Raw genomic sequence first — 56,275 nt, 5'->3', positions numbered from 1 at the left:
AGGCAGGTTGATTACCATACCCATGCTGCGCAATGTTTAGGTCTATTGAATAAAGATAATACTCCGACAACTATGGGTCGTGTATTAGCTCAGAAGTGCAGTAAAGAAGCGGAATACCAGTTTTTAGCTGATAGGGTAGAGTCAAGTGATTTTGGCTTTGCTTGGATGCAATGGGCAGGAGTAAAATCAATTTCTGAACTTGACCCAGACTCATCAAAAGAATTTGTTGAGAAGTGCGTTAAGGGCTTAGAGCGAACAAGTATAGATAGGCGTGCGAGTAGTCTTAAAACTTGGATAAAAGTTCTTAAACCGCATCGACGTGAATACTCTCAATAGAAGAATATTGAATTCTAAATTATTAAGCCCGCACCTAGCGGGCTTTTTTATGCCTGCAATTTAGTAAAACTAAAGTGACTTACCCGTAAATATAACCTTACCTACCAACGTACAATTACCGTTTATTGGAATTAGTTGTTCTGGCCAGTTGGGGTTGGCGGCTTTTAGGAATTTGTGGCCACCTTCGATAATTAGCTGTTTAAATGTGGCTTGGTTGTCGTCGTCTAGGCGTGCTACTACGTATGAGCCGTGGATGCATTCTGCTTCAGGGTCTACAAAAATCAAATCTCCCTCATCAAACTTTGGCTCCATGCTAATACCTTGCACCTTTAAAACAAAGGTTAGATCACTGCAATTAACAGGGCACATATAACGCTCTGCGTCATAAGCTTTAATTTCACTGATTTCTGACCAAGCACCGGCTTGCACCCAGCTGATAAGTGGGGCGGTGGCTTTAATTGTTGGTCCTGGCGAAACGTTGTTATTAATGTTATCGCTAATGCCAAAGCGTAAATATTCAGGAGCAGATTGGAGCGCTTTAGCTAGTGCTTCAATATTGCGAGGGTTTTTAGTTGTGCCATCTTCAATTTTTTGAAGTGTTTGCTGTGTAATTCCTGAAACCTCTGAAAGTTTTATCTGTGTATAACCAAGTTTCTTTCTTTCTTCTTTTACTCTTTTTCCAAGACTCATACGCGTTACATCCTAGTAATTTAAAGGGTATTCAGCAAAGAACATTGCTTAAATACAAGTTTTATTAATAATTACAAATTAAATGTGTATTGACAAACAAATTATATTTGTATAAATTCGTGTAATACAAATTAAATTAACATTTGGTGTTGATATGAGTGCAATCGAAAGAGCTGTAGAAATAATCGGCGGTCAAACAGAGACTGCAAAGTCTTTTGGTTTAAAGCAGGGTCATGTTTGGCACTGGGTTAACACCAATAAGCAAGCGCCAGCGAAATACATTCCGCGTATTTCAGAACTAACTAACGGTGAAGTATCGGTAAACGATTTACTAGCCGATCATCAAAAAAGCAAAAAGGAAGATGCAGCATGAGCACTGAACAACAAATCATCTTATTAGATATTCACCCAGACGCAAAAGCTGTGCTGTTTGCACTACTGCAAGAAAACAACCAATTACGCACTGAGCTTGAAGAGCAAAAAGACCGCCTAGTTAGCACCGTTGAGGCATGCGAGGTATTGGGATGTGCGCGTAAAAAGTTTTGGATTTTGTCGAAGTTGCCTGATTTTCCTAAATCAATTCAGTTTGGCAAAACTAATCATTATCGCTTAAACGAGCTAATTAAATTTAGAACGCAGCACCAACAAAGCGTAAACAACTAGGAGAAAACCATGGCAAATGCAGCATTAGAAATTGCAAAGAAGCGCGATATTACAGACATAAACGAACAGCCTGAAAAAACTCAGTTAAAAGTTGTTGATGTAAAACCAACACCCAAAGGGCTTACTGAGATTAAAGGGCTATTTAATAGCGATCGTCATACCGCTGAATATGTGTATACGCACTTGAGTAAACCGCAGCAAGTAATTGTGTGTTATTCGGCAGGGCTATCTAAAAGTGACTTGGAAAGGAGCTATCACCAATTTGACCGTGAAAAGCGCCTTAAAATACATCAAGCTATTTTGCAGCTTCAAGAAATAGTAACCGCCTTTGTTGATGCTAATGCGATGACGCCAAGCCGTTTTTTACAAAAGCGAGATTTTAGCATTGCTAAAAATACTCAAAAAACAGAACAAGCACATTAGGGATTAGCCATGACACCTGATCAACTAATCAATCAAGACAGTGGCAATGTTGAATTTTACACGCCCGCTAAAGTTTTGAAGTATGTGCACCAAATGTTTCCCGTTATTGATTTAGACCCTGCAAGTTGTGTGGTTGCTAACAAGTCAGTAAAAGCAACGTGTTACTTAACCAAAGATGACGATGCATTAACACGCAATTGGATAGCTAATACTGTTTGGTTAAATCACCCATTCAATAAAGGTGAAATAGCATGTAAGCCAAAATGCGTTAAAAAAATATGTAACGACCCGACTTACAGTAAGTATCGGGGCCATTGTATTACCGAAGACATAGCCAGCAACGGCGATTGGATTGATTACTACTTAGACCAATATGCACAAGGTAACTTTAAAGAAGCAATGAACATCACCTTTGTTAATAGCTCAGAAGCATGGTGCCAAAAGTTATTAAACGCAGGCTTAAGCTGTTTTATTGATGGCCGTACACACTTTAATGATGCACAAGGTAATGTAAAAAAAGGCGCACCTAAAGGCTGTTTTATTACTTACCTTGGTGATAGGCCAAACAAGTTCCGCGCAATATTCTCAGCCCTTGGAGTAGTGAAGTAATGAAACTACACCCAAAAGCAACACACTCTCAGTAAATCTACACCAATAATTTAATCCCAAAGGAATACTAAAAATGACCACTATCAAAGACCAAGATCTATTTAAAAAACAGAACTTAGTAAGAAATATCATTGAACACGCTATCGACCAAGCCAACTTTACTATTCGCAATTTAAACAAACGCCCAACAGTTGCAATGCTTATGGAGTGTGAAAACTGCCTAACTGACTTTTTGCCAATAGTGAGAATGATTGTTGATGTACATGATGTATACGCGCCAGTTTACGACCAAATGCAAAGCGCATTAGACGCCGCGCAAATTCATGAAGAACCTGCGTTAATAGAGTTAACCGAATAAATGGCTAACCCTAAACCAATCGACCTACAAGCCCTTAGACTATCTGGTATAGCTAAGGGTTTAATTTCGTCTATAAGCGATATTGACGACCACAACTTTTTAGCGCGTGGCCTGCAAAATGTGCCAGTGCCTTTGCAAAGTCGTATGGCCCGTAAGTACATTGATCGTTATAACCAAAAAAAGGTGGGTAGCCAATACCGTGCAAATACATGGCTGCGCCGCACTATTGCTAGGTTAAAACCGCGCTTTGGTGTGCTGTTTAGTATTACTCAAAATATGCCATTGCCATGGCATATTTTAAGCAGTATTGAAAAAACTAAAAAACACGCAGGCACACTCGCTATGGAGTGCGTGCAAATTACCCTTGATGTAAGCGAAGAACACCAACGTTTAAGCTATGAAAAATTAGTACGTGTGACGTATGAAGCCGTAAGCGATTATGCAAAGTCGTTTGGTGTGAACGTGCCATTTTATAGCATGCGTGAAGATGACTTACCGCAAGAATGCTTTGAAATTGCGTTGCTTAAAATGCAGTGCGATAAGTGGTGGGCGCGTCAACTAAAAACCCTGCGAAAACAGTTTTTAGAATTGCTAGAAATTGCCACGGGCCAAGTAGGGCGAGATTTATACTACGACAAAAAAAGCAAAAAGCCTAAACGTCGTGGTATTAGCCCGTATTCATCAAAACAAGCACAACGCGAATTTAGCTTTGCCCAAGCAAGTGGCCGCCAGTTTTTAGAAATGATGGAACTGCAAAGCAGTGACGGCGATGTAATTGATCTAATTGAAGCCGTAAAAAGCGGCATGGCAAACCCCGCTAACCGCCGTAATGAATTGATGCTACGAATACGTGAAACCGAAGAACTGGCCGATGAAATGGGCTATGTTGCTATGTTTTATACTATTACTTGCCCTGCGCGTTTTCATGCCAATGCAAATACATGGGACGGTTCAACCCCTAAAGATGCCCAAAATTATTTAACTACTACGTGGGCACGTGCACGCTCCAAATTAAACCGCCGCGACCTTAAATACTTTGGTGTACGTGTGGTAGAGCCGCATGCTGACGGTTGCCCGCATTGGCACATGATGTTATTCATGCCAAAAAATAAGCTTCAAGAAATCAACGCTATTTTGCGTTGGTACTTTATTCAAGAAGACAAAAACGAGCTTTACGATCGTTATGGCCCTGAGCTTACTCGAGCAAAAGTATTCAACAAATTTGTAGATATAAACACTCACGGCACACACATAAAAACGGTTGAGGCGTGTGTTAAGTACCGTGCGCACACCGAGAAAACCCACTTATTTAAACTGTACAAAAAAAAGCGCAGTGAGTACGGCTTTGCTAAAAAGAAGGCTAACGAAGTAGCTATGCAGCGCAATAAAGAAGATGCCGAAAAAGCCAAAGCAGAGAACAGAGAGCCTAAAAAATTTAAGGCTAAAAACCACAAAGCGCCTACCAAATTTTACCGCACATTTAGCCCACGCTTTGACGCTGTAAAGCTAGATAAAAGCAAGGGCAGTGCAGCCAGCTATATTGCTAAATACATCAGTAAAAACATTGATGGTTATATGCTTAGCGACCATGTTGACGCTGACACAGGCGAAAACTTGCAAGAGCAAGCCAACCCTGTTTTAGCTTGGGCTAGCACATGGAACATTCGCCAGTTTCAATTTCAGGGGTCGCCAAGCGTTACGGTTTACCGTGAGCTGCGCCGTATGCGTACCGCTGTAAAAGACGAAATTATAGAGCCTATTCGCTACGCCGCAGATACTGCCAACTGGAAAGACTACGTAAAACTACAGGGGGGTATGTGTATTGGCCGCGCCGCTAACTTTAAATCAATGTACGAAGCTACCCCAATGGGCAACGACTACGCCGAAGTAGTGCGCCGTATAAAGGGTGTTGTAACCAATATTGATTACAAAGCCGTGCTTACACGTTTGTTTAACAACGTGCATAACGTAACGGATGCAACCAGCTTAAAAACCCGCCTTATCGAATGGACCAGACAACTCAAAGGTACAGCAGAAAAACTCGCAGCTAAGGCTAGCACCAACGTCGGCGCAGCCGACCTATCTTGGACTAGTGGTAATAACTGTACGCCTATAGCTGCAGGGTCTAGGGCTGAGTTGTTACTAGATATGATGGGTACCTCAAAAAGTGACGTTGATGAAGTAATAAAGGATCTAAATAGCGGAAAAAGGATCAGTCGAAACGGTCAAATTTACCAAATACGAGACGGCCAACTTCAAATTTTAAATATTGATGAGCAAATAAAGCATGATCAGCGCTTAGCTATTGAGTCATTGGCTAAAACATATTCACAAAAAGCAGGTAGCTGGCACATAACTGAAGCCCATTGGCAACAAGCTCGCGAGTATGTAGAGCTTGCTTATAAATACGCCCAGCTTGATGGGCGTAACACACCAAATAACACTCATACACAAAACGGCCTAGTCACTATTGGCGATTGGGACCTAGTTACTTTAGTAAAACAAGGCAGTGCGTCAGCAATCAGCAGTAACGATTGGTGGTCACTGGATTTAATGGCGTAACTGTACCCGTAAGTTACTTAATTGACGGGTACAGTTACGTTTAAGAGTACCCACGAATTAACTAATCCGTAGGTACAGATAAAAATAAAAAATAGAAAACGATTGAAGGAGGTCAAACTAACCTAATTGACAATTCGCCTTATGCGGGGCTGTAGTAAAAAGGCACTGGCAAAATCCAGTGCCGAGATTCGAACCTCGCAACTACTCACAAGGTGCATTGTCACCAGCTTTTTAGCTGGTTTTTTAATGCTCACGCTTTAACGCCCAAATTATGGCAGGCTGGAGTGAGGCCACTTCGGTGGGCCGTCTTCCTTGTGTGCAGTAGTTCGAACCTCGCTTTAGCTTGCCACCCAAAGATTCGAACCTTTGTGTGGTTTAGATATTTAAAATACCAAGAGGTCATTACCATGACAAACCAACTTATTATTTCAAACACCCTAATCCCTGTTGATCATTACAACCGTGTAAACTTAAACGCGTTGCATAAAGCCAGTGGTTTAGATGATCATAAAAAGCCTAGCCAATGGGTAAGAAGATGAGAGTCGAAAGAGCTTATTAATGAGCTAAGGGTAATTTTACCCTTAGACCTAGAACCAATGCATTCTGTTCGTGGTGGAAAGTCTCCAGGCACATTCGCCCACGAACTATTAGCCATTTCTTACGCTGGCTGGATCAGCCCTAAATTTCAATTAGAAGTAAACCGCGTATTTTTACAAAGCAAACACAACGAACCAGAGCTTGCCACTTTGCCAACCCTAAGCGAGTTACCAATATTGGACTTTCCCGAAATGCGGTTAAGTATGTTTATTCCGTTTAGAGATATGTTTGATTGCGGCTGGCGCTTACGTATGAACCAGTTATTTACCATATTGCGCCAGTGCCAACGCAGCAACACACCTATAAGCGTTAAAGAGGTAACAGGCCTAGAGCAAGAATTGCGCTCACTGCTTCACATAGTAGAAACCCAAGGCAACAAACTAAGCAGCATTCAACGCTTTGTTAATCATTAATGGGGGGCAGTAAAAAGGGCGCTTAATGCGCCCTTAGTTTAACGTGCTGAAATACCCTGTATTTCATGCTGCGCCGCTAACTGTAAAAAGTTTGAACGGCTTTTATAGTGTGGATGTGCTTTTACTAAATCATCAATTTGTTTAGTAAGTAGGTTAGGCAAGGTAACGTTAATTTTACCTGCTTTGCCTAAGTAGGGTTCAAGGTCAATATCAATCAACGCCCACACCCAGCCTGAAAATTCAGGGTTATTTACGTGATCGTTAATATTGCTTGATTGTGGCGGTAAAATACCGTCTTCGGCTAATAACTCTAAATGAGTTTCTAGTGCGTCTTTAGCGTTTAATAGTGCTTGCTCGAATGAGTCACCGGCACTATAACAGCCTTGCACATCAGGAAACACCACACCAAATGCTTCAGTTTCTGTGCCTTTTTCAATTGCGATTGGATATAACATCGCTATTCTCCTAATGAGTGTTTACAACAGTGATAGTGTTAAGGAAATAGGGGCTTAAAGCCCCGCATCTTTCAGTATTTTTACTACCAATCCTTTGCCTAAATCTTTCTTAGGGTGGGGAACGGTAATCAGGTTGGTATGGTTTGGATGCCTAAAGTGATGATGACTGCCTTTCACTCGTACTTCTTGCCAACCCGCCTCTTCTAGCTGTTTGATTAAATCCTTGCTATTCACTGTACCTCGCTATACTTATCAACGTAGGGTTATTATAACCCTAGTGACAGTAGTGTCAACTATTTATAACCCCAATAACCCTAAGTTATTTAAAAGTGGTAACATTAAACTTGCACTAATTAGTCAGCTGAATTAACTTAAATAAAGCAGCTATGTTTGTCGGTTATTTTCTAGGAGGTATTATGTTAGGTGAATGGATTTCGTTAATTCTTAGTGGTGCGTTTTCAGGTTTTTTTATAGGGGCTGCAATCTTTGTAGTTATTTATTTTGGCATGCTCTATCTTTTTGATAAAACTGATGACGATGTAGCAATGCTTATTGCGTCAGTAGTAATTGTATTAATCCTCTTTGGCTTTTATGGGTTCAGCATTAAAAACTTTCTTGAAGCTGCACAATCAGAAAATAACAGGCCCATTGAAAATATATTCAGGGCAGTCCCTTTTATAATGGCTCATGCTTTATTTTTAGCTTGTGCTTACAGTGGGGTTCGGTTAAGTAAAATGATGTTGAGAAAGAAATTACTCGGATATTAAATACCTAGCAGACTTAGCTGCTGTTCCTTAGGTAGTTTTTTAATAAGCGCCGCAGCAAGTTCTTGGGTGCTTTTTACAGGCGGATTTAAGAAGTGGTCAAACGATTGAGTAATACGAAACGTGGCCCCGCACTCTTTAGTATTGGTGCACGAGCAATATAAATTAACCACATGGACGCTTTGCTTTTCACGAGACGTAATTATTGCTTTAGCTTCGCAATTTGGACAAGTAACCCGCGCCATAATAACCACCAATCGTTAATAAAAGACACTGTTATTATATACAGTGGTTCTATGCGTGACAAATAAGCATTTAATTTTATTATGCATGGACGAGCTTTTAGCTAGTGGTTGATATAGCAAAATAAGTCAGCTATTTTAACAGTCTAAATAATAGGGATATTTATGAAACTCAATTCAGTATTAATTTTGATATTTTTATTGTTGTTCACATTTTCCAGTGAAGCAAAAAACTGTAGAAAAGGTCAACCTTGTGGCAATTCATGTATTTCTTGGAAAAAAACTTGTCGCATTGGGAACTATAGTTACGATAAAAAAACAGGCTTTAATAGAAAAGAAAAAGTAGCTTACTCACGTTCTGAAATAAACGGATCAGAGAACGCAACGGGAAGGTTTATTGTTACAGCATCTAAACTAAATGTTAGAGATAACCCATACACAATAAAAAATGTTGTTGGTACTTTAGAGAAGGGTGATGAAGTTTATGTGTATTCAATTGTGAATGGCTGGGCTATGATAAAATTCAATTCAGCATTTTATTATGTTAGTAGCAAATATATAACAGATAAAACTAAATTAATTCTGAATTGATAGAACTACTTTTTAATTGTAACTTGAGACACTCACGTACAAACCAAAACTAGGATGCTTTGCTTCCTCATCCACTATCAATTTCATCAGTTACTTACTCTCCTGTTTTAAACATATTGACTCGCCTTTAGTTGGTCGTTAAGGACAACCCCTGGTTACTAGCTAAGTACCTGAAGGGCGAAAAATTCACTCCTCCTCGCCTTCCGCTTTCGTGCAAAAAACGCGTTAAATTGACAACCCTAGTGACACGTCATTAATCGCCAGCCAGCGCAGTGAAGGGATCAGTAAGCAATTTTAAAAAGATCGCATCGTCAAAAAGTGACAACCTTTGACACAAAATGACAATTAAAAGATCAAATAGTTGGTGATTTACCTAATATTGAAATATCATTAATTTATTATCAGTTAAGTGATAAATAAATTAATGAATTATTTATACAAAGGCTCTCAAAGCCAAGAGCGGTTAAATGCACTATTGTCGTTTGGTAAAAGCACCAGTGAAGATATAAAAGCAGCACTCAGTGATTACTTAGTTCGCGGTATTAGCAAGACCAATGCAGCAACGCTTAATGGTGTGAAGGGGCCTAATTTCACAAGAGCACTTAACCGGCTTGAAGTTGTTGCCGGTAAATTTGAAAACGCATTAGAAATTGAATGGTACTCAAAAAGGCAAGATATGAAATTAGAATTAATAAAAGAAAGAGTTGATGCTTTATTGGTTGAGTTAAACTCGTTACTAACCAGCCTTGAATATTCAGATGATGATTTAGAAAAGCATACTAGTAGAATAATTAACAGGCTTGAATTAGAGATTGATCATATCGGTACCAGTAAACGCAGTACTGAAAATGAGCATTGTTATATGGCGGCGGTTTATCAGGAAGCAATAACCCCATTAGCTAATAGGGATGAACATGTGACCGATAGAATAGAAAACAGTATTCAAAGAATTGAATACTGGCAACATCATTTAGCTAATTTATAAAAACAAAGCGCTAGCTCCTAACTAGCGCTTTTTCTACCTTCGCCCTTACTCCCCCAAAATGCTCTAAACAATCGCATTAGCCCAAGCGTTGAAACGGCAATACCTACAATCACAAATTCAAAGTACCAGGGCGCGCCGTTATAGCCCATTGCTTGCCAGCCCTTATGCATGTAGGGTTGCATTGCCGGTATAAAATGACACACAAATAACCCCAAAAAGAATAAAATGATCACTTCATCCATCATGGTTTTATCGCGGTTTTTTAAAACCAGTAAGTCATAATCAGCGTCGTTTTGTTCGGCCTGCATACAGCGTTTTGCTTTGGCTTCAAACTGGGCAATTTTAAAGTTGTTCTCAGCGCGAGCTACATCAGCGGCCATTTCTGCCGCTATGCGTTTACGCTCAACATAGCCGCCGGTTAAATCGGCTATTGGGTCAGTGATAAACGAAACCAGTGTTTTTAGCCACCCCATTATTTAATCCCCCGTATAAATTTAATAAAGCTTTTAGGGTCTTTGCTAAACGATTTAATTAGTTTGTCGAACCCTTCTAAAATGTGTGGTGCTGCATATGCTGTTACGCCAATCACGCCCGTTTTTAGGCTTTCATCAAAGCCGCGCCACTCACAAAACATAGCGGCTAAGTACGCTGCAAAAATAGCAACGAGCACGTTCATACAGTAATGAAAAAACGTAAATTGCTTTTTGCTTAAATACATTTGAATAGCGGCTGCTAAAAAGCTCAACATAAATAAACGCCCCCATTGTTTAATAAACTCTGTTACATCTATCCAGCTCATGCGGCTTCCTTAGGTGTTGGGTTTAAGTCTGAATACTCAGGCTCTTTAAATTCAATATGCTGTGCGGCAGGTAAGTAGTTATTAATGCCTAATACGTCTTGCTGCAGGGGCACAACTTCGTTGTTGTAATAAGCGCGGGTAATTTTGTCTAAGTCGCCAAAGCCTGGGCTATCGCCAGATGATTGGCCGCTCAGTGCTTCTTGCGCACGGTGCATGCTGAGCATGTCGTTAAGCGTAATTTTTTTAATGCGCTCAAATTCGTCTTTTGTTGATATGTCGCCCACCGGTGTAATGTTTATCGCTTTTTCAGCATCGGCTTTATTACTGCGAAAATTAAAAAACAAACTCCTAAAGTTACCCACGCCTTTGCTGTCGCGTATGGCATTTTTAAGGGCTGTTTCATCATCAGCACTTAAATTAGGGTCAGCCATTGAGAATATAAAACCCATGTGCGCGCCGTTCTTGTAATAACGGCGACGAAATAGCGTGGCATCTTCATTAAGCAAAGCTGATTGAATACCGCCGTAATATTGCGGTATGCCATAAATGCCTTGCCCGGGGTCGTATTCTTTTACGTGTATTATTTCGCCCGCATTAAAGTAAACAGGCTCATGACTGCGATTACTTAATTGTGCGTACACACCGCGTTTATCGGTATAGCGCATAGTCAACGCAGGTAAATGGCGCAGCTTAATAACTTGCCCAAATGAATTTTTAATAACCTGCAAATAGGCGTTACCGCTCCACAGCAAATCAAACGCAAACTTACTAAGGGCTTGATGGCTTAAAAGCGGGTTAGGCTTATACCACTTTAAAATCATGTTGCGTTTAAAGTAGAGTATTGGCCCATGCTGGGCATTTACACGCAGCAGTTTAACCAAGCCTTGCAAATTAATGGGCGGGGCGTAAATGCCGTTACTGTCACTAAACACCCCAACGTAATCGGTTAGCCGGTTGTCTAAACAGGGCTCAGGATCGCCAAAGCTAAACGTATCGGTTACTGCTGTGCGTTGGTTGTAGTTTGGCGCATGGCCGTTACTTACTTGTAATCGTGGTTTACTCATTAAGCTGCAATTCCTACAGATGTTTGACGGCTATGGGCGTTACCGTCGAGTGGTTCAAATAACATGGCGTGCATAATTGCCCACGCAATATCGGCATGGCCTGTTGTGGCTGTGCGGTTTGTGGCATAGGTAATTTGGTCGCCCACCACTTTACGGCGAATATTAATGAACGAGCTGGCAATATTTACCGCGTCCTGGTCAAACTCAAAGCGGCGGTTTTGAATAACGTTAATGGCTTTAATTACCATGCGGTTTTTAATAATGGGGTTGTAATGAATCGGCTCAGCATTAGAGTAAAACTTAGTAATAAGCTCCCACACGCCATAACCAATACCGGTGGTATCTACACCAATATGCACAACGTTGTATTTATCGGTGAGGTGCTTTATCTCGTTCGCCATGGCTTCAAAGTCGTTGCCGCTTAAATCAAGTGCTTCTAGCAGTAAAAACTTTTCGCCTGGCTGCATGGGCGCACTTAAAATGGCAACACTTGCTTTATCGCCAAAGCGGGCAGGGTCAAAACCAATTACAACAGGGCGTAGGCCAAACGGTCGCTCGTAGGCTAAATCAAAGTCAGCCCATTTGGTTGAGTCGCCCACGCAGTTCATAAGCTGTTTAAGGTTAAACGCACTGTGCGCATCATCAATAAACTTACACATAAACAAGTTATTAAACTCATCTACGCTGTATTCGTTTTCAAGTACGCCAATATCAATACGGTCAAAGCCACTGGTTACTACATCGTAAACCGTGAGCATTTGTCGCCAAATACCGTCGTCACACAGCTGGCCGTTCTTTAGGTTTTTATGGCTTACATCAATAGCAAATTCAGGATCGTTACACGCTTTTGTTTTGCGGTACCATTTACCGTTCCAATGGTCGTAGGCTTCGTGGCTGGTAACCGATGGCGTACTAAAATACGTTATTCGTAAATGTTTATGCGTTGCCATAGCCTGCGCCAAACCGCGCAGCGACTTATATTTAGGTATCCAAAATACTTCATCAATATATAAATCGCCGGATTCTGATTGTGCAGTACGGGCATTGGTTGACTTAAATATTAGTTTAACGGTTTTACCGCCGGCTAAATTAAGCACCATGGGTGAGCCACTTAATTCAACATTAAAATGCTCACGCACCAACGCCACAATATTGGCTTTAAATACTTCGGCCTGATCACGGCTCGCCGATATAAATATTTTATTGCGCCCATTTACCACAGCATCGTAAAACGCTTCAAAGGCAAAATAAAATGTAGCGCCAATTTGGCGTGGTTTTAATATAAAGCGGGTGCGGTGGTCTTGGTTATCAAACCAATGTTTTTGGTGAGGATAAAGTAATGTGTCTTTAAGCTCGTTGAGCATTTCAAGGGTAATACCAGAGCAATCGTTTTTCTTTTTCTTCTTTGATTTTTTGTCATTGCCGTTATGACTGTTGCCGCTGTTATTGTTTGTGTTGCCGTCATTACTTGCGCGCTGTTTAGGGGCAGGGGCTAATTTACTTTTATTAAGTGCACACAACTGGCGCGTGCAAAAGTCGAGCTCTTTATAGTCAGCATCGGTTTTATCGTCTTTATCGGCCAGTACATTAATACGTTTGCTAAAGGCCATTTCGGCGTTATAGCTTGGGCACATATCCTCCCACTTGCCAGCCTCAGCCCAGCGGCGAACACTACGTGCACTGGGCATCTCGTCAAGCTCGGCTATTTCGTCAACCGTGTAACCCTCAACAACATACAAATCTTGTGCTTTTTTGCGTATCTCTGGTCCGTAGTTCGCCATCTATTGCGCCGCTTTTATTAATCCATAGCGGCAGTGTATTCGTTATAAAACGCTTAATCTGTCAGTCAAAAACCTGTCCATTCCTAAAAGTTAAATATAGGAATTTCAAAAAGTTAAACCGTTGGAAAGGAATAAAAAGAGGGTGCAAACTGCAATCACTTTAAAGCAATACGCTTAATTTGCACATATTTAAAAAGGGTTGTTTATGCCAGGTCAACTACGTACTAAACCGTTATCGATTGCCGCTGTAGGTATGACCGTTGACGGCCGCGAAATATCAGAGCAAGACGTAGCCGACATAGTAGAAACATACAACCCGCGTAAATACGGTGCACGTATTAATGTTGATCACGAGTTTAATTGGTCAGGTTGGGCCGCTAAAAATCTGCATAACGTAGATATTCCCGGCATGTTGGGCGATGTAGAAAGCGTTGCAGCCTATGAAAACGAAGAGGGCGTTGTGTGCTTATACGCAGTGCTTGCGCCCAATCAAGGGTTTGTAGAGCTGAACAAAGCAGATCAAGCTGTTTATTTTAGTATCGAAATTAGCCGCGATTTTATGGGCACAGGCAAAACCTACCTAACCGGTTTAGCAGTGACGGACTACCCAGCCAGTTGCTATACCGACCGTATCCATTTCAGTAGTAAGAGTAAGCCAGATGACACGGACGTCTCTTTATTAAAAGTTGATTTAGGATCATGTGAGCCTATCGACGCCGCACCTAAAAAACCATTTTTTAAACGACTATTCGCAAGGGAAGAACCCGACATGAACGAAACACAATTAGCCACTGCATTAAAAGATGCGCTGGGCACACCGCTTAGTGAGTTTGCTAAAAAACTAGATGGGCTTGCCACAAAGCTTGATTCGTTTTCAACCACAAAAGTGGAAGGTGAAGAAACGCCGCCAGCTGATGATGAAAACACTGAATTAGCTCAAGTAAAAGAAGAGCTATTAAAAACAAAAACAGCATTGGACGAACTAAACGACAAGTTTACCAAAGCGTTGAAAACACCTGCGGGTGATACCACTGACGCCGACGAAGAACCCGAAGGCGATGAGGGTAAATACAGTAATTTGTACTAATTACACTCACCCTAACTTAACTTAGCTAAACGCAGGAAAGAATATGAAAACCAGAACTAGAGAATTATTTGTCGCCATTATGGCAGGCATGGCCGTTAATTACGGTGTTACGTCAATGAATGAACAGTTCAACGTTGAGCCTACAACTGAGCAGCATTTATATGATGCTGTTTATGAATCGGCTGAATTTTTACAGATGATCAACACCGTACCGGTAGACGACTTAGTTGGTCAATCGGTGATCATGAGTGTAGACGGTGGCGTTACAGGTCGTGCAGGCGTTGAAACCGACGACACCAAAGAGCGACAAACTCGCGACGTATCGAAGCTCGCTAAACGTGAATACCGTTGTTACCCCGTTGAATGCGACATTCATATCACATGGATAAAAATGGATCAGTGGTCTAAGTTCCCTGATTTTCATAATCGTTATCGCAATCACGTACGCCAGGCTATTGCGCTCGACATTATTAAAATTGGTTGGAATGGTACGCGCGTAGCTGATACCACAGATATTACAGCCTATCCAATGATGAACGATGTAAACATTGGCTGGCTACAACTAATTCGCCGCGATGCACCCGAGCGCGCAATTAGTGAAGGCGCAACCGCTGGCGAAATTCGTATTGGTGCTGGCGGCGATTACGAAAACTTAGACCAAGCGGTGCACGATGCATTGCAAGGTATTCCAGAGCACAAACGTGCAAACATGGTGGCTATTATTGGCGACGAGCTTTTAGCGCAAGACAAAAACAAGCTGTACGCCAAGCAAGCACATACCCCAAGTGAAAAAACCAAGATTGAGCTGCAACAGGTGATTGATACCTATGGCGGTTTAATGACATATAAAATTCCGTTTTTCCCCGCTCGTGGCATTTTAGTCACCAGCTTTGACAACTTAAGTCACTACGTACAAACAGGATCAACGCGTACCAGTGTAGAAAACAACGCTAAGAAAAAACGCGTTGAAGACTACCTATCACGAAACGATTGCTACTACGTAGAAGACCTTGAAAAAGTCATGTATTTCGAATCAACCAGTATCAAGTTACCAAATTCAGACGGTAGCGCCTGGGTTTAAATATTCGGTAAATTCCCATTGGGCCGGCTTGTTTAATCCAATTTTCGAGCCGGTCTTTTTAACCACATTAAAGAGTGTTTTTAAATGAGCTTAGTCAAAAAATCATTAGCCAAAGCAGCAGGCAGCGTACCAGCAAGTACTGACAAAAAAGCGCCAACGGTCGCGGCAACAGCCACGAGTACCCATGCGCCAACCACTATCACTAAGCAAACCGAGTACCAGCTTTATGCAGCAGCCATCGAATCTGACTTAGCTCAATTAAAAACATTTACTGATATAGCAGATAAAGCAACTTACAAGTCTGAAGCGTTAGAACGCCAAGACTATTTAGGGTATATCAATCAATATCGACTAAGCGGCCAGTGCCACCCGAACACGGTTTTAGCATGGGTGTTTATTTGGTTGGTTGACTTAAAACGCTGGGATGCAGCGCTAGAACTCCTGCCGTTTATGGTTGAGCAAAAACAACCACTGCCAACGGTATTTAATACCAAACATTGGCCTGCATTCGTTATCGACCAACTCTACGATGACGCTAATTACTATCTAACAGAATCAAAGCAGCAAGGCTTATTTGATATTAGCTATGTACTGCGTGGCTTAATCAATACCGTAAAAAACCAAGACTGGAACGGCCTTGAAGTGGTGGGCGGTAAATTGTACGCCATTGCTGCCAAGGTTGATGCAGCCCAGCACAACTACGGCAATGCTCTGTTATTTGCAGAGCACGCCCAAGCCATTAACGACAAAGCAGGAGTTAAAGGTTTAGTCGATAAGTTAACAAAGCAATTAAAAGCAAAGGTTAACGAGTAACAGCTCCAACGCCAGCGGGCAACTTAGCACAGTGCGAGTATTAATTATGTCGCCAGTGTGACTAAGTGGCGCCCGCACCCAATTTAATGTGTGTGTTTTTACAGGTGCAATATGAATTTAAGCGGTATGCCACAAGCAGATTTACAAAGCATTAATGTTGATGTGCCAGGCAATGGCTATTACCCGACATTAAGCACGGCTTATTTTATAGAGCACTACGCCGTTGCCCAAGAATACGCCAGCAAAAGTGAGCTGCTTGTTGAAAAGCTAAAGCGCGCACAGACCGAGGTAAACCAAGAACTAGTAAGCGCTGTGCTTACTAACGGCACACCATTAAACGCACAACAAATAATTTTTTATAACGATGCAGTGTATAGCAAAGCCAAAGCTAATTTATTGGTATCCAAGCTTGGCAGTACACACCGTGAAAACGCAACAGCACAGTCGCAATCAGCCATTGATAACTTTGAACACTGGCAACGCGAAAGCATAAACGCCATGCGCTTACTGCAAGCACTAAGCCCTAACTTATCGGTAGAGCTGTTATGAGCCAAAGCAAAATCGAGCAGCTTAAACAGCATTTAGCCAGCGTTGAATACCAAGGCCATAAGCTGGCGCTTAATACCCAGTTTGATAGCTGGATAGAAGGCGGGCGCATAGAGCCAAGTAGTAAAACAATGAATGGTAACGGGTTATTGGCAGCGCGGTTTTATTACTCAGGTGTGATCAGCATTAATCCATGCTTTGCGCCGGCTGCGTTAATTTGTGCCTTTGCATCGTTTTGGTTGCAAAACAATGGCGGGCGTTATGACAGCACCGACATTGAATTTAGCGCCGATGTAAACGACGACAACAGCAATGAAGTAGAGCTGACTATTAACCAGCTGTGTGAAGACATAGAACTAATACAAACAGACAGCGGCCCCTTTGAATTAAACGGTAACCGTTACGACTTTGGCGAGCAAAGCCTATGGGTTGCTGAATCATTTTTACTGCAAGGCACTGTAAGCCGTGCTTAACGTTAAATTTGACGAAGGGCGCAGCAAAGACCAATTAGCGTTTTTACAACTTAAGCCTAATAAACGGCGCAATATATTACGTCGTGTTATTCGAACAACGAATAAAAGTAGTAAAGAGCGGATCACCAAGCAAACGGATTTAGCAGGCAAAACATGGCAAGGCAGAGCAAGTGGTAAAAAAAAGAAAATGCTCACTAAGCTTAAAAAGTTTATGAAGGTTCGCCACAGTGCAAACGACGCCAGTGTTTATTTTTCAGGGGGCAACAGCGGAAAAATAGCCCGCGCCCACCAAGAGGGAATAAGCCTAGATGCAGGCAAGCCAAAAGGTAAAGCGGCTCAAAATAAAGAAGGGCCAGCCACGCGAAATTTAGCCAGGGCATTAATAGCCGAGGGTTACAAAATACCGCGTCGTAAAGGCAAGGGCAGTAAACGCCCAAGCATTAAATGGATAACAGAGAATTTAAGCATTAACCAAGCAGGGTTTTTACTTCGCGATTTAAAGGGCAGCTCAAGTAAGAGTACATGGCAAATTGACTTGCCGCCCCGCTCATTTTTAGGGCAAACGCAGGGCGAAGAAAAGCAGCAAATGAATTTTATTTTAAACCAGGCTATGCACGTTGCGTAGCGCAAAGCAAAAGGAACGATCATGGCACAAGGTAAAGTAACCGTTGCCGCCATACAAACAGGCAGTGGCGCTACGAAACAGATTGAACGCAGTGTGTTGTTTATCGGTCAAGCGAGTGAGAACAACGGCAAAATTTTATCTATTAATGCACAAAGTGATTTTGATGTTGAGTTTGGCGCCGCCGACTCCCCACTAAAAACACAAGTAAAAGCATGGCAACGCAACGGTGATGACTTAGTGAGTGGTTATGCCATCCCGCATGGCGCAGGCGATAACGTAATGGCCCTTATTGATAAAGCAATGGATCAGGATGTTAGCCCTGAAATTATTATTATTTGTACGCCAGTTACAGGCAAAGCCGACATTGAAAGCTACCAAGCCAAAGCGCTTGAAATTTTATCGAGCCTTGCTCGTCGTGTTCGCTTTTTACTTGCAGCACCTGGCTTAACGGCTGAGCAAAGTTGGCCTGATTTAGTGACTTCATTACAACCGTTAACCGATGGCGTAGTAGGCGATCGTGTGGCTGTTATTCCGCTTTTATTCGGTGACGAACTAGGCGCAGTAACAGGGCGTTTATGTAAAAGCGCAGTCACTATTGCTGATAGCCCAATGCGTGTGCTTACGGGTGCAATGTCATTGATGCCACACCCAGAAGATGCCGCCGGCAACCCCTTAACCAACTCAACCACGGCGGCACTTGATGCGCTGCGTTTTAGTTGTACACAGTTTTATGCTGATTTTGATGGTACGTATTTTGGCGATGTAAACATGCTCGACGCTGAAGGCGGTGATTTTCAAAAAATTGAAATTGGCCGCATTGTTGATATGGCTGCACGTGCTGTACGCATTATTGGAATTCAAAACGTTAAAAATCGTCGCTTAAACAACAGCAGCACCGGGATTGAATTTGGTAAACGCATTATGGGTAAACCGCTGCGCGACATGGCACGCTCTATCAATATTGGTGCCGATAAGTTCCCTGGTTTAATTCGCGCACCAAAAGACGACAGTATCAACCTAACGTTTATGAATGCGACCACCTTACAAGTCGTACTTAAAGTTAAACCAATCGATTCACCCAACACCATCATTGTTGGGATCATGTTAGATAACGCAGAGTAGGAGCGCAAACATGCAAAAAGTACTAGGCGGTAAAGACTTCGATATCTTCATTGGTGATTCGATGGTTCATGTTATGGAAGCGACTTGCAAAATTACGGATGGGCGCACCGTTAAAAAAGTGCGCGGTATTCCAAAGGGCTTTATTGATGGCGATGTTGAAGGCGAAGTAACACTAAAGCTTGATCATGAAAATTGGTTAATCGTGCAAGCGCAAGCTGAAAAAGCAGGCAGTTGGAAAGGTATTGAACCGTTTGATATTGCGTTTAATGCAGAAGTAGCTGCAGGTAAAAAGAACGTTGAAGCGTTTGGTTGCCTGCCGCAGCTGGACGAAATTTTAAACATTAAAGCCGATGGTGGCGAAGAAGACACCACATCAATCAAGTGTCCAATTACTAGCCCTGATTTTGTCAAAATTAACGGTGTGCCATACCTAACTGACGATGAAGTGAGAGATTTGTAATGACTAAAGCCATTCGCACACTAACTGCCACAACATTACTAAGCACCCTGCAAGCATGTGGGCATAAAGTATTTGAGGGTGAATTAAACCTAAACATTATAGGTATTCGCCATACAAACACCCGCGCCAACACGTTTAACGATGCAATTTGTGTGTTGTATCAGCAAAACGGCGAATGGCAGTTAAAGCAGTATAAAGCCACAACAGATGCCGGTATTTACTGGCGTAAAAACCCAATGAACATAGACGGCACAGCGGTGCTAGTTGCAGGGCAGCATAAAAGCTTATGGACGTTGGGTTATCACCAGGGCAAGTATCGCGCCCTTGTACAGCATAAACCGGTTGTTGTTCTACGTGACAACAACAAAGACACCGAGTTAGACACGGACGTCACACCCCAAGCAGAGCTACAACAAGGTTACTTTGGTATTAATTGCCACCGTGCAAACAGCAAAACCATATCAACCCAAGTTGATAAATGGTCTGCCGGTTGTCAGGTGTTTGCAAGTCCTAATGACTTTGATGAATTTATTGCTTTGTGCGAGCAATCAGCAGCCAAGTACGGCCCTTATTTTACCTACACACTGCTAGAACAAGCAGATATTAAAGAGAGTATTGATCATGGCGTTTGAGAAAAAAATCACATTAGAAACCCCCGTTGGCGAAATCACATTTAATGTAAATGGCGCCGACTACAACAAATACATTAACTCGACTCAGCCAAATAACAAGGTGCAGCCAGCAACTAATTTTTTATTAAACACAGTGGTTGAAGCCGACGCTAAAAAGCTTAAAGAGCTGGTACAGCAACCGGGTGCAGCGTTATTTTTAGTGGGTGCAATTGTTGAAGAATACCAACCTGAGTTTAATTTTACGGTAAAAAAATCGAAAGCCGAGCCAAGCAAATAGGTAAAAGCAGGCTCGATCAGTTACTGGCATACCACGCTAAGTATTTTGGCAACCAACCAGTAACTGACGAGAGCTTGGCGCAGGCGCTTTACCTTGAAACATCACAGCAAGAAAACTTTGTAACAGCCGTAAATAACGGTATTTGCACAGCATTAGGCGGCGAGTAATTAATGGCAACACTCAGCAAATTAGACAAGCTTACTTATTCAATCGGGATCATCGATAAGGTGACGGGTCCGGTTAATAAAGTGATGGCTAAAATAAATCAGCTGAGTCAGCAAACTGCCGCCGCACAAGATCAAATGATGCGCGGAGCAACCACGGCCGTGGGTGGCGGTTATGCCCTTGCTAAATCGCTCGCGCCTGCAATTGACCACGTTGCTGCTTTGGGCGAGGTGCAATCACTGGGCGTTACCGACGACGCCTTGCAACAACTGACTAAAACAGCCTATAAGTTTGGTTTTCAATTTGGGGGTAACTCGGCCGAGTTCGTCCGCAGTGCTTACGATATTCAATCAGCTATTGCCGGCTTAAATGGGTTTGAGCTATCTGAATTTACCAAAACGTCAAACATACTAGCGGTAGCAACCAAAGCCGACGCAGCCACCATCACCAGTTATATGGGCACCATGTATGGCATCTTCGAAAAGACCGCCAATAAAATGGGCAAAGCGAATTGGGTAAACCAAATCGCAGGGCAAACCGCCACCGCCGTACAGCTTTACAAAACCACCGGTGCAGAAATGCAAGCCGCGTTTTCAAACCTTGGGGCAACCGCAACAAACATTGGCTTAAGCTCGGCTCAACAATTTGCGTTAGTCGGGGAGCTACAACTGGTTGCTAAATCAGGCTCTGTGGCTGGTACGCAAGCGGCTTCATTATTACAAGGGATTGGTAAAGCGCAAGATGCATTAGGCATAAAATTAACCGCTGATAACGGCGACATGCTCGCGATTGATGTGGTGCTAGGGCGTATTAATAACCGCTTGTCGTCACTGGGCTCTGTAGCGCGTGGCGATGTGCTGACCCAAATATTTGGTAAACAAGGTGCAAAAGCCGTTGATGTACTCAGCACGAAAGTAGATAAATTAAAAGACGGCATCAGTGTTTTTGAAAACGTGCAAGATAACTCCAAAGCCTTGGAAATGGCAAACATCATTGCCAGCCCATGGGATCGTTTAGGCGGTTCATTTAATGCAGCGGCCACCGCAATGGGTAACCGCTTATTGCCTGTGGTTGAGCCGTTCGTTGAAATACTCGCCGCCGGCTTTGCGGGCATTGTGTCACTGACTGAACGATTCCCGTTTTTATCAAGCGCAATAGCAACCGTTATAGTTGGCGTAGTCGCACTTATCACCGCCTTTGGCATAGCCACATTTGCAATGGGGCTATATAACTTCGCTACAAAAATAGGCATCACGCTTGCTAACGCACAAATTATTGTAAACAAGCTTTGGCTTGCATCGCTTTGGGCCCTTCGTGTTTCGGGGTTCGTAGCACTCATTGCCAGCATGGGCGCCGCCGCTATTGCCATGGGCACATTTAAAGCCGTTATGCTCGCAGGCCAAGCGGCTACTTGGTTGTTTAATGCTGCATTGTGGGCAAACCCTATCACATGGATTGTCGCAGGCGTGCTTGCTCTTATTGCTGCCGTGGCTGCATTAATCTATTACTTTGATGACATAACCGCAGCGTTTTCTGAATGGGCTGATAGCTCGTTGATTTTCCAAGGACTGCGAGTTGCATTCGACTTACTTACGTTACCGTTACAACTTATGTGGTGGTTAATTAAAACGATTGCTACTGGAATCTATAACGCTTTAGCTCCTGCATTCTCTGCCATTGGTGCGGTGTTCTCATTCTTGTGGGATGTGGTGTCGGGGATTGGTGGTGCAATCGCGGGGTTCTTTGGTGGCATAGCACAAGGGATAGGCGGATTTTTCTCATCAATCTGGAGCGGAGCGGGTGAGTTAATCAGCCAGTTTGTAAATTTCTTAGGTGAAAAGTTCAGCTTTGTTACCAACTTCTTTAGCGGCATTGGTAATTTTATTGGCGGTATTTTTGATCGTATCACAGGCTTTTTGAAGAACATAGCCGACAACGGTATTTTAAACATGGTCGTCTCGTTCTTTAGTGATGAAGAAACCGTAGCTGTTAAAGCTAAGGTTGACCAAACGGCGCTAGAGCCAAAAGTCGCGCAACAAAAAACAATGGTTATGCAAAGCGCCGATCAAGCATATAGCCGCGACTACGGGCAAGCCGTGATCAGCAAGGCCACGCAAGTACCAGGCAATACAGCTAGCACCAACTATGCTGCAGCAGATGATGCTGTTTACTCAGTAAATAAAACTGCGGCTATAAATTCAGTAGCACAATTGCAGGGTAATAATGCAGTAAATAAAATAAACAGCGAGATTACAAAAAACGATGTGCTAAATAACAACGCAGCAAGTTCAGCTACAGCAAATGTGCACACCAACGCAGTAACCACAGCCGCAAACGACGCTGTGTATTCAACAAGCACAGCAATGAATAGTGAAATTAACCCAACATTACAAAACAGCGCGTTAAATAACAGCGCCGTCAATAAAATGAACTACACACTAGCGCCAACAAACCCAGCTAACAATAACTATGCTTCAGCGAACGATTCAATTAACAAAACTGTGTCGACTACAGACAAATTTAACTATGTTGGCCAAAGTGCACAATCAACACAATTCGCCCCACAATCAGCGCTACAAAATAACGTTGCCAGCACAGCTAACAATTTTACTAACGCGGCTAATTTGCCAGTCTTTAGCAGTTCACAAGCGCCACTATCAAGCGTTAACCAAACTGTTTCGCCTTTGCAGCCGTTGGTTGTAGAGAAAGCACAAACCAGCGCAGTAACCATGGCTGCAAACGATGCTGCTTATTCAACAACGGGCAACATCAATAACAGCGCTACTAACTCAGTATTACAAAGCAGCCCAGCTACACATAACGATGTTGGCCACAATGCACAATCAACACAGTTCGTAACACAATCAGCGATAGAAAATGGCAATACACGCACAGCTAATCATTTTACTAACGCGGCCAATTCACCTGTTTATAGTCAAAAATATGAACAACTCGCCCGCTTTAATCAAAGTGCAGCGCCATTACAACGATTGCCAATGGTCAAAACAGATCAGGCAATTACTAACACAGCGAACGCGTACAGCGTTGAGCAATTAAATACTGAGCAACAACACACGAATAGCTATAAAGCCAAAGTACAAAAATCAGCGTTTTTACAAAGCCTAACGAGCAGCACCAGCCAGAGCAGTTCAAGCGAGAGCGATAACAGCAAGCGTGTGCACATAGACAACTTAACGATTAAATCTGACGACTTAGCGCAAAGCTTTGAACAAATGATGGAGCTAGCAAGCTGATGAACTTTGATATTGCACTGCACATAGATTTAGCCGTTGAGGATAATGATTTTGTACTTAATGACTCGCTAACACCCAGCACATTAAGTAAGTCTAATGTAGTGGCGCAAGATATAAAACATCGAATTTTAGAAAGCGGTTTACTCATAAAGCTGATTGGCCTGCGCAATAAAAACGGCATTGCGCCCATTTTAACCGAGCTCGAATTACTAACCGAGCAAGACAATCGGATTAAGCCTGGCACTATAAAAGTGTACCGAAATGACGACGGCACATTAAGTATCACCGCGCAAACGCGCCAATACGGGAGCCTACAAAGTGGATTTTAAAACCCTAATGCAAAATGCAGGTTTGCCAATGGATGAGCAAACAGCGCAAGCGCAGTGGCAAGCACAGTTAAAAGAGCAAAACATACAAGTTGCCAACAATTCACCCTTTGGCCCATTTTGGCGAACCGTTGAAGCGTTGCTAACAAAGCCAGTCGTGCAGCTGTTTAATTGGCTAGCAACGCAGCTAATGCCTGACTTATTCATTATGACAGCAAGCCGAGTTGCACTGATTGAACGCCATGGCCCTGCACGTAATGTGTTTATTCAAGCGGGCGTAAAAGCACAGGGATTATTAACGTTTACACGCGAAAGCGACGAGGGCGAAAGTTCCATTGTGGCAGGAACCGCAGTGGTAACCGATGTGCTAGGCGATAAAGTGTATAAGCTTATACTTTCACAGGATGTGTATTTTCAACAAGGGCAACGCACTGCGTATGCATTGGCTGAAGCCTATGAAACCGGTGCAGCTTATAACTTACCCGCAGAGGCTTACCGATACTTTATACAGCAACAAGAAGGGATCACCGTAACCAACAATGATGATTGGTTAATTAAGCCAGGCTCTGATGATGAAGACACTGAGCATTATCGCCTACGCATTCGTAACGTATTTGGTACTGCTTCCCGCTGGCATATCAATGCTGTTTACAAACAAATTATTGCTAGCTTTGCTGTACCAATAGATAACATTGAAATACTAACCAATGCACCACGTGGACCAGGCACGGCTGATGCGTATATTTACTTAGATGTTGGCCCTGTACCAACAGCACTATTGAGTGCCATTAACCAACATATTCGTACCGCAGGTCACCATGGTTTAGGGGATGACTTTATGGTTTACGCTATGGCAACCAACGGGTTTGATATCACCGCAACCTATAAGTTACATGACAACAGCCACGCTATTCAAGACGACTTAACCACGTTTATAAAAGCCGCATTTCGTCAAAATGCAGCGTATGCACCCACACGCGTAACGCATCAAACTGTGTTCAGCATTAGCCAATTAATAACACAGTGCCATGAACAATTTAGTGAACTGCAGTCAATCAAGTTTGATATTGACGACATAACTGCCGCCAACTGGTTACCGGTACTTACATCATTAACCGTTAATGAGGTTGCAAATGGCTAATGAAATCGCGACCTGGCTCAATAAAGGTTACGCCGAAAAACTTGTAAAAGCGGCCACAGGTTACTGGAAGCAATCGCGCGACTATGTTATGTGGGCAGTGAACCAAAAAGACGAGTTAAAAAATGAAGAGCCTGTATTAGGGTTTCTGGCATGGGAGCGCTTAACAAACCGACTAGATGATGAACCCATAGAGCTATACAGAAAACGCGTACAGAATGCATTAGTTAATACTATTGACGCTGGCGAAATGGCATCCGTAAGAAGTATTTTCGACCGCTTAGGGTTAGAAGTACTCAATGTGCGTGAGCGCATTGATGGGCGGGATTGGGACATTATTGCCATTGATATGTCTGACTCAACGCTTGCAGGTAATACAGATTTACTCCCTGAGCTAATACAGCTCTACGGCCGCACATGCCGACGCTACGAATTAACTGTGCATAATAAAGCGGATGTGTCGCTGAGCTTAGGATTAACGCACGTACAGTGGGATAGCTGTCACATTGATCACCCACTGCATTTAGCGGCACAAAATAAAGCGCAGCAACAATTCAGTTATGGTTTTACTGATTTGCAAAATGAAAGCTGCGAAGCGCCACTATATGCAGTTACGCACGATGTAAAACACGTATTGCCATTCGAGCAGCTGTATCAATTTCTAGGGTGTGACAACCTTGTAAGTAATACACATCCCCAAGCAATCACCACCGATGTACAGCATGTTATTGCCGTACATCATCACTATGGATTTTTAAGTAAAGAGGGCGGTGTAAGTATCGCCAAGGAGCCACTATGACCCAAGCGATCACCGGCATTATGACTAACGCCGGCAAAAGTTACATCACAACCCGCGCGCTGCAAAACACAGGGCTCGATGTTAAAGAATTAGTGTTAGCAAACATTCCTAATCTAAACGAAAGCGCAGAGCGCAACCCAAACGAAAAAATGCCCAGTAATTTACAAGTCGTGCACAGACGCGATATTGATGCAAAAGGTTATGTGGATGCAAATACCGTCGCCTGGGCTGTGATACTTGAGCAAGATATCGGCGACTTTGACTACAACTGGATTGGATTAGTAACACAAAACGGTACATTGCTAGCCATTGATTACTTGCCATTACAGCGCAAGCGCCAGGGCGTAAACAATGTACACAACCGCTCGTTTGTATTGAAGTTTGCAGCTGCTGCAGCATTAGCGCGGATCACCATTCCCGCACAATCGTGGATGTTCGATTACAGCCCGCAAATTGACAAAATAAATCAGGTCATAGCCAAAAGTGCAGCCGTTCAAATTACAAATATGCATCGTTATTTAGAGCTTAATTTGGCATTGATTGACAAAGATATTTTATAACGATTCACTAGATAAATAGAGAAAATACTATGGATATAAATACAGGTATATCACAGGTTTTAGATGCAACTAATAAGTTGACTGAAGAAGTAAGTAATAAAGTAAAGCAGATTAATGAAAGCGTAAATGATGCCAAAAATGACTATGAACACTTTAAAAGTGACTTACTGAAAACGCGCATTGTTGGTGGGAATTTATTGCAAGATCCTTGGCTTCAGAATGTCTCTGTGGAGACTATTGATAATAAGGAGACAATAGTTGCACATTCGCCTCCACTCTTTTCTAAAGTTAACACTAGTCTTGAGGTTGTTAGTGCAAAAACTTATGGGTTCTCTACTCGCTACGGGCATGCAGGTGTTATTAAAAGTGAAAGTGAGACGCCTGAGAAGTTTACAGATAATCCATGGTTTGCATCAGAAGAAACACCACTATTTGCTAAAGATTCTCAAGAGAAAACTATAGTACCGAGAGGTGGATTCTTTGCTGGTGATTGGTCGGGATTAACTAAAACTGGCCACATTTTCCGAATGCACGTTAAACCCGTTGATTTAAGAGAAGAAGGTAATGAAATTACACGCCTGACTAACGGTGCACAGATTATATCAAGTGAAAGTAATGGCATTTTTGCGGGTTTATTAATGTTAAGAGCCTGGGTTTATGTAAAAAAGGGATCTCTCATATTTGGGAATCATGCTGGTTACAATGGAAATGAATCATTCCAAAAAAAGTGGGAGGCTGTCGATTTCACTCAGAGTAAATCAGAGCATCCGTTTAAATTAGTCGAGGTTATATTTTCGCCTCCCATGTCAGCAAATGTTGTTAAACAAATGAATTTTGCCAGTGGAGACAATGAAAGCGAGCTAGAAGCGTATATCGCAAGTCCTCAGCTTTTCGTTTTAGATCACGAAGATGATAAGCGTAAACCAATGATTAGTAACTGTTTTGGAGGTTTAAATGTTTAAGTGTAATAGCCATACCGTATTTGACTTAAAAGATTTATTTAATGAAGAAGATCAGCTCTTAATAGATGGCCCAGTAAAAGGGTTTGGCGCACATAGTTATGTCGATGCTTCAAGTGTGAATGAAGCACTGATACAGGTAAAAAGAAATGATATTTTGACGGTGCGAAAAACATTATACAAAGCAGAGTCAGACCCTTTATTTATGGAGTCAAAATTTGATAGCACAGCTGAGTCACATCAAAAGTGGCAAGATAAAGTAGCTGAAATTAAAGCCCGTTACCCATTGCCTGAAAATGCATAACGTTGCGCTTTGTTATCACCAAACAGCCGCCCCTTGCTCAATGCAAGCGGGCGCGCAGTTACTCGCATTAGCGATCAAGGACGCGTCGCGAACCGATAAACCCATAAGTTTTAGTGGTTTGCTGCTATCAGTGAGCGCAAATGACCCTGCCGCACTGGCTAGCAAGCTCAGCACGATAAACGAATATTGCCCAATACCTGAGTTTATTAGCTGTGCTCAATACGGGCAAAGTCAAAGCGCATTAGAGCAAACTCAGCTCATAGCCTATGACGGGCAAAGTCTCGAATGGCAAATAAACACATTGCAAAACTTAACGCCAATACGTGAGCAACAAATAGCGGACGAAATTGCTACTGTAAACGACAGTGGCAAGCAATTAATCACCACCATTGACGATGCATTGACTCAAACCATTGAGCTAAAAACAGCACGCGACGAGCGATTAAATCAGGCGCAATTTACTGCCCAAATTAGTGGGGTCGGTATGCAATTAATAACAGCCGGTACAGCAAAGCAGCTAGCCGACTCAGTTGCTAGCAAAGGCAATGAGCATAACTACTGGGCAATGTGTTTGTTTGTTGGCGAACCAAGCGAGCTTAATCATATTGAAGAGGTGTTATGAGCATATCGTTAGATGGCTGGAATATCCCCGGGTATGAAACGCGGGTCAATGCTGGTATTAAATTAGCCGGTGGCGATATGTCAGGCATGGGGAGTTTTGCGCTCATTAGCGATCAAGGTGTTAAGCCTGGCATGTTAACTGTGAGCACTAAAATACCGCTTAATGAAGAGGGGGCTTTAGCATTGCTTATTAGCAAAGCGAAAGCACTTGATGAAAACGGCGCCCGTATTATTTACACAATTAATAATGCATTGGCAGAGGCTTATAAAATACGTAAAGCCAAATTTGATGGCGAGGTAAAGGCTGTAGAACTTGAAGAAAAGCGCGCATGGCAAATCACCTTTAAACTTATTGAAGTACAGTCCGTATCAGAGCGTGAGCAACAACAGCTAGATGGTACAGCAAACCAAAATGCACAGTCGCAAGCGGTCACTTCAAATAACGATGTACAAAGTAAATTTGCAGCGGTGGAGGGGCCATGAGTACCCGCCTATCTGATACGCTAACCATTGGAGGTAAACCAGTAACGAGCGTCGTTACTAAAAGTGTACAACTTGATATAGCCAGCACTGGTCGCGCAAAGTTTGAAATAGTGACAGAGCAAGTGCCAAGCGGATTAGTCGAGCTGCATTTAGGTTACACGCTAGATAATATGGTCCCGTATTTTCTCGGCGTTATCGAATCAAAACACCAAGCAAATGGTCGTTGGTATTTAACTTGTCGCGAATTACTCGGCGCATTAAGTTTTACTGCCCCCCTTGCAGTTCGTCATGCAACAATCAAAGCTGTGCTTGATGAATTGGCAAAGCTCGGTGTTGAATTTGTGACACCTGAAAACGCCGGTTATTTAAATAAAACGATACCCGCGTTTTATCATAGCGGCACAGGTATTGAAGCGCTAAAGCAAATAGGCAAAGCATGGGGCATTAGTGATTTTATATTTCAACAACGCCCCGATGGCAAAATATTTGTAGGCAGTTGGCACGACTCCCGCTGGCCGCTTGCAGCAATAAACGATTTTCCAGAGCATACAATAACAGCCCAAAGCTCAACTACCGGTGAGTTGATCGCCATTCCAAAATTAAGACCAGGCATAAAGCTAAACGGGCGTCATATTACCGAAGTAACTTTAATCAATAACAGGATGCACATACGATGGTCAAACAAGCCATTAAACGCTTAATACATCGCTACTTTCCAGAGTTAAACGAGCGTAAACACCTGCCGCAACTTGCACGTATCGAAAAAATATACGACCTACCAAGTGGCGCCACAGCAATCAGCAGCGCATTTAGACCACTAAAAGCGGCCGACGTGCAGCTATTAAATCCGCTCACAAATGAGCCATTACTCGTGCCTGTATTTGAGCAAGTAACACTCGGCACAGGGCAAGCATCCGATCATGGTTTTTTGAACGAACCTATGCCAGGCATGCAGTGTTTAATACAATACATCGATGGCCTAAACAGCCATCCCGTCATCACCAGCTTATTACCATGGCAAAGTTTAGTGCCCGAGCACAAACGCACCGATGTTACGCTACAGCAAAACAGCCGCAGCAAGATACAAGGCCGTGACGGCAACTGGCACACCACAACCGACGGCGATATAACCCAAACTAGCGACAGCAACACTGTGACAGCGCGCAAAAGTGAACAAAGCTACCACCAACGCACCTGCAGCATAGACAGCCACGACATTACAAAAATAGATGGAAATCAAATCACCGAAGTCATGGGCGCATTAAAAACCGTGGTCGGCGAAAAAGCCTTAATAATTGCACTTGAAGGGTTATTGCTAGGCAGTAAAAAGCAGGTAGATATTGAAGCCACCGAAAACATGAACTTAACCACACTAAAAACCCTCCACGCTAAAGCCACCGAACTAGCAAAGGTCGAAGGAAAAACAGTTTGGTTGGGTGACAGCTCAGTAAACGTGGCTCAAGTTCTCCTTGATTTAATAAGCCTAGTAAAAGACATAAATCAAAGTTTAGAAACCCACGGCCATAAAGATCAGGGAGCAGGGCCACCAATTACACAAGGCGAATTTACAGGCCACAAATCAACAGCAAGTGATTTGAAAAGTATATTAAAGCCAATTGTGGCTAATTAATTTTTGGTGCTGAATTTAAATTTTTCTTTAACTGTTTCATCATAGAGTGATGTGTATCCAAACTCTAGAGTCAATTTGGATGTTATTTCGCTCTCAATCTCGTTTTTGCTTTGTTGGCTTGTTCTGTCATCAAACTGTAATTCCAATATAATTATTGTTTCGCCTTTAGCTATATAACTATTTTGTTTTTGTGTAGAGGTAATTGGTGGTTTTTTGTATGCACAATACGTCTGAAATTTTTCATTAATTATTTTTTCGAAGTCTTCGTATTCGATGAGTTCATCATCATAAAAAAACTTAAATTCATCTACTTTTGCTGGACCTAAACCTTTATTGGTTATTGAAAATGTAAAGGCTTCTACATGTAGGTTAAGATTACTGCATATTGCAGGTCTTACAGATAGCTCATTGTGCCGTTTATTTGACTTTGATTGCTGCCAAGTAAAGTAGATCGCAACTATCGCTATAAGTGTTGAAATTAAGGGTAAGGCGAACTTTAGAATTAGATCCATAATCGTGCAATCTCATATTAGAGCGGAGAATAAGAGTTGTGTATATATATGTGTATAAAATATTTTAAATGTTTATTTTATTTATTTTAAATCAGATGCTTGATGTCATTATCTCATAATCGTGCCAATAGATTGTTGCTTGATTTTGCTCTTGATATGCCATAGTAAACCCTGAGTAGTTAACTTGAAAACGCCTAAATATGCGCCAAGTTACTAAAATAATGAATTATTTAGATTATGGCATATGGGCGAGGGAGTTTATAGGTACCTTAATTTAAACTTTAGAAATTTTAACTATTACCGCTGGAAGTCATATTTAATATCGCATATGGTATTTTTTAAATTAACTTAAGTAAAAAATATGATGAGAATACTCTTTACCGCAATCATTTTTTATTCGCTTTTCATTCCACACGGTGTAATAGCCAGTACGGCTAAGGTTCAAGTAAATGGTTTTGACGTTGAATACGAATTAGCAGGTGATGGTAAACATACCATTTTACTTGAAGCGGGTGGCTCTGCTGGTTTAAGTGATTGGGAGCCGATTTTTGAATCACTTACCAAGCACGCGAAAGTTATACGGTATTCTCGTATTGGTAATGGTGGCTCTGCACAAATAAAGAAAAACTATAGCTCAGAAGAATACGCTGCTGAGGTTGTATTATTACTCAAAACACTGAAAATAGAAGAGCCTGTTGTATACGTTGCCCATTCTTATGGTGCTTATATTGCGCGTGTATTTGCTGCAACATACCCTGATCAGATTAAAGCGTTAATGTTAATTGAGCCTGCATCAGAGCACGATGTAGATATTATGCGCGCAATTGATTTGCCCCGCGCTGAAAAAGAAATTGCTGCAATAAAGCTCGATGATATGAAAAATGGAATGTCGAATCAGTATTTAGATTTTTGGGCAAAACGCCCGCTACCTGATTACCCTCAAATTGCTGATATACCCGTGACTGTTATCGCCTCCGTTAAAAAGTATAAAAAGCCATCTGTATTATTTTTTACCGCCAAAGCGCGTGAAATGTGGGGTGACTTACATTCAAAGTGGGCTAATGCATTTCCTCAAGGTGAAATAGTAATAACAAATAAAAGCTATCACTATCCGCAAAATGATGAGCCAAAAATGGTTGTAACCCAAATAGTTAAGTTACTTGAACGCACTCAATAAGTTTAAATTTTGGTTGTTTTGATAAATATCAATTTTCGAAATTAATGGTCGGCATTAGACTAAAGTCTATAGGTTAGATTTCTTCACTTATTAGGTTTGTTTTTATCGTTTGTCGGTTTGATGGGAATTCTCTAAAGTTCAGTTGTCGGCAACAAGCACGACTTAACCAAACAGGATTATGACCATGAAAACTTTTATCAAAACTATCGCTCTTAGCTCACTACTTACTTGTTCAGCTGCTGCAATGGCTGATCAAAGTGATTACAAATTAATGGTTATCGAAACTGCAACAGCGCCGCAGCCACTTGAGCAATCTTTTAACAGCTGCGCACTTAATGTTAAGTCAAAAAACTATGCACAAGCTGAAGAAGTTTGTACTAAAGCAATTGCGCTTTTAAAGGATGCTGATGCACCACGTTTTAAATTACGCCAGCTTACTTCATACGCACTAAGCAACCGTGGTGTTGCGCGTTTGAAATCGAATAACGAAACAGCTGCTTTAGCCGATTTGTACGAAGCTAACCAAATGTCTAACAGCACTATGGTATCGCACAACTTAAATCGCGCTAAAGAAGAGCTTTCTTTATAAGCTTTTAGCAAGCATATTTTAAAAAAAGCCCCAGCTAGGTTTAACCTGCTGGGGCTTTTTTGTGTTTATTTAAGGCGTTTAGATTGTGTTTTTGTCAAATAAGCCAAAATTATTTTTAAAGGATTTTTGTTTCGGTAATTGAGCTGATTGAGATGTTGAACAGCTATTATTTGTTAATAGGTAGATCGCTTCGTTTAAAAGAGGGTCTTTTGTATCACCCCAATCTACGTTAATGGTGTCTTCGGCGTAACAATCTGCAGGTAAACCGTTAAAGTAGTCGCCATACCCCTCAGAATTCACCATTTTAAAGTTGATAGCGAATACTACATGGTCGCATAGCTTATTTATATCCATGCCGACGGGTTTACCTCTAGTGCTAGTCCCTACAACCTGAACGTCTATGTGAGGCTTTAGTGCATTAATTACTAGTTCGCTAGACGATGCTGTTTGCTCAGTGGTTAATACCACAACGCGAGGTAAGTTTAGGCGTGGTTTGTTATTGCTTAATTCAAAGTTTACGCTATTAGCGCTACGATTTTTATTGTACTCATAACTAAACATAGTTTTACCTAAAACTTGCTCTGCGGCTATTTGGCTTGCTAGTTGTTTTGCTATATTTATGTAACCACCGCCATTGTAACGTAAATCAAGTACAAGCTCGGTTATGTTTTCCTGTTCGAATAATGAAAATGTCCCATCTAGGTCTTGTGCACTGCGTTCTACAAAACTATTGAATACAAGGTAGCCAACTTTACCTTTAGTGGTTTCTAAAATGCGTGTATCTAGTATTGTGTTGCTGTTAACGGTTGAGCGAGACATGGTACCTGTTTGTTCCTCACCGTTTAGATCTAACCAGGTTACATCGACTGTGTAGCCTTCTTCATTTGGGCCTAATACTGCATCGTAATCAAAAGTGTTGTTAGCTATTGCCTCTTCAATATTGATGCCATTCATAGTGGTGATTAATGAGCCTCTTGTTAAACCCATAGCAGCAGCATTACCATCATCAAAAACATATCTTACAAGTAAACCGTTAGCCATAACTTTATTTGATAGACCATAACCAAAGTAACTCGCATTAATATATTGGTCTTCATATTCCTGCGCAGTAACTGCATAGCTGTATTCATCTAGTTCTACTTGCGAGCGAACTTCGGTCAATAAATCGTTTAATGATTCAAATGTTGATGGATTGGTTGAGGTATTTAACTGATCGTTCCAGAGGTAATCTGCTTGAAGGTAATCCCACAAAGCTTCGTTTTGTGCAGTTTGAGATTCACATACAAGCGGATCAGAACTAATTACTTTCCCTTCGTTTTCTGAACCACCACACGCGCTTAATATACATAATGTGCTTGCAAAGAAAATATTTTTGTTTTTTATCATGACATTCCTTGTTAATTTTTATTACAGAAAAAGGTACATGATTATTTGTTAATTAGCGACTAATTTTTTGTGACTACCTGTTTACTTTTTAGTTAGTTCCAACACATTTTTAATCAATGAGCAAACATAAGAGTGCAAGCCATAAGACTAAAGTCTATAGGTTAATTTTATTCACTTATTGAGTTTGTTTTTATCGTTTGTGAGGTTTGAGCTTTTACTCTAAAGTTCAGTTGTCGGCAACAAGCACGACTCACTTAATTAGGAAAGGCAAACCATGAAACGTACACTTTTAAAAACCATCGCTCTTGGCTCATTATTAACTTGCTCTGCAGCTGTAATGGCTGATTCAAGTGACTACAAATTAATGGTTATTGAAGCGCAAACTGCGCCGCAGCCGCTTGAACAATCGTTTAACAGCTGCGCACTGAATGTTAAGTCAAAAAACTACGCACAGGCTGAAGCTATTTGTACTAAAGCAATTGCACTTTTAAAAGATGCAGACGCACCACGATTTAAAGTACGCCAGCTTACCTCATTCGCGTTAAGCAACCGCGGTGTAGCGCGTTTAAAAGCGAACAACGAAACGGCTGGTCTTGCTGATTTATACGAAGCTAAATCAATGTCTAACAGTACAATGGTGTCGCACAATTTAACACGTGCTAAAGAAGAGCTTTCTTTATAATAAGTATTATCATAGTGAAAAAGCCGATGTGAGAGTGATCTTGCATCGGCTTTTTTGTGTTTATTGTTTTTTAAAGTGCTCATTATCTATTCATCATTGCGGGTTAATAATACATTTAATTGTTTAACTCAAAGCAGAATCCTATTTTGAAGCCTATAAAAATATTACTACTCAGCTCAGTCGCTATTATATTAACCATAGTATTAGCCCTGTTCGTTTTACCTGAAAAAATCACTAATCCCGTATTAGGGGCAACACCCAAAGATTGGAACCATGCTACTTTTTGGTATGAGCCATGGGGGAAGTCCGGTGTTCATAAAGGCATTGATATATTTGGTAAAAAAAATAGGCATGTTGTTGCACCGGTTAATGGGGTTGTTGTGTTTAGCGGTGAGCTTAAAAGAGGCGGTAAGGTAGTTGCTATACTCGGGCCTAAATGGCGGGTGCACTATGTAGCGCATTTAAATAGTTACAGTGTAAGTGAAGGTGACATTGTGAAGTTAAATGAAAATATTGGCTTACTGGGTAACACAGGAAATGCAGCGGGTAAGCCACCTCATGTTCATTATTCAATTGTGTCTTTATTTCCACTACCTTGGCTTGCAACAAGTGAAAGCCAAGGTTGGAAAAGAATGTTTTATATCAACCCACATACAAAACTGATTAGCCGGTAATGGTCAGTGACTAGGGTCTGTTGATCTTTGCGGATTGAAATTTATTCAAACTAGTGGCTATTTAATCGAGGCGCGAGGTTTGTAACCTAGTGAGCTAAGTAAAAACTGAGTTACAAAGAGTAAATAGCCCCTAGGAAGAACCTCTGGGCAGCGCCTGTTTGGCATTAATGCTACGTTATCGCCAATTTATGGGGAATAACCACACTACATAGGCTTTGCCCTGCCTAAATACCAAACAGACTGCTGCAAATTTAACCTTGAAAGGTCAACAGACCCTAATAAATGATACAAATTTTTAGTTATTGAATAGCTACAGCAAGCTGATGGTAAAGGCCAATACCTACGATTACATTGAACGGAAAAGTAACACCTAGCGAGCTAAGCATGGCAAGGCCTATATCGGCTTTAGGAATAGCGGCTTTGATTGCTGCAGGTGCTGCAATGTAAGAGGCACTGGCTACTAAGCTACCGAGTATAACCACTGAACCAAGTTCTAATCCTAATAAAGTACCTACGCCCACACCTACTGTGCCCAAACATAGTGGGGTAATAATAGCAAAGGTCGCTAATTTCCAATGTTGCCATGGGAAAGGGCGCAGTGTTTGTGCAGCTACTAATCCCATTTCTAGTAAAAATAAGGCAAGGACTACTTTAAAACTGCTTGTTAATAAGCTGGTAACCTGGCTGCCTTGCGATGTGCCGTACATCATGCCAATAATTACACCACCCACTAATAAAATAACACTTTTGTTTGTGAGGGTTTCGTGCCAAAGCGCTTTTAATGAGAGAGTACTTGTTTGGCCTGGGTCTTTATCGAGCTTGCGATAAAGTAATAAGCCAACAATAATAGCGGGAAGCTCTAGCATAACTAAATAGAGCGTTACTTCAGCGCCAACGGCTAAATTTGCAGATTCGGCATACGCTAACGCAACCGCGAACGTACCGGCACTTACCGAGCCATAATGCGCTGCAATACTTGCGCTGTTAGCCACCGATAATTTAATAACGTATTTTAAAATGGGGTATAGCATTAGCGGAATAAGTGCACCTAAGAGCATCACTGTGCCCATTTCTGGTAGCAGTTGCCAGCTTAAATTGCCGTGAAGTACCATGCCGCCTTTTAAACCAATAGTTAGCATGAGTAATAAGCTTAGTGTTTCGTAGGTTGCTTTAGGAATGGTTAAATCAGAGCGTAATATTCCCGCTACTAATCCTAAAATAAAAAACATAACAACTATATCAGGCACAACATTTCCTTTTAAATATGAAATTAAGTGGCGCTATTGTATTTAAAACTTTGTATAGTAAATAATAAAATAAATACTAGTTAGGTATAAATAATTATCTATAGGTGGTGGTTGTGGATTTACGACATATTTCATTTAGATTGCTCGAAGTGTTTATGAGCGTAGTAAAAACAGGCTCAATTAGTGAAACCGCGAGGCGATTGCACTTAACTCAGCCTACTGTATCGCTGCAAATTAAACGCTTACAAGAAGCTGTAGCTGAGCCGTTAATGGTTATGCAGCATCAAAAAATGCACGTGACCGAAGCTGGACTTGAGCTTTATAAAACCTGTCAGCAAGTATTTGGACACTTTGAAGATTACCAAGACTTTTTAACAGAACTAAATGGTGGTGAGCGAGGTAGGTGTAAAATAGCCATGGTCAATACCGCACAATATATTTTGCCCAAATTATTAGGACCCTATAGTAATTTACACCCGCATGTAGAGCTTCCACTAGAAATTGGTAACCGTGCAGAAGTGCTAAACCGATTTGAGCGTGGTGAAGACGATATTTACGTATTCAGCCATCCTCCATCGCTTGAACATGCGCAAGCTGCACGTTTTTTACATAATCCGCTTGAGTTTATTGTGCCGGTTAATCATCCGCTTGCACAATTAGAGTCAGTAAAGCTCAGCGACTTAATGCAATACCGATTTTTATTACGTGAAAATGGCTCGGCAACGCGCATGTTATTTGAAAGCGAGCTACAAAGCCGTGGTTTAGTACTGAGTGATTCAGTGCAAATGGCTAGCAATGAAGCAATTAGAGTTGCGGTATCTTCGGGTATGGGAATAGCCGTTTTATCTCGCCATGTACTCGAAAAAGACGATGCAAGCTTTAAGGTATTAACTGTTACCGATACTCATTTAGCTAGCCATTGGTATTTTGTTATGCGAACCGACAGGCATATATCGCATGCTGCACGAAACTTTTTAAAATTTGCACAGCAACATTTAGAGCAATACCTCGATTCGCAGTGGGTACGAAACGAGTTAGATAATTTGCAACTAAATTAATTTATATCCGGGGTTGAGTCTCTTAAAATTAGCTTAGGCTCAAACACCTGAGTAACCGTTATGCCGCTTTTTTTATAAATATCTTTAAGCACTAAATTTGCTGCTGCACGGCCCATTTCGGGTACTGGGTTATCTATTGTGGTAAGCGTAGGGTAAAGGTAATTGGTAAAAATAACGTTATCAAACCCAATTATTGCTAAATCTTTAGGTATATTAAAGCCATGCTCGCGAGCGTATTTCATTGCACCCGATGCCATTTCGTCATTGGCGCACACAAGAGCCGTAATTTGCGCTTTATTTTGAATAAAATGACGCAGACCATCGCTCCCACCGGTTTCTTTAAAGTCGCCCACATAATACAAGCTTTCATCAAAGGTGAGGTTATATTCTGCAAGCGCCTTTTTGTGGCCTTTTAAACGATCTGAGGCATCTTCTTTAAATTGTGGACCGGCAATATAAGCAATACGTTTATGCCCTTTATTGATCATAGCTTTTGTTGCAAGGTAGCCACCCATAACATTATCGAGACTAATGCAGTTTTGCTCTATTTCTTTAACGTAGCGACTCATTAAATAAATAGGGGTTTTACCTTTACTGAGCTCAATTAAATACTCGTTAGATACCGCTTCTACGTGAGCAATAATGGCGTCGCAATTACGGCTAATTAAAAATTCAAAACCGTTTTTTTCTTTTTTTTCATCACTGTGGCCGGGCGTAATAATTACGTGTTTACCAGCTATGCGCAATTGCTCTTCAATGGCCGACATCATTTGTCCAAAAAATGGGCCGTCTAACTCAGACACTAAAATACCTACACTGTTTGTACGGCTCGATGCTAAAGAGCGTGCAATAGAGCTTGGCTGATAGCCGAGCTCTTTCATCGCCTCTAATACCTTTTTTTTAGTTTTTTTACTTACGTAGTCGTTGTCGTTAAGCACCCTAGAAACAGTTGATAAAGACACTCCTGCCATTTCTGATACTTGATAAATAGTCGCCATTTATATCCTAGCTTGTACGCATTTGTTTTAAATAAAATTTATAAAACATAAATTGTGATTAAATGTTAATTTACACATTACTGCGCCTAATTGCTAAATCTTCTGTTATTTTTTGGGTTATTGCAGGTGTAAGCGGATAAATAAGCATCAACGCGGCGCCTAAAAATGCAAAAGCAGCAGGGATCCAGCTCATTAACAACTGCATAGCGGGAAGGGTTTGGTTAATTGTAAGCTCATCCATACCGTTATACCCATAGCTTGCAAGTACCACTAATACGAGTGCCCCAGCAAAACCACCTCCCGTTTTTTGTACAAAGGTGCCTGCAGAATAAATAAGCCCGGTTGCGCGGCGTTTATTTTTCCACTCGGAGTAGTCGGCAGAATCTCCCAGCATGCTAAAAAACAAAGTAGGCATCATAGCGGCAAAAAACTCAGCCGCGCAGCCAAACGTAAATACAGCGACAATATTATTGCTAGGCACCCAATAAAATGCAGTGGTTAATAAGCCGCTTAGCAACAACGATGCAATAAATAAATTGCGTTTGCCCATAATTTCAGCCAGCTTGCCTGTAGCAAGTGCACCAAATATAGATACTATTAATAAGGCAATAAAATATTGCCCTGCCATCAGTTCATTGCCAACGTGGTACTTAAAGTAATAGGCAATAACACCATATTTTATGCCGTTAAACATCATGGTTAAAAAGCCAATACCTAATAAAACGAGCCACGGTTTATTTGTTAGTAAATCGACCATATCGCGCTGCGAACCGGTTAGGGTTTGTTTGTTTTTATTAAGTAGTTTTTTTATAACAACAGTCATTGCCGCCATAACTAAAGCAAAAAATAATCCGCTGTATAAATCGCGATAATAAAAAAACAGTGTTGTTGATAACAAAGGTAATATTATAAATGGCAGGTTTTTAGTTAAATCAAACAGTTCTGATTTTAAACACCCTTGCTCTGAAGCTGGCGCTATTACGCGTTCTTTAGTGCTTACAAAGGTAATAACCATGAGCGCAATAAGTAAACTTGCGAACAAATACATAGTGAGCTGATAGCCCTTGGCGTTATCACCGCCTCCAAAATAAGCGACTAAGTCGGGTAAAAAGCCCATCACTAATAACCCGCCTGTAAACGCGCCTGCAAATCTGAATCCTGATAGCTTTGTGCGCTGGGTGTCATCGGGGGTCATTACGCCCATAAGTGCAGAGTAGGGTACGTTACTGACTGTATAAGCAAGTGTTAAACCAATATAAGTAACGTAGGCATAAATAAGTTTATTGGTTTCGCTAAAGTTTGGTGTGGTAAAGCACAGCACCATAAACAAACCTAAAAAGGGCGCGGAGTAGAGTATCCACGGCCTAAATTTTCCAAAGCGCGACTGCGTTCTATCGGCAATCATGCCCATAATTATATCGGTTACACCATCAGATAATCTAACCACTAAAAACAGCATGGCGGCCGCTGCAGCCGATATGCCAAAGGTGTCGGTATAAAATACCGCTAAATAGGCCAATGCGCCGCGCCATACTAAATTAGCACCCGCGTCACCCATGGCATAACCGACTTTTTCGTATAAAGGGAGTTTGTTCACAGTGTGTGTTCTTATTGTTATAAGCCGATAATTTATCGGCTTGTTATGAGTTTAGTGTACGCTTTACCACTGGCTTTAACAGTTCGTTTTTGTGTGTTGTAGTCTACGTGTACTATACCAAAGCGTTTTAAATATCCTTCTGCCCATTCAAAATTATCCATCAGGCTCCAAGCAAAGTACCCATCTACCTTAACACCTTGTGCTGTTGCATTATGTAGGGCATTTAAATGCTCTTGGTAATATTCAATACGATCGTTGTCTTTCACTTCACCGTCTTTAAATTCGTCAGCCATGGCTGCGCCATTTTCGGTAATATAAATAGGTGGTAGGGTGTATTTTTCGTTTAACGATACAAGTAACTCTGTAAGTGCTTTAGGGTAAATTTCCCAGCCAATATCGGTCATTGGGGCTTTGTGTGGTAGCTCATGATAAAAGTCTGTTTCGCTTGCTTGATAATGCATACGGGTATAAAAATTCACGCCTAAATAATCAAGTGGTTGTGCAATAATGTCCATATCGCCTGGTAAAATGTCAGGGCGCTGGGCTTTAGGTAATTGGTTAATAATATCAGGGTATTGACCTTGCATTACTGGCTGCATATACCATTGATTTATGTAGTCATCAGCAAATGCAGTGGCGTTTAAATCTTCTTCGCATTGGCTGACTGAGTAGCAAGGCGTAAAGTTAAGCACAATACCGTTGAGTGAATTAGGGCTATTTTTAGCAAGCACTTGCATCGCTAACCCGTGGCCAAGTAGTAAATGATGGGCAGCTTTTCGCCCGTGTTCTCGACCTACAATACCGGGTGCATGTACGCCAATTTCGTAACCTAAATAAGAGCTACAAAATGGCTCGTTTAGTGTTGCATAAGAATGTACTCGCTCACCAAAGGCTTGGGTAATTAAGTCTGCGTAATGTGCAAATTCGTAAGCCGTGTTTCGGTTAAGCCAGCCGCCTTCGTCTTCAATATGTTGTGGTAAATCCCAGTGGTACAAAGTAACAAATGCTTTGATATTACGACGTTTTAGCTCATCTAAAATATCGGTGTAAAACTTAACCCCTTCAGGGTTTAAATGGCCAGCTTTAGTCATCACACGCGGCCAAGAAATAGAAAGCCTGTAGGCGTCTACACCTAGCGACTCAATTAAATCTATATCGTCTTGCCAACGGGTGTAGTGCTCACAGGCAACATCACCATTTGAATTATCAGCAATTTTACCTTCTTTACTACAAAAGGTATCCCAAATGCAGGGGAGACGATCTGCTGCGCCACCCTCAATTTGAAAAGACGCTGTGGCCACACCGTAAGTAAAGTGTTTGGCTAAAAGTGGTGAGCCACTAGGTAAAGATAATTGTTTCATTAAGCGAAAACCCCTGCTTTATTTTTAGTAAATTTGCTTTTATAAAGTTAAAGTTGGAAGCGCTTCCATAATTAATTTGATTAATCGCCAGGTATAGTATTTAATAACTTTCAGGAAGCGCTTCCATATTTAGGTTAGTGGCTATTGTTAAACAGGTCAATAGTTATATTTAAATAAGCAAATTACATTATAAAAACGCACCCAGACAACACAGGGCCATAACAATGAGAAAAAGCTTAAACACAAAAGCATTAAAAATACTTCCCCTTTTGGTGGGAGGAATATGCGTTTTAACAGCCTGTAATAAACAGCAAACGCAAGTTAGTAACAATCATACTAACGCCTCGGAGCATGAGCAGGGCGATATAACACTTTGGCCAACACTTAAAAACAAAGTACAAAAAAGTGCCGAGATTGAAAATACAATTGCCGGTTATTTAAAGTCGATGACGCTTGAGCAAAAAGTAGCGCAAATGATCCAACCAGAAATTCGCGACATAACCGTTGAAGATATGCGCAAATATGGGTTTGGATCTTATTTAAATGGTGGAGGCTCGTTTCCTGATGCTAATAAGCATGCTACTCCTGCTGACTGGATAGCGCTTGCAGAGGATATGTATCAAGCATCGGTTGATGACTCAATTGATGGCAGTAAAATCCCTACCATGTGGGGCACCGATGCCGTACATGGACACAATAACGTCATTGGTGCGACGTTATTTCCACATAACATTGGTTTGGGTGCTGCTAATAACCCTGCGCTTATAGAGCAAATTGCAGCGGCAACAGCGGTAGAAGTAATGGCTACAGGGATTGATTGGGTGTTTGCACCTACCGTAGCTGTAGTGCGCGATGATCGCTGGGGCAGAACCTACGAAGGCTATTCAGAAGACCCTGCAATTGTTCGCGAGTATTCAGCCGCTATTGTAAATGGCTTACAAGGTAGAGCCGATGGCGACTTTTTAAGTGATAAACGCGTAATTAGTACTGTTAAGCACTTTTTAGGTGATGGCGGTACAGTGGATGGCGACGATCAAGGTAATAATATAGATACCGAAAAAGATTTATACAATATACATGCGCAAGGTTATATAGGTGGCTTAACGGCAGGTAGTCAGTCTGTTATGGCGTCGTTTAATAGCTGGCATGGCAAAAAAAATCATGGCAATAAATACTTACTTACCGATGTACTCAAAACCAAAATGGGTTTTGATGGCTTCGTAGTGGGGGATTGGAATGGCCACGGGCAAGTTGCCGGCTGTACTAACGAAAGCTGCCCACAAGCGGTCAATGCGGGGCTTGATATTTTTATGGTGCCTACAGATGCTTGGAAACCACTTTATAACAATACAATAGCGCAAGTAAAAGCGGGTACTATTCCCATGGCTAGAATAGATGATGCCGTTGCGCGTATTTTACGTGTTAAATTACGCGCAGGTTTATTTGAAAAACCAAGCCCTGCCAAGCGTAAATTCTCAGGTAAAGTAGCGCTAATTGGTGCGCCAGCACATCGTGATATTGCCCGCCAAGCGGTGCAAGAGTCTTTAGTACTGCTTAAAAACAATAACCATATATTACCGATTAACCCATCAAGCAATATACTTATAGCAGGCGATGCGGCCAATAATATTGGTAAACAATCGGGCGGTTGGAGCATTACGTGGCAGGGCACTAACAATAAAAATGAAGACTTTCCTGGAGCCACCTCTATATATGCCGGATTAAAAGCGCAAATAGAGGCTGCTGGCGGTAACGCTATCTTAAGCCCAAATGGCATGTTTGATACTAAACCCGATGTAGCCATTGTTGTATTTGGCGAAGAGCCATACGCAGAAGGGCATGGCGATAAAGACAACCTTGAGTTTGAACGTAATAATAAACGCTCTCTTAAAATATTAAAAACATTAAAGCAGCAAAATATACTAGTTGTTTCTGTGTTTATATCGGGCAGACCCATGTGGGTTAATAGCGAGCTTAATGCATCTGATGCGTTTGTAGCTGCATGGCTTCCTGGCACTGAAGGCCAAGGTATTGCTGATGTATTACTAAGCGATAAACAAGGGCAAGTACAACATGACTTTAAAGGTAAGCTATCGTTCTCGTGGCCCAAATCGCCACTACAAACGGCTGTAAACAAGGGCGATGAACATTATGCACCGCTACTACCTTATGGATTTGGGTTAACCTATAAAGATAAAAGTACCCTTACTAATAACCTAAATGAAGACTCAGGTGTTGATGTAAGCAACCTTGCGCCGCTGTCTATATTTAATGGCAGCTTTAAAACACCGTGGCGTTTGTTTTTAAACTCTAATAACCAGCAGCATCAAGTTGCTAGTAATAGTGTAAAGCTTGGCGGCATTACTTATCGTACTGAAGATAAGACCATTCAAGAAGATGCGATGACGTTTAATTTTACAGGCTCTAGTACAAGCTATATCGAAATTAACAGTAACTTTACTGAAGACAAAGTAGCTTATAGTGAGGCCAATTCAGCGCTTAGTTTTAGCTATAAAATAAATACAATGCCAACAGAGCAAGTGCAACTAGGTATGAAATGCGAGCAAGGCTGTGGTGGCGAGCTTAATATTACCAATGAGCTTAAAAATTCAGCCTTAAATACATGGCAAACAATGAGTGTAGATTTAACCTGTTTTACTAAAAAGGGCGTTGATTTTGCCAGAGTAACCAGCCCATTTATTATTAAAACGGCAGGAGAGCTTAGCGTTTCAGTTGCAGATATTGGCTTTGAACCACAAAACGCTAAAAGTGCCAAGATTAAGTGTGAATAATAAAGCGTAAAAATTGTTGTGTGTACCCAAAGCCCTTTTTTAAGGGCTTTTTTCATGCAGGGCAATAGTGTTTTAAAAACTCATGGTGGGGTGGTAATTGGCTTACGCGCTGTTCTATTTGCTGTTTAATACCGTGTAAAAAACGGGCGAGTTCTTCATCGCTCATCATGCTGGCTATTAAGTGGTGCTGTTCAGGCCCAATACCTTGTCCAAGCATAACTTGTACCCAAGAGTCGACTCTAAAAATATCACCATCGTCTAAAAATACACGGCCAGTTTGTTTAAACAAATCAATTTTATGCTTAAGTGTTTTTGGCACTTCCATGGCGCTACAATGCAGCCAAAATTCGCTGTCATCGCGATTAGTTACTTTGTAATGCAGCACAATAAAATCGCGAATATTTTCAATTTCGCTTTTAAGTTGTTTGTTGTATTCATCAATGGCGTGATTGGTTATGCCATTAAACGGAAATAAACGCATAAAACGAATAATACCCGACATAATTAAATGAATGCTGGTGGACTCAAGTGGTTCAACAAAACCGCTTGCAAGACCAAGCGCAAGGCAGTTTTTGTTCCAGCCTTTTAAGCGACGCCCAGTTTTAAATTTAATAACACGGGGTTCAGTAAGCGTTTCACCTTCAATGTTATTTAGCAATAACGCTTTAGCTTGTTCGTCATCCATATATTGGCTGCAATACACTAACCCATTGCCTACACGACTTTGCAGCGGTATACGCCATTGCCAACCGCTTTTATGGGCAATAGAGCGGGTAAGTGGCAATACGGTATCGCTTGTTGATTTTGTTTGTACTGCAATGGCGCTATTGCATGGTAATAAGTGCGACCAATCTTCGTAGCCCGTATGCAATGCTTGCTCTATTAATAAGCCTCTAAAGCCGGTGCAATCTATAAAAAAGTCGCCGTTTATTTGCTCGCCACTATTTAAAAGTAATGATTCTATGTGGCCTGTTTTAGCGCTTTTTACTACTTTTTGTATTTTACCTTCAACACGTTTTACACCTAATGGCTCTGAAAATTCACGTAAAAACTGCGCGTAGCGGGTAGCATCCATATGGTAGGCGTAGTTAATAGGATTTTGTTGGTTAAACGCAAATTTACCGGCTTTAGCCGCTTGCAGCTCGTAACAGTAATCGCCAAATGGGTTGTGTATTCCTAAAGTTTTGCCTTGTAGCCAAAAGTGATGAAACTCACCCGCCCAACATTCTTTGCCCGTTGCGCCAAATGAGTGAATATAACGCGTGTTTTCATCGCTCCAGTTTTCAAAGCTAATGCCTAATTTAAAGCTTGCTTGAGTGGCTTTCATAAAAGCTTGCTCATTTATACCTAGCAATTTATGAAACGTACGAATAGGCGGAATTGTTGCCTCGCCAACGCCTACAGTGCCAATATCGTCAGATTCAACAAGGGTAACATGTATATTTTTGCCAATTAATTTTGCAAGTGCAGCCGCAGCCATCCAGCCTGCAGTGCCGCCTCCCGCTATTACTACATTTTTAACTGCATTTGTTTTAGTCATTATGTGGCTGCCTATTATTAGATAAAAGATCATTTAAAAGCGCGCGGTTACTCGGTAAGCCTTTTAAGTATTGCGCTATTTTTTCACGGTTTTGCTGATAATAGTAATCCCCAGCACGTGGGTCGTTAAATGCATTTTGTGCAGATACAGTTTGTGTATTAAAGCCCATGCCGTATAAAACATACTGGTAACTACTTGATGAAAATACTTCTTCGTTTTCAATAAAGTCAAAGCGGCTAGGGGGCTGAAATTGCCACAGTTTAAGTAAATTTTGTAGGCGCTCTGGTGCAGTTGTTAAATCCCGAATATTTTGCCAGTAAGGGGTATCGTAGCGTTCGCTTAAAACATAATGGAGTTTTAAAAATTCGACAACACGTTGCCAGCGCGTGCTAAAACGGTCGTTAAAGCGATTTGCAAGTTGGCTCATATGCGTGCGGTTTTGTGGTAGTTGCTCGCTCAGCATACTAATTGAAAGTTCAACCATGGCAAGTGCAGAGGCTTCAAGTGGCTCTAAAAATCCAGCCGACATACCCACGGCAACACAGTTTTTAATCCAAAATTTTTGTCTGTACCCTGGGCTGAATTTTAATACACGGTAGTTAAGCTGCTCAGCTTGTTGCTCGCTAGTACTTTTAGCTATGTAGCTTTTTAAAGTATCAGTTGCGCTTTCATCGCTTTGGTATTTACTACTAAATACATAACCTGTGCCACGGCGTGTTGGTAGGGCTATATCCCAAATCCAGCCGTTACTTTGCGCAGTAGAGAGCGTTGCAGAGGCAATTGGCTGATTGATGTGTGCATTAGGTACTTGCGCTGCAACAGCGCTGTTGTTAAATAAAATATGATCTTGCGCTATAAACTCACTATTAAAATGCTCACCAATTAAACGCGCACGAGAGCCTGAGCAATCTAAAAATAAATCACCTGTTATATCGCCATTTTTATTTGTTTTTAATGAGGCAATATAGCCATGCTCGTCGTTAATAACGTGGGTTACATCGTCAGTAATATGTGTAACATTTAAGTTTTTAACACAGTGTTTTTTTAAAAACTCGGCAAATTTACCTGCATCTAAATGATAGCCATAGTTGGTGACTGCTGCGTATTCGGGTGTTTGTAATTGTTTTGGTGCAAGTGCTGCTTGGCATACAAAACTTTGCATATTAACAACGTCAGCAAACTTTTGGTTAGGTGCAATACGTTGCCAATTTGCGTGTAAATTGGTTTGCTCGTAGCCTTGAGGGTCCATAAAAGGGTGGTAGTAGTTTTCTCCCTTACTTAGGTTGCGCCAATTTATAAATTTAGAACCTTGCTTAAAGGTGGCATCGCACTGGGTTATAAAATCAATTTCTTTAATGCCAATACGCTGTAACGTATTACGCATTGAAGGCCACGTGCCTTCGCCTACACCTAGTATTGGTACGTTTGCTGACTCAATTAACGTGACACTCAAATGTGGATGCTCAGCAGCTAATAAACCCGCACTTAGCCAGCCGGCTGTACCACCACCTAAAATGACTATTTTTTTTATTGGTTTGGTCATGAGTTAAAACCCTAAACTTGATAACACGTAAACTATATCGTTTTAAATACAAAAAAGCCGCTAGTAAAAACTAACGGCTTTGCTTGGTATTGCCTTTAGAAGTTGTAACGCATACCAATATTGTAGCGTGCGCCTAGTTGTTGCAAGTTCCATAATTGCACTGATGTACGGCCATGTTCGCGGCTGTTTTGCTCAGTAATATTTATACCTTCAACAAAAAACGAAAGCTGTTCGCTGTAGTTGTATGCAACGTTAAAGTCGATTTGATAATACTCTTCAGTAAAACCAGGTTCGTTAACGTAACGCGCAGCACTATTTAAAAACTTATCCCGCCAGTTATAGGCAACACGGGCTTGAAAGTCATCGTTTTCGTACATGGCAATAAAGTTGGCTGTATCGCTTAGCCCTACCAGTGCAAACTGCGTTGTAGAAGGGTTAGCATTTACATCAAAGTCTATATCACCATTAACGGTAGTGTAGTTTGCTTGAACGCCAAAACCGCTTTCACCAAAAAAGTGTTGAAATGCAATTTCAAAACCATCTATGGTGGCGCTTTTATTATTGGTTGGTACTTGTGCAGTAAAATCGAGTAGTGGGTCATCGCTGTTAGCAATAACATCGTACGCCGCTTCAAATTCTTCGTAAGTCATAGAATCAAAATCTACCCCATTTTCGGTAGCCGCAACCATTTGGAATAAGTTTGAATCTGTAACAGCAAGCCCACGGGCTTCAAGCTCTGCAATGGCAGCTTGCGCGCGAGGGCCCGCAGTTGCATCGCGTAAACCATAGTAATTTTGTGTCATTGGCGTTAAACCAATAAAGTTTTCGATATCTTTTGTGTAGTAACCTACCGATACATAACTTGTTTCTGCAAAATACCATTCTGCCGATACATCAATGTTATCTGACTCAAGCGGCACTAAACCAGGATTACCTGTTGACGCTGTTGCTGGTGACGAACCAGGCAATAAGGTTGGCGCTCCCGGTACACCGACAGTAGCGGCAGAACTTAAGTTATCATACGTTGGACGGGCAATTGTTGTACTGTAAGAAAAGCGCGCTTTTACGTTTTCGATTACTTCTATGTCAAAGTCTAAGCTGGGTAAAAAATGATCGTAACTAGATTTTAGTGTGAAATCTTGCTTATCTGAGCCAAAGCGTACGTTAAAATCGTTGTTGCCTTCCCAAGCAATGGCATTTGGCAGGTCAATATTAGCAGTTGAAGTAATATCAGTTGACTCGTGACGTGCGCCAACAACGATGTTGTAAGGCATGTCATTAAAATAACCAGTATAAGTGAACTGAACAAAGGCCGCAGTAATATCTTCTTCTATGGTGCGGTTTGTAGCAAAAGCGCCATCGGCTGCGAAGTTAAATCCATATTGCTCGCCTGCCCAATAACCTATTTGCGAAGCGCTGCCCGTATAGCCTTGATTAAATGAACCAGACGTACCGTAATCGTCAAACTCAGCTAAAAAGTTGGTAGGATTTAAATAACCGTCAGGTAATTCACCAGGGTTTTCAACTCCCCAATTTCCCATCGTGTTACGAGTAAGTGACTGAAGTGAATGGCTTTCCATAGAGCGAGATTCTACGCCAAAGTCAATTACACCGTTTTCCAGCTCATATTTACCATGAAGCCTAAATTCGTTCACTTCAGATTCTTGGCTTGCAAAATTAGAGTCTAATATCGAGGTACCTACATCTGCAGGGTCGAGCGTATTGTTACAGTTTAAGTTAGCGCGTCGACAGTCGTTAAAATCTATACTCATAGAAGGAAGTTCGCGGCTAAAGTCTACTTCTTGTGCATTAATAACATTTGCACCAAGGCCTGCATTAACCCAGCTGCCGTATGGTGCATCAGGTTTACTGGTGGCTTTTGAATTGTGTGCATCAAACATAAAGCTCAACTCAGAGTTAAAGTAATACTCTACATTTAAGCCGATTGAATCGTTTTTATTTACCTGATTTAACTCTTGAAATGCTAAACCTAAATCACGCGTTTGTAGATCGCGGCGCTCTTCACGGTAATAGACAGGTGTTTTAACGGTGTTGTCATCAAAGGTTAGCGCACTTTTGTAATTGTCCATCCAAAGAGACTGCTCAGCGCGTGCTTCAAATAAATCTTGTTTAGAGTAGGTGTAATCAAGTGTGGCTGTTAAATCATCAATTGGGCTGTACTGAAATGTTAATTGTGCATTTGTACGCGTACGCTCTCTGTCGGCTATGGTATAACGTAAATCTGATGGCATTGAATAAAGCTGGCCAATCTCTGGTGCGTTAGTTAAAACAATATCGTCAGCTGCTTGAGGAATAGTGCCGTCAAAAGCCGATGTATTCCACTGATTTACAAATGCACCTGTTGATGAGCTATCGCGCTGTTGCATGCTTGCTGTTAACGATGCGCCAAATTTAGCGTCGCTGTCGGTCCAGCTAATAATACCCGAAAGCTCAGGTGTAATGTCATCGCCTACGCGATTAGTTGTATCGTGAAGTGCTTTAACACCAATACTTGAAATAAATCCAGGGTTGTCGAGTGGGCGGGCAGTGTTAATGTTAATAGTTGCACCAATACCACCAGAGGCAATACTTGCTTTACCTGTTTTATAAACTTCAACTGATTTAACGCTATCAGATGCCAAATTAGCAAAATCAAATGCACGAGAATTGGGAGTGCCGCCACCTGCAGGAAGAGATGCAGCAGGCATTGTGCGACCATTTAGGGTTACCATATTGTAATCGGGGCCAAAACCACGAACGGTCACTTTAGAACCTTCACCGTTTGAGCGATCAATCGACACACCGGTAATACGCTGTAGCGATTCGGCTAAATTGGTATCGGGAAATTTACCAATATCTTCAGCAGAAATGGCGTCTACCACACCTGCGGCATCACGTTTTAATCGAGTTGATTCTTTAATGCTACTTTTAAAGCCGGTGACCTGAATTACTTCAACGTCTTGATTTGCTTCTTCTTGTGCAAGCAACGGTAAAGATACAGACGCGCTTAAAATCAAAGATAGGCTGGTTGCTATCTTTGTTTTTCTTACAATATGGTTAGCCATTCGGTTTCCCTCGTACTTTTATCATTATTATTAACAGCTTGTATGAGGCTGTTATTGTGTAAATGTTAACATTGTCAAATGTGTGGAAGCGCTTCCAGAAAAGAAAATTAAAAATCACCTATGTGGAAGCGCTTCCAGAAATGCTAGACCAATTTCATAGAAGGATCAACTAATGTTTTAATAAAATGAAATATATTTGTTCGAAAAATGTAATTTATACTGTGAGTGAAGGGGTTGGTTAAACTGCATTAAAATTATGCCAAATTAATATGCTTTAAAAGTGGTGCTAGTAATTGAAGCTCGCAACATGTAATGATTAGACCCTTGATATATCTGCGTGGATTGTCATAAATTCGAGTTATTGTGAAAGTAAATTAACAAATAATGTTAAGTTGAAATAAAGTTAAAAACGGAGCAATCAAATTTAATGAATTATTTGAAATTAGCAAATATCGTTGGGTTCCAAAAAGTGAGTACGATTGTTAAAGAGGTACCATGAAAGCGCATCAGCAAGCAGTAATAGAGCAAGGGCAATGGTTTAAAAATCGTAGCCCCAAGCTAAAAATGTTTTTATTATCTCATGGTAAAATACTCACTTTGAAAGCCCAACAAGCGCTATTTTTACGTGGCGATGCGCATGATGGAATATACGTTGTTTTAAGTGGGGTTATGCGAATTAGTGGCGTAAATAGTAATGGTAAAGAGGCCGTTTTGAGTTTCATCGATGCGTCGTTATGGTTTGGTGAAGTAACGTTATTTGATAAAGGCTTAAGAACCCATGACGTTTACGCACAAACTGACGCTCAGTTATTTTATGTACCACAACGTTCATTAGAGCAACTATTAAGTAAACACCCTGAATATTGGCAGGAGTTTGGCTTATTATTGGCACAAAAATTACGGCTTATGTTTTCTTCAATGGAAGATCATGCATTGCACAGTGCAGAGCAAAAGGTATGTAACAGATTATTAATGCTGAGTGAGCAAACCAATTTTTCAGCACCATTGGCATTGTCTCAGCAACAATTAGCGGATATGACCTATTTAACACGGCAAACCATAAATCAAATACTACAAAAACTGGTTAAAAAAAATGCCATTAGTTTGGGGTATCAGTGCATTACAGTGTTGGATGTACGTAAACTGCAGGCGCTTGCTAGTTAACTCAAGCGCTGCACAATAAACCTTCAGTTAAAATTTAAATTTTTGGACAAATAAAAACAAATCCTCAATTGTTTAACCAGATTTTTGGTTGCCTAGCTTTAACTTAGTTTATTTTCACCATTTTTTGGAACCAAAATTGCTACAGATAATACTTTGCAGCAATAGGTTTAAACTAATGATGATAACTTCTTATATGAATCAATATAGTCGCTATGTAAGTGACACTAATGCGGCATCAATAAATAAGAGTGCGGCAACAGATGTCCCCACCCAACAACCGAAAGAGTTGAATGAGCCAAAGGTTGCTAATAACTTTTTACAAAATGCTCAAGAGGCATTGGTATACCAACGTTTAGGTATCGATAAAGACAAAATAGCAGAGATAAAAGCATTAATAGAAGCGTTATCAGAGCAGTTACAAAAGCAAGGCGCTGACAGTGATTCAATTAACAAAAAAATGGACGAACTACAAAAAATGCTCGAACAGGAGTATCAAAATGGACGTGAACGAATGGATACCCAACCAGAACAAGAAAAGGGAAGTATTATTTCGGCGTTAGCTTAAATTTGTAAGTGTCGGGTAGGTGACATTGTTGTTCCGCGTTTATTTGTTATGTTTAGTGTTTAGCTAAATATTTATTGAGGAATACACAATGCAAACACTTCAACAACAACTGGGCAAATATGGTTTATATCACCGCTCTAAGCGAAATGTGCTTACTCATTTTTTTGGTATCCCACTTATTGTATTTGCCGTTTTATGTTTACTTGCCCGCATTGAAATACCCCTTGGTGGCGTTGTTATTAATGGTGCCCAAATATTTGTTTTAGCTTCGGTAATCTATTACTTCATGTTAAGTCTATCGCTGGGTTTAATTATGGCTATATTGTTTACTGCATTGCTGTTTGCTGCTGAGCCTATAGCAGCTATGACATTTTTGCCTTGGTTAAGTATTGGCGTGGGGGTATTTGTGTTTGGTTGGGTGTTGCAATTTATTGGGCATTATTATGAAGGCAAAAAGCCCGCGTTTGTTGATGATTTAATTGGCTTAATTATTGGCCCATTGTATGTAACTGTAGAATTACTATTTTTAATGGGCTTTTACAAACAGCTCGAAATTGAAGTGAACAATATTGCAGGGCCAACAAAGGCGTAAATTCACTTACTCAAATCAAAAGCTTCATTGAGCAAAGAGGTACCTATGAATTTTAATAATAAAACAGTGTGGATCACAGGCGCATCGTCAGGCATTGGCAAGGAGCTAGCGGTTCAATTTGCAAAGCTAGGCGCACGCGTCATTTTATCTGCCCGCAATGTTGAAAAGCTCACTGAGGTAAAAGCAACGCTTAAAGGTGATGGGCATTTAATTATACCGCTTGATTTGTCAGCGCCTGAGGCTGTTTTGACTCAGGTTACTGATTTACTGCACACTTTACCTCCTATCGATATTTTAATTAATAACGGCGGGGTGTCGCAGCGCAGTTTATTTTTAGAAAACGACTTTAATGTATACCGCCAGCTTATGGAGGTTAATTATTTTGGTTTAATAGCACTGACAAAAGCGATATTACCTTCAATGGTTGCAAGAAAAAGCGGTTCAATCGTGGCTATTAGCAGTGTGGCAGGAAAGGTTGGTTCAAAGTTTAGAACGGGTTATTCAGGCTCAAAATATGCGGTAGTGGGCTTTATGGATTGCCTACGAGCAGAAGTAGCAGAGCACAATATTCATTGCTTAACGATTTGCCCAGGTTCGATTAAAACAGCGATTGCACATAACTCGTTAAACGAGCAGGGCGTCGCACAAAATAAACCCGAAGAATCAATTGAAAACGGCATGGCAGTATCCTGTGCGGCTGAAAAAATGATTAAAGCGATTGCTAACAAAAAAGACGAAGTTATTGTTGGGCAAGGATTAAGTGGTTGGGCACCAACGATAAAACGATTTTTTCCTAATTTATTTAATCGATTAACTGCTAAAACTAACTACAGATAATAGCACTTTTACTATTAATTAAGCTAAATAACAGGCGGTGGTTTTATTAATATTGAAAAGGTAGACTGTATTAAAATTAAATAAATAAGGTAAGGGTACTCGTGAAATTAGCATGGCTAAGCCTTTTTTTTGGTGTATTAATTTGGTCTGGCATTAACCCTAAAGATCAATTTACTTGGTTACTTGAAGTTATTCCCGCAATTATTGGTTTAGCACTTATAGCAAGTACGTACAAATACTTTAAATTAACCTCTTTATTGTACTTTTTTATTTTAGTGCATTGTATTGTGCTGATGATAGGTGGTCATTATACCTACGCAGAAGTACCTTTATTTGATAATTTATTTGGCAGCGAACGCAATAACTATGACAAAGTAGGGCACTTTTTTCAGGGATTTGTACCCGCTTTGCTAGCGCGCGAAATACTGCTACGAAAGCAGGTTGTGAATGGCCGAGGTTGGTTAACTTTATTTGTTATATCTGTCAGTTTGGCGTTTAGTGCGTTTTACGAATTAATAGAGTGGTGGGTAGCAGTACTGACCGGTGAAAACGCTGAGGCATTTTTAGGGACGCAAGGGTATGTGTGGGATACACAGTCAGATATGGCATTAGCGTTATTTGGTGCTATTTGCTCGTTACTGCTGCTTTCAAAACTACACGATACACAGTTAAAGTATGTAAAAAACTATTAAATACTTCACTGGATAGTTAAAAATGACTCAACAACCTCACAACTACTCAATTAGTACAGACAAGTCTAAGCTTAACTTTAACGTTATTTATAATTTTATTGCTAATAGTTACTGGGCAAAAGGCATACCTAAAAGTGTGATGCAAAAAGCGATTGATAACTCAATGTGCTTTGGCGTGTATAGCCCTAATAACGAGCAAGTTGGTTTTGCACGGGTAGTTACCGACAACGCTACTTTTGCCTACTTGGCAGATGTATTTATCACCCCGCACCTACAAGGGTGTGGCCTGAGCAAGTTACTTATTAAAACAATAGTAGAACACCCTGAGCTACAAGGGCTCAGGCGCTTTTTATTAGCCACTTCTGATGCGCATGGCCTTTATGCACAATATGGGTTTAAACCGATAGACAACCCAGGGCTACTAATGCAAATAAACCCTGCAAATGTGTATGAGGAAAATACTCAAGAGGACTATTAAGCGGGGGGAAGAGCAATGATTCTGTTAAACTCCTTACAGGCCCCAAACTCTTAAAGCTGCTGTATGAATTTCATTTAAAAGTAATAACCCTGCAATACTACCAAATAGCACCCACTTTTTAGATTTTTTAACTTCCTTGGAGCGTCTGTAAGTAACATAGCCAATAAAGGTTACTAGTACAATAACGGCTATTAATGATAATTGATTCTCTTGATTCAACCTAAAGTTCCCCTCAATTATATGATGAGAGAAAAATGAAATAACCCAAAGAGTGAACAAAACAGTAAGGCCAATTACATAATTAATAATCTTAAATGTATTAATTGAAGTACCACAAACAGGACAAACATAATTTCGTTCCCTAGCGTTAGGTGTTTTAACCTTTGGGGCAATTGTTGAATTACATTTTTTACAAACTAACAGAGACATAAACTCGATTCTATTTAGGGCTTATAACAAGGCTGTAGAGTAGCTCCAATAGCCAAATTCAATTAAAAAAGGGTTCCTGTAATTAACTCTAAATGTTTTTAAAGCATTAGGTAATGCTATTTGGAACCTATAAAACAGGCTGTTTTTTTTAAATGAGTAATTCTAGAGCTGCAACGCCTCATTATATGCCGCTTTTATTAGAGCAGTGTTTAATTATGCTATTTTTAAAAGCTTTCGCAAGAGCGTCAGTTTTACGATAAAACACACCGATATCTTCATCTAAATGCTGGCCATCTATATCAATTTCAAAACTAGTTTTAATATCAGTTTGCTCATACATAGTTAAATTGACTTCATATTCATCGAGTTCAAAAGAAAAACTTGAGCCATTTGTAATTAAGTTTTGAGTATTTTGAGTATGTTTAATTGTAGACTTCATGCATTCTGAAGTTACAAGGAAATCCACTTTCATTCCTAAACCTATACGGTTGTCATTTTCAATTTCGCAACCAACAATAAAGATTGGTAATAGTAAAACTAATAATCGATTCATAATCTTAGGCATATAGACATAATGACTCCCACACGGTGTTAGCCTCCGCTTTTCGTG

Annotated in this window: 65 protein-coding genes (1 of these 65 cut by a window edge); 46 read left to right on the top strand and 19 right to left on the bottom strand. The window is 41.1% G+C overall.

Annotation, left to right across the window (positions count from 1 at the left end):
• On the top strand, positions 1-336 hold the end of the coding sequence (locus RF53_RS12370) for a DUF6575 domain-containing protein (protein ID WP_039037855.1). It extends 960 nt beyond the left edge of the window; the window shows 336 of its 1,296 coding nt (coding positions 961-1,296); its start codon lies off the left edge, out of view; the stop codon is at positions 334-336.
• Between the two features lie 69 nt (positions 337-405).
• Here RF53_RS12370 and RF53_RS12365 read toward each other — a convergent pair whose 3' ends face one another.
• Positions 406-1,026 (bottom strand): LexA family protein, encoded by a 621-nt coding sequence (locus tag RF53_RS12365; RefSeq protein ID WP_039037854.1) that lies wholly within the window; start codon positions 1,024-1,026, stop codon positions 406-408.
• Positions 1,027-1,180: 154 nt separating this feature from the next.
• On the opposite strand from RF53_RS12365, the gene RF53_RS12360 reads away from it, so the two are divergent.
• From RF53_RS12360 to RF53_RS19130, 8 genes are all read left to right on the top strand, one after another.
• Positions 1,181-1,399, top strand: a complete 219-nt coding sequence (locus tag RF53_RS12360; protein ID WP_039037853.1) for a YdaS family helix-turn-helix protein — start codon at positions 1,181-1,183, stop codon at positions 1,397-1,399.
• Entirely contained in the window at positions 1,396-1,689 is a 294-nt protein-coding gene (locus tag RF53_RS12355; RefSeq protein WP_039037852.1) for a helix-turn-helix transcriptional regulator, read from the top strand. The genes RF53_RS12360 and RF53_RS12355 overlap by 4 nt, the downstream gene beginning before the upstream one ends.
• Before the next feature lie 9 nt (positions 1,690-1,698).
• The gene (locus tag RF53_RS12350; protein WP_039037851.1) at positions 1,699-2,112 is read left to right on the top strand and encodes a hypothetical protein; all 414 of its coding nucleotides are present in this window, start codon (positions 1,699-1,701) and stop codon (positions 2,110-2,112) included.
• A 9-nt stretch (positions 2,113-2,121) separates the two neighbouring features.
• A complete protein-coding gene (locus RF53_RS12345) occupies positions 2,122-2,721 on the top strand; it encodes a DNA N-6-adenine-methyltransferase (RefSeq protein ID WP_039037850.1) in 600 nt (199 codons plus the stop codon).
• A 73-nt stretch (positions 2,722-2,794) separates the two neighbouring features.
• A complete protein-coding gene (locus RF53_RS12340) occupies positions 2,795-3,079 on the top strand; it encodes a hypothetical protein (RefSeq protein ID WP_039037849.1) in 285 nt (94 codons plus the stop codon).
• Entirely contained in the window at positions 3,080-5,641 is a 2,562-nt protein-coding gene (locus RF53_RS12335; RefSeq protein ID WP_039037848.1) for a replication endonuclease, read from the top strand. It abuts the gene before it with no gap.
• Positions 5,642-6,048: 407 nt separating this feature from the next.
• The gene (locus RF53_RS19670; protein WP_268747295.1) at positions 6,049-6,180 is read left to right on the top strand and encodes a hypothetical protein; all 132 of its coding nucleotides are present in this window, start codon (positions 6,049-6,051) and stop codon (positions 6,178-6,180) included.
• Between the two features lie 15 nt (positions 6,181-6,195).
• On the top strand, positions 6,196-6,651 hold the full coding sequence (locus RF53_RS19130) for a KilA-N domain-containing protein (protein WP_327077544.1): 456 nt from the start codon (positions 6,196-6,198) through the stop codon (positions 6,649-6,651).
• A gap of 38 nt (positions 6,652-6,689) precedes the next feature.
• Here the strand turns inward: RF53_RS19130 and RF53_RS12325 are convergent, their stop codons facing one another.
• Complete coding sequence (locus tag RF53_RS12325; protein WP_039037847.1) at positions 6,690-7,106, bottom strand: type II toxin-antitoxin system HicB family antitoxin; 417 nt, start codon at positions 7,104-7,106, stop codon at positions 6,690-6,692.
• Positions 7,107-7,160: 54 nt separating this feature from the next.
• Positions 7,161-7,340, bottom strand: coding sequence for a type II toxin-antitoxin system HicA family toxin (locus tag RF53_RS12320; protein ID WP_039037846.1), 180 nt, complete (start codon positions 7,338-7,340; stop codon positions 7,161-7,163).
• 182 nt (positions 7,341-7,522) lie between these two features.
• Between RF53_RS12320 and RF53_RS12315 the strand changes: the two genes are divergently transcribed.
• Entirely contained in the window at positions 7,523-7,873 is a 351-nt protein-coding gene (locus tag RF53_RS12315; protein WP_039037845.1) for a hypothetical protein, read from the top strand.
• Here the strand turns inward: RF53_RS12315 and RF53_RS12310 are convergent.
• On the bottom strand, positions 7,870-8,115 hold the full coding sequence (locus RF53_RS12310; protein WP_039037844.1) for an ogr/Delta-like zinc finger family protein: 246 nt from the start codon (positions 8,113-8,115) through the stop codon (positions 7,870-7,872). The two genes, RF53_RS12315 and RF53_RS12310, sit on opposite strands and share 4 nt — an antisense overlap.
• A gap of 162 nt (positions 8,116-8,277) precedes the next feature.
• Here RF53_RS12310 and RF53_RS12305 point away from each other — a divergent pair, with 162 nt between their 5' ends.
• The gene (locus tag RF53_RS12305) at positions 8,278-8,703 is read left to right on the top strand and encodes an SH3 domain-containing protein (RefSeq protein ID WP_052242896.1); all 426 of its coding nucleotides are present in this window, start codon (positions 8,278-8,280) and stop codon (positions 8,701-8,703) included.
• 424 nt (positions 8,704-9,127) lie between these two features.
• Positions 9,128-9,688: a hypothetical protein gene (locus tag RF53_RS19620; protein WP_235420627.1), complete on the top strand. Its 561-nt coding sequence runs from the start codon at positions 9,128-9,130 to the stop codon at positions 9,686-9,688.
• Positions 9,689-9,705: 17 nt separating this feature from the next.
• Here the strand turns inward: RF53_RS19620 and RF53_RS12295 are convergent, their stop codons facing one another.
• From RF53_RS12295 to RF53_RS12280, 4 genes are read right to left on the bottom strand one after another with little or no spacing between them, the layout of a single operon-like run.
• The gene (locus RF53_RS12295; RefSeq protein WP_039037843.1) at positions 9,706-10,161 is read right to left on the bottom strand and encodes a hypothetical protein; all 456 of its coding nucleotides are present in this window, start codon (positions 10,159-10,161) and stop codon (positions 9,706-9,708) included.
• Positions 10,161-10,487, bottom strand: coding sequence for a phage holin family protein (locus RF53_RS12290; protein WP_008135639.1), 327 nt, complete (start codon positions 10,485-10,487; stop codon positions 10,161-10,163). Before RF53_RS12290 ends, RF53_RS12295 begins: the two co-directional genes overlap by 1 nt.
• Positions 10,484-11,551: a phage portal protein gene (locus tag RF53_RS12285; protein ID WP_039037842.1), complete on the bottom strand. Its 1,068-nt coding sequence runs from the start codon at positions 11,549-11,551 to the stop codon at positions 10,484-10,486. Before RF53_RS12285 ends, RF53_RS12290 begins: the two co-directional genes overlap by 4 nt.
• A complete protein-coding gene (locus RF53_RS12280; protein ID WP_039037841.1) occupies positions 11,551-13,332 on the bottom strand; it encodes a terminase large subunit domain-containing protein in 1,782 nt (593 codons plus the stop codon). The genes RF53_RS12285 and RF53_RS12280 overlap by 1 nt, the downstream gene beginning before the upstream one ends.
• Before the next feature lie 205 nt (positions 13,333-13,537).
• Between RF53_RS12280 and RF53_RS12275 the strand changes: the two genes are divergently transcribed.
• The 22 genes from RF53_RS12275 (at position 13,538) to RF53_RS12175 (ending at position 30,687) form a co-directional block, all read left to right on the top strand.
• On the top strand, positions 13,538-14,419 hold the full coding sequence (locus RF53_RS12275) for a GPO family capsid scaffolding protein (RefSeq protein WP_039037840.1): 882 nt from the start codon (positions 13,538-13,540) through the stop codon (positions 14,417-14,419).
• Between the two features lie 43 nt (positions 14,420-14,462).
• The gene (locus RF53_RS12270; protein WP_039037839.1) at positions 14,463-15,500 is read left to right on the top strand and encodes a phage major capsid protein, P2 family; all 1,038 of its coding nucleotides are present in this window, start codon (positions 14,463-14,465) and stop codon (positions 15,498-15,500) included.
• Positions 15,501-15,584: 84 nt separating this feature from the next.
• Entirely contained in the window at positions 15,585-16,313 is a 729-nt protein-coding gene (gene gpM / locus RF53_RS12265; RefSeq protein ID WP_039037838.1) for a phage terminase small subunit, read from the top strand.
• Positions 16,314-16,424: 111 nt separating this feature from the next.
• Positions 16,425-16,862 (top strand): head completion/stabilization protein, encoded by a 438-nt coding sequence (locus tag RF53_RS12260; RefSeq protein ID WP_007378146.1) that lies wholly within the window; start codon positions 16,425-16,427, stop codon positions 16,860-16,862.
• Complete coding sequence (locus RF53_RS12255; protein WP_039037837.1) at positions 16,859-17,332, top strand: phage tail protein; 474 nt, start codon at positions 16,859-16,861, stop codon at positions 17,330-17,332. Before RF53_RS12260 ends, RF53_RS12255 begins: the two co-directional genes overlap by 4 nt.
• Entirely contained in the window at positions 17,325-17,957 is a 633-nt protein-coding gene (locus tag RF53_RS12250; protein ID WP_039037836.1) for a phage virion morphogenesis protein, read from the top strand. Before RF53_RS12255 ends, RF53_RS12250 begins: the two co-directional genes overlap by 8 nt.
• A gap of 21 nt (positions 17,958-17,978) precedes the next feature.
• Positions 17,979-19,079: a DUF2586 domain-containing protein gene (locus RF53_RS12245; protein ID WP_039037835.1), complete on the top strand. Its 1,101-nt coding sequence runs from the start codon at positions 17,979-17,981 to the stop codon at positions 19,077-19,079.
• Positions 19,080-19,089: 10 nt separating this feature from the next.
• Positions 19,090-19,539 carry a phage protein gene (locus RF53_RS12240; RefSeq protein ID WP_007378142.1) on the top strand — a complete coding sequence of 150 codons (450 nt, stop codon included), beginning with the start codon at positions 19,090-19,092 and terminating at the stop codon, positions 19,537-19,539.
• Positions 19,539-20,171, top strand: a complete 633-nt coding sequence (locus RF53_RS12235) for a hypothetical protein (protein ID WP_039037834.1) — start codon at positions 19,539-19,541, stop codon at positions 20,169-20,171. The genes RF53_RS12240 and RF53_RS12235 overlap by 1 nt, the downstream gene beginning before the upstream one ends.
• A complete protein-coding gene (locus RF53_RS12230) occupies positions 20,161-20,448 on the top strand; it encodes a putative phage tail assembly chaperone (RefSeq protein ID WP_007378140.1) in 288 nt (95 codons plus the stop codon). Before RF53_RS12235 ends, RF53_RS12230 begins: the two co-directional genes overlap by 11 nt.
• Positions 20,424-20,615 (top strand): DUF6890 family protein, encoded by a 192-nt coding sequence (locus RF53_RS19725; RefSeq protein ID WP_374700022.1) that lies wholly within the window; start codon positions 20,424-20,426, stop codon positions 20,613-20,615. The genes RF53_RS12230 and RF53_RS19725 overlap by 25 nt, the downstream gene beginning before the upstream one ends.
• Before the next feature lie 3 nt (positions 20,616-20,618).
• A complete protein-coding gene (locus tag RF53_RS12225; protein WP_039037833.1) occupies positions 20,619-23,867 on the top strand; it encodes a phage tail tape measure protein in 3,249 nt (1,082 codons plus the stop codon).
• Positions 23,867-24,196 (top strand): DUF2590 family protein, encoded by a 330-nt coding sequence (locus tag RF53_RS12220; RefSeq protein ID WP_033040797.1) that lies wholly within the window; start codon positions 23,867-23,869, stop codon positions 24,194-24,196. The genes RF53_RS12225 and RF53_RS12220 overlap by 1 nt, the downstream gene beginning before the upstream one ends.
• Positions 24,186-25,334, top strand: coding sequence for a baseplate J/gp47 family protein (locus tag RF53_RS12215; protein ID WP_039037832.1), 1,149 nt, complete (start codon positions 24,186-24,188; stop codon positions 25,332-25,334). Before RF53_RS12220 ends, RF53_RS12215 begins: the two co-directional genes overlap by 11 nt.
• Positions 25,327-26,130 (top strand): hypothetical protein, encoded by an 804-nt coding sequence (locus tag RF53_RS12210; RefSeq protein ID WP_039037831.1) that lies wholly within the window; start codon positions 25,327-25,329, stop codon positions 26,128-26,130. The genes RF53_RS12215 and RF53_RS12210 overlap by 8 nt, the downstream gene beginning before the upstream one ends.
• Positions 26,127-26,690 (top strand): phage tail-collar fiber domain-containing protein, encoded by a 564-nt coding sequence (locus tag RF53_RS12205; RefSeq protein WP_039037933.1) that lies wholly within the window; start codon positions 26,127-26,129, stop codon positions 26,688-26,690. Before RF53_RS12210 ends, RF53_RS12205 begins: the two co-directional genes overlap by 4 nt.
• 29 nt (positions 26,691-26,719) lie before the next feature.
• Positions 26,720-27,652 (top strand): hypothetical protein, encoded by a 933-nt coding sequence (locus RF53_RS12200; protein ID WP_039037830.1) that lies wholly within the window; start codon positions 26,720-26,722, stop codon positions 27,650-27,652.
• A complete protein-coding gene (locus RF53_RS12195; protein ID WP_052242895.1) occupies positions 27,645-27,953 on the top strand; it encodes a hypothetical protein in 309 nt (102 codons plus the stop codon). The genes RF53_RS12200 and RF53_RS12195 overlap by 8 nt, the downstream gene beginning before the upstream one ends.
• Positions 27,946-28,575, top strand: coding sequence for a hypothetical protein (locus tag RF53_RS12190; RefSeq protein ID WP_039037829.1), 630 nt, complete (start codon positions 27,946-27,948; stop codon positions 28,573-28,575). Before RF53_RS12195 ends, RF53_RS12190 begins: the two co-directional genes overlap by 8 nt.
• Positions 28,572-29,057, top strand: coding sequence for a baseplate complex protein (locus RF53_RS12185; protein WP_008135615.1), 486 nt, complete (start codon positions 28,572-28,574; stop codon positions 29,055-29,057). The genes RF53_RS12190 and RF53_RS12185 overlap by 4 nt, the downstream gene beginning before the upstream one ends.
• Entirely contained in the window at positions 29,054-29,758 is a 705-nt protein-coding gene (locus tag RF53_RS12180) for a hypothetical protein (RefSeq protein ID WP_039037828.1), read from the top strand. Before RF53_RS12185 ends, RF53_RS12180 begins: the two co-directional genes overlap by 4 nt.
• The gene (locus RF53_RS12175) at positions 29,731-30,687 is read left to right on the top strand and encodes a hypothetical protein (protein WP_039037827.1); all 957 of its coding nucleotides are present in this window, start codon (positions 29,731-29,733) and stop codon (positions 30,685-30,687) included. The genes RF53_RS12180 and RF53_RS12175 overlap by 28 nt, the downstream gene beginning before the upstream one ends.
• On the opposite strand, the gene RF53_RS12170 is transcribed toward RF53_RS12175, so the two are convergent.
• Entirely contained in the window at positions 30,684-31,199 is a 516-nt protein-coding gene (locus RF53_RS12170) for a hypothetical protein (RefSeq protein ID WP_039037826.1), read from the bottom strand. The two genes, RF53_RS12175 and RF53_RS12170, sit on opposite strands and share 4 nt — an antisense overlap.
• Before the next feature lie 364 nt (positions 31,200-31,563).
• Here RF53_RS12170 and RF53_RS12165 point away from each other — a divergent pair, with 364 nt between their 5' ends.
• Both RF53_RS12165 and RF53_RS12160 read left to right on the top strand, forming a co-directional pair.
• Positions 31,564-32,376, top strand: a complete 813-nt coding sequence (locus RF53_RS12165; protein WP_039037931.1) for an alpha/beta fold hydrolase — start codon at positions 31,564-31,566, stop codon at positions 32,374-32,376.
• A gap of 184 nt (positions 32,377-32,560) precedes the next feature.
• Entirely contained in the window at positions 32,561-32,965 is a 405-nt protein-coding gene (locus RF53_RS12160; RefSeq protein WP_039037825.1) for a hypothetical protein, read from the top strand.
• Between the two features lie 78 nt (positions 32,966-33,043).
• Here RF53_RS12160 and RF53_RS12155 read toward each other — a convergent pair whose 3' ends face one another.
• Entirely contained in the window at positions 33,044-34,351 is a 1,308-nt protein-coding gene (locus RF53_RS12155) for a S41 family peptidase (protein ID WP_039037824.1), read from the bottom strand.
• 274 nt (positions 34,352-34,625) lie between these two features.
• Here RF53_RS12155 and RF53_RS12150 point away from each other — a divergent pair, with 274 nt between their 5' ends.
• Positions 34,626-35,033: a hypothetical protein gene (locus tag RF53_RS12150; RefSeq protein WP_006792270.1), complete on the top strand. Its 408-nt coding sequence runs from the start codon at positions 34,626-34,628 to the stop codon at positions 35,031-35,033.
• Positions 35,034-35,179: 146 nt separating this feature from the next.
• A complete protein-coding gene (locus RF53_RS12145) occupies positions 35,180-35,707 on the top strand; it encodes a M23 family metallopeptidase (protein ID WP_082014440.1) in 528 nt (175 codons plus the stop codon).
• 299 nt (positions 35,708-36,006) lie between these two features.
• Here RF53_RS12145 and RF53_RS12140 read toward each other — a convergent pair whose 3' ends face one another.
• Entirely contained in the window at positions 36,007-36,954 is a 948-nt protein-coding gene (locus tag RF53_RS12140; protein ID WP_039037823.1) for a sodium-dependent bicarbonate transport family permease, read from the bottom strand.
• A gap of 113 nt (positions 36,955-37,067) precedes the next feature.
• Here RF53_RS12140 and RF53_RS12135 point away from each other — a divergent pair, with 113 nt between their 5' ends.
• Positions 37,068-38,012 carry a LysR substrate-binding domain-containing protein gene (locus tag RF53_RS12135; protein WP_039037822.1) on the top strand — a complete coding sequence of 315 codons (945 nt, stop codon included), beginning with the start codon at positions 37,068-37,070 and terminating at the stop codon, positions 38,010-38,012.
• Here the strand turns inward: RF53_RS12135 and RF53_RS12130 are convergent.
• The 3 genes from RF53_RS12130 to RF53_RS12120 form a co-directional block, all read right to left on the bottom strand.
• Complete coding sequence (locus RF53_RS12130) at positions 38,009-39,010, bottom strand: LacI family DNA-binding transcriptional regulator (protein WP_010557355.1); 1,002 nt, start codon at positions 39,008-39,010, stop codon at positions 38,009-38,011. The two genes, RF53_RS12135 and RF53_RS12130, sit on opposite strands and share 4 nt — an antisense overlap.
• 70 nt (positions 39,011-39,080) lie before the next feature.
• Entirely contained in the window at positions 39,081-40,607 is a 1,527-nt protein-coding gene (locus tag RF53_RS12125) for an MFS transporter (protein WP_039037821.1), read from the bottom strand.
• A gap of 32 nt (positions 40,608-40,639) precedes the next feature.
• Positions 40,640-41,968: a GH1 family beta-glucosidase gene (locus RF53_RS12120; protein WP_039037820.1), complete on the bottom strand. Its 1,329-nt coding sequence runs from the start codon at positions 41,966-41,968 to the stop codon at positions 40,640-40,642.
• Between the two features lie 224 nt (positions 41,969-42,192).
• On the opposite strand from RF53_RS12120, the gene RF53_RS12115 reads away from it, so the two are divergent.
• On the top strand, positions 42,193-44,760 hold the full coding sequence (locus tag RF53_RS12115) for a glycoside hydrolase family 3 protein (RefSeq protein WP_039037819.1): 2,568 nt from the start codon (positions 42,193-42,195) through the stop codon (positions 44,758-44,760).
• Positions 44,761-44,812: 52 nt separating this feature from the next.
• On the opposite strand, the gene RF53_RS12110 is transcribed toward RF53_RS12115, so the two are convergent.
• The 3 genes from RF53_RS12110 to RF53_RS12100 all read right to left on the bottom strand — a co-directional run bounded on the left by RF53_RS12110 (position 44,813) and on the right by RF53_RS12100 (position 50,908).
• Positions 44,813-46,300, bottom strand: coding sequence for a tryptophan halogenase family protein (locus tag RF53_RS12110; RefSeq protein ID WP_039037818.1), 1,488 nt, complete (start codon positions 46,298-46,300; stop codon positions 44,813-44,815).
• A complete protein-coding gene (locus RF53_RS12105) occupies positions 46,293-47,843 on the bottom strand; it encodes a tryptophan halogenase family protein (RefSeq protein WP_039037817.1) in 1,551 nt (516 codons plus the stop codon). The genes RF53_RS12110 and RF53_RS12105 overlap by 8 nt, the downstream gene beginning before the upstream one ends.
• A 95-nt stretch (positions 47,844-47,938) precedes the next feature.
• Positions 47,939-50,908 carry a TonB-dependent receptor gene (locus tag RF53_RS12100; RefSeq protein WP_039037816.1) on the bottom strand — a complete coding sequence of 990 codons (2,970 nt, stop codon included), beginning with the start codon at positions 50,906-50,908 and terminating at the stop codon, positions 47,939-47,941.
• A 495-nt stretch (positions 50,909-51,403) separates the two neighbouring features.
• Here RF53_RS12100 and RF53_RS12095 point away from each other — a divergent pair, with 495 nt between their 5' ends.
• The 6 genes from RF53_RS12095 (at position 51,404) to RF53_RS12070 (ending at position 55,236) form a co-directional block, all read left to right on the top strand.
• Entirely contained in the window at positions 51,404-52,072 is a 669-nt protein-coding gene (locus RF53_RS12095) for a Crp/Fnr family transcriptional regulator (RefSeq protein ID WP_039037815.1), read from the top strand.
• Positions 52,073-52,247: 175 nt separating this feature from the next.
• Positions 52,248-52,637, top strand: coding sequence for a hypothetical protein (locus tag RF53_RS12090; protein ID WP_039037814.1), 390 nt, complete (start codon positions 52,248-52,250; stop codon positions 52,635-52,637).
• 88 nt (positions 52,638-52,725) lie between these two features.
• Positions 52,726-53,229: an Mpo1 family 2-hydroxy fatty acid dioxygenase gene (locus tag RF53_RS12085; protein WP_039037813.1), complete on the top strand. Its 504-nt coding sequence runs from the start codon at positions 52,726-52,728 to the stop codon at positions 53,227-53,229.
• A 45-nt stretch (positions 53,230-53,274) separates the two neighbouring features.
• Positions 53,275-54,066 (top strand): SDR family oxidoreductase, encoded by a 792-nt coding sequence (locus tag RF53_RS12080; RefSeq protein ID WP_039037812.1) that lies wholly within the window; start codon positions 53,275-53,277, stop codon positions 54,064-54,066.
• Between the two features lie 101 nt (positions 54,067-54,167).
• Complete coding sequence (locus RF53_RS12075; RefSeq protein ID WP_039037811.1) at positions 54,168-54,758, top strand: DUF2238 domain-containing protein; 591 nt, start codon at positions 54,168-54,170, stop codon at positions 54,756-54,758.
• A 22-nt stretch (positions 54,759-54,780) separates the two neighbouring features.
• Positions 54,781-55,236: a GNAT family N-acetyltransferase gene (locus RF53_RS12070; RefSeq protein WP_039037810.1), complete on the top strand. Its 456-nt coding sequence runs from the start codon at positions 54,781-54,783 to the stop codon at positions 55,234-55,236.
• A gap of 33 nt (positions 55,237-55,269) precedes the next feature.
• Here RF53_RS12070 and RF53_RS12065 read toward each other — a convergent pair whose 3' ends face one another.
• On the bottom strand, positions 55,270-55,665 hold the full coding sequence (locus RF53_RS12065; RefSeq protein ID WP_039037809.1) for a zinc ribbon domain-containing protein: 396 nt from the start codon (positions 55,663-55,665) through the stop codon (positions 55,270-55,272).
• A 181-nt stretch (positions 55,666-55,846) separates the two neighbouring features.
• The coding region (locus RF53_RS12060) for a hypothetical protein (protein WP_327077540.1) at positions 55,847-56,275 on the bottom strand (429 nt) is incomplete at its 5' end.

The sequence above is a fragment of the Pseudoalteromonas sp. ECSMB14103 genome (assembly GCF_000813065.1).
Classification (GTDB): Bacteria; Pseudomonadota; Gammaproteobacteria; order Enterobacterales; family Alteromonadaceae; genus Pseudoalteromonas; species Pseudoalteromonas marina.
This window is presented reverse-complemented; position numbering and strand designations above follow the sequence as displayed.

What these genes read in the sequence shown, in the direction of transcription:
- RF53_RS12195 (WP_052242895.1), top strand. Translation starts at nt 27,645, where the DNA reads ATGTTTAAGTGTAATAGCCATACCGTATTTGACTTAAAAGATTTATTT.
- RF53_RS12130 (WP_010557355.1), bottom strand. Translation starts at nt 39,010, where the DNA reads ATGGCGACTATTTATCAAGTATCAGAAATGGCAGGAGTGTCTTTATCA.
- RF53_RS12085 (WP_039037813.1), top strand. Translation starts at nt 52,726, where the DNA reads ATGCAAACACTTCAACAACAACTGGGCAAATATGGTTTATATCACCGC.
- RF53_RS19670 (WP_268747295.1), top strand. Translation starts at nt 6,049, where the DNA reads ATGACAAACCAACTTATTATTTCAAACACCCTAATCCCTGTTGATCAT.
- RF53_RS12180 (WP_039037828.1), top strand. Translation starts at nt 29,054, where the DNA reads ATGAGTACCCGCCTATCTGATACGCTAACCATTGGAGGTAAACCAGTA.
- RF53_RS12340 (WP_039037849.1), top strand. Translation starts at nt 2,795, where the DNA reads ATGACCACTATCAAAGACCAAGATCTATTTAAAAAACAGAACTTAGTA.
- RF53_RS19620 (WP_235420627.1), top strand. Translation starts at nt 9,128, where the DNA reads ATGAATTATTTATACAAAGGCTCTCAAAGCCAAGAGCGGTTAAATGCA.
- RF53_RS12200 (WP_039037830.1), top strand. Translation starts at nt 26,720, where the DNA reads ATGGATATAAATACAGGTATATCACAGGTTTTAGATGCAACTAATAAG.
- RF53_RS12345 (WP_039037850.1), top strand. Translation starts at nt 2,122, where the DNA reads ATGACACCTGATCAACTAATCAATCAAGACAGTGGCAATGTTGAATTT.
- RF53_RS12205 (WP_039037933.1), top strand. Translation starts at nt 26,127, where the DNA reads ATGACCCAAGCGATCACCGGCATTATGACTAACGCCGGCAAAAGTTAC.
- RF53_RS12100 (WP_039037816.1), bottom strand. Translation starts at nt 50,908, where the DNA reads ATGGCTAACCATATTGTAAGAAAAACAAAGATAGCAACCAGCCTATCT.
- gpM (WP_039037838.1), top strand. Translation starts at nt 15,585, where the DNA reads ATGAGCTTAGTCAAAAAATCATTAGCCAAAGCAGCAGGCAGCGTACCA.
- RF53_RS12175 (WP_039037827.1), top strand. Translation starts at nt 29,731, where the DNA reads ATGGTCAAACAAGCCATTAAACGCTTAATACATCGCTACTTTCCAGAG.
- RF53_RS12080 (WP_039037812.1), top strand. Translation starts at nt 53,275, where the DNA reads ATGAATTTTAATAATAAAACAGTGTGGATCACAGGCGCATCGTCAGGC.
- RF53_RS12350 (WP_039037851.1), top strand. Translation starts at nt 1,699, where the DNA reads ATGGCAAATGCAGCATTAGAAATTGCAAAGAAGCGCGATATTACAGAC.
- RF53_RS12150 (WP_006792270.1), top strand. Translation starts at nt 34,626, where the DNA reads ATGAAACGTACACTTTTAAAAACCATCGCTCTTGGCTCATTATTAACT.
- RF53_RS12365 (WP_039037854.1), bottom strand. Translation starts at nt 1,026, where the DNA reads ATGAGTCTTGGAAAAAGAGTAAAAGAAGAAAGAAAGAAACTTGGTTAT.
- RF53_RS12210 (WP_039037831.1), top strand. Translation starts at nt 25,327, where the DNA reads ATGGCTAATGAAATCGCGACCTGGCTCAATAAAGGTTACGCCGAAAAA.
- RF53_RS12110 (WP_039037818.1), bottom strand. Translation starts at nt 46,300, where the DNA reads ATGACTAAAACAAATGCAGTTAAAAATGTAGTAATAGCGGGAGGCGGC.
- RF53_RS12235 (WP_039037834.1), top strand. Translation starts at nt 19,539, where the DNA reads ATGACTAAAGCCATTCGCACACTAACTGCCACAACATTACTAAGCACC.
- RF53_RS12065 (WP_039037809.1), bottom strand. Translation starts at nt 55,665, where the DNA reads ATGTCTCTGTTAGTTTGTAAAAAATGTAATTCAACAATTGCCCCAAAG.
- RF53_RS12315 (WP_039037845.1), top strand. Translation starts at nt 7,523, where the DNA reads ATGTTAGGTGAATGGATTTCGTTAATTCTTAGTGGTGCGTTTTCAGGT.
- RF53_RS12240 (WP_007378142.1), top strand. Translation starts at nt 19,090, where the DNA reads ATGCAAAAAGTACTAGGCGGTAAAGACTTCGATATCTTCATTGGTGAT.
- RF53_RS12070 (WP_039037810.1), top strand. Translation starts at nt 54,781, where the DNA reads ATGACTCAACAACCTCACAACTACTCAATTAGTACAGACAAGTCTAAG.
- RF53_RS12290 (WP_008135639.1), bottom strand. Translation starts at nt 10,487, where the DNA reads ATGAGCTGGATAGATGTAACAGAGTTTATTAAACAATGGGGGCGTTTA.
- RF53_RS12190 (WP_039037829.1), top strand. Translation starts at nt 27,946, where the DNA reads ATGCATAACGTTGCGCTTTGTTATCACCAAACAGCCGCCCCTTGCTCA.
- RF53_RS12280 (WP_039037841.1), bottom strand. Translation starts at nt 13,332, where the DNA reads ATGGCGAACTACGGACCAGAGATACGCAAAAAAGCACAAGATTTGTAT.
- RF53_RS12165 (WP_039037931.1), top strand. Translation starts at nt 31,564, where the DNA reads ATGAGAATACTCTTTACCGCAATCATTTTTTATTCGCTTTTCATTCCA.
- RF53_RS12090 (WP_039037814.1), top strand. Translation starts at nt 52,248, where the DNA reads ATGATGATAACTTCTTATATGAATCAATATAGTCGCTATGTAAGTGAC.
- RF53_RS12120 (WP_039037820.1), bottom strand. Translation starts at nt 41,968, where the DNA reads ATGAAACAATTATCTTTACCTAGTGGCTCACCACTTTTAGCCAAACAC.
- RF53_RS12225 (WP_039037833.1), top strand. Translation starts at nt 20,619, where the DNA reads ATGGCAACACTCAGCAAATTAGACAAGCTTACTTATTCAATCGGGATC.
- RF53_RS12185 (WP_008135615.1), top strand. Translation starts at nt 28,572, where the DNA reads ATGAGCATATCGTTAGATGGCTGGAATATCCCCGGGTATGAAACGCGG.
- RF53_RS12230 (WP_007378140.1), top strand. Translation starts at nt 20,161, where the DNA reads ATGGCGTTTGAGAAAAAAATCACATTAGAAACCCCCGTTGGCGAAATC.
- RF53_RS12115 (WP_039037819.1), top strand. Translation starts at nt 42,193, where the DNA reads ATGAGAAAAAGCTTAAACACAAAAGCATTAAAAATACTTCCCCTTTTG.
- RF53_RS12295 (WP_039037843.1), bottom strand. Translation starts at nt 10,161, where the DNA reads ATGGGGTGGCTAAAAACACTGGTTTCGTTTATCACTGACCCAATAGCC.
- RF53_RS12220 (WP_033040797.1), top strand. Translation starts at nt 23,867, where the DNA reads ATGAACTTTGATATTGCACTGCACATAGATTTAGCCGTTGAGGATAAT.
- RF53_RS12360 (WP_039037853.1), top strand. Translation starts at nt 1,181, where the DNA reads ATGAGTGCAATCGAAAGAGCTGTAGAAATAATCGGCGGTCAAACAGAG.
- RF53_RS12160 (WP_039037825.1), top strand. Translation starts at nt 32,561, where the DNA reads ATGAAAACTTTTATCAAAACTATCGCTCTTAGCTCACTACTTACTTGT.
- RF53_RS12095 (WP_039037815.1), top strand. Translation starts at nt 51,404, where the DNA reads ATGAAAGCGCATCAGCAAGCAGTAATAGAGCAAGGGCAATGGTTTAAA.
- RF53_RS12325 (WP_039037847.1), bottom strand. Translation starts at nt 7,106, where the DNA reads ATGTTATATCCAATCGCAATTGAAAAAGGCACAGAAACTGAAGCATTT.
- RF53_RS12260 (WP_007378146.1), top strand. Translation starts at nt 16,425, where the DNA reads ATGAATTTAAGCGGTATGCCACAAGCAGATTTACAAAGCATTAATGTT.
- RF53_RS12305 (WP_052242896.1), top strand. Translation starts at nt 8,278, where the DNA reads ATGAAACTCAATTCAGTATTAATTTTGATATTTTTATTGTTGTTCACA.
- RF53_RS12355 (WP_039037852.1), top strand. Translation starts at nt 1,396, where the DNA reads ATGAGCACTGAACAACAAATCATCTTATTAGATATTCACCCAGACGCA.
- RF53_RS12245 (WP_039037835.1), top strand. Translation starts at nt 17,979, where the DNA reads ATGGCACAAGGTAAAGTAACCGTTGCCGCCATACAAACAGGCAGTGGC.
- RF53_RS12155 (WP_039037824.1), bottom strand. Translation starts at nt 34,351, where the DNA reads ATGATAAAAAACAAAAATATTTTCTTTGCAAGCACATTATGTATATTA.
- RF53_RS12275 (WP_039037840.1), top strand. Translation starts at nt 13,538, where the DNA reads ATGCCAGGTCAACTACGTACTAAACCGTTATCGATTGCCGCTGTAGGT.
- RF53_RS12285 (WP_039037842.1), bottom strand. Translation starts at nt 11,551, where the DNA reads ATGAGTAAACCACGATTACAAGTAAGTAACGGCCATGCGCCAAACTAC.
- RF53_RS12270 (WP_039037839.1), top strand. Translation starts at nt 14,463, where the DNA reads ATGAAAACCAGAACTAGAGAATTATTTGTCGCCATTATGGCAGGCATG.
- RF53_RS12310 (WP_039037844.1), bottom strand. Translation starts at nt 8,115, where the DNA reads ATGGCGCGGGTTACTTGTCCAAATTGCGAAGCTAAAGCAATAATTACG.
- RF53_RS12105 (WP_039037817.1), bottom strand. Translation starts at nt 47,843, where the DNA reads ATGACCAAACCAATAAAAAAAATAGTCATTTTAGGTGGTGGTACAGCC.
- RF53_RS12335 (WP_039037848.1), top strand. Translation starts at nt 3,080, where the DNA reads ATGGCTAACCCTAAACCAATCGACCTACAAGCCCTTAGACTATCTGGT.
- RF53_RS12255 (WP_039037837.1), top strand. Translation starts at nt 16,859, where the DNA reads ATGAGCCAAAGCAAAATCGAGCAGCTTAAACAGCATTTAGCCAGCGTT.
- RF53_RS12170 (WP_039037826.1), bottom strand. Translation starts at nt 31,199, where the DNA reads ATGGATCTAATTCTAAAGTTCGCCTTACCCTTAATTTCAACACTTATA.